Raw genomic sequence first — 54567 nt, 5'->3', positions numbered from 1 at the left:
GCTTTTATTATTTCGTCGAGGTCAATGTTCATGGCTGGGTGCTCGTGATGTGTGTAGCGCTATATCGCGATGAGGCGAACTTTATATCGGTACTTCGCGATACACCAATATGAATTTGATCTGACGACCGCATAAATCGGTATATCGGGTTATAACGATATGTGAGGTGTAAACAAACGCGGGCGCGGTGCTAAGCTGCGCCCATGAACTATCTCGCACATTTACACCTGGGTGGACAGCGCCCCGGTCAACTGCTCGGCAGTCTGTATGGCGATTTCGTCAAAGGGCGGCTGCAAGGGCAGTTCGATCCGGAGATCGAAGCGGCGATTGCCCTGCATCGGCAAATCGACGTGTTCACCGATCGCCATCCGCTGGTGGATGCCTCGCTGGCGCGGTTCTCCACGACCCGCCGCCGTTACGCGGGCATCGTCCTCGACGTGTTTTTCGACCATTGTCTGGCCCGTGACTGGACGCTGTACGCCGACCGACCGCTGGGCCAATTCACCACCGACGTTTATCGCGTGCTGTCCAGCGAGCGGCAATTGCCCGAGCGCCTGGCAACGATCGCCCCGCACATGGTGGCCAATGACTGGTTGGGCTCGTATCAGCAATTCGAAGTGCTGGAGCAGGTGTTGCGCGGGATCTCCCGGCGCCTGACTCGGCCGGAAGAATTGGCGGGGGCGATGGAGGAATTGCGCCGGTTGTATGAGCCGTTGAGCGAGGACTTTCGTTTGTTCTACCCACAGCTGCAGGACTTTGCCGGCCGGCAGCTGTAGGCAGACGCCGTCGATCAGGCCGCGATCAGATCGCGGGCGTGTTGCGCTTCGACCGGTTTGAGCACATCGCCGAACAAGGCTTTCTGCACCGCCTGCTGCGCCTCGAACGCTAATGCAGCGCGTTCCCGGCCCAGGCAGGCAATCGGCTTGAGCAGATGGATTTCGACATCGCCGCAGTCGTTGCTGAACAGGCGCATCAGGTGCGACAGCAGATCATCGTCACCAATGAATGGCGCCAGCGAATCGATCTTGCCCTCGCGCAGATAACGGATCGCCACCGGTTGCAGCTTCACCTCGGAATCGATTGCCGCCGACAGCAGGCGACCATGAAAGGTACGCAGCGAACGGCCATCGGTGGTGGTGCCTTCCGGGAACATCAGCAGCGGATGATCGGTTTGCAGGTGACGGGTCATCTGTTTGCGGATCAACTGGCTGTCGCCCGAACCGCGACGGATGAACAGACTGCCGGCCTTCGCCGCCAGCCAGCCGGCCACCGGCCAGGTGCGCACTTCAGCCTTGGACAGAAACGACAACGGCGCCAGCATGCCCAGCAGCGGAATGTCGGTCCACGACACATGGTTGCTGACCCACAGCATCGGCTGTTTCGGCAGCTCACCGTGAACGGTCACGCGAAAGGGCAGGGCATTGCTCAGGCGCGCCATGAAGAACCGCGACCAGCGCTGCCGGCGCACCATCGAATGGGCCAGTCCCAGGCGCTCGAAAACCCCGAAGACACCGGCCATGCTCAGGCCCAGCGTCACCACCAGCAGCACTCGCGCGATCCGCGCGTACACCCGCAGCCGGCTCATCACACGGCCGCCTTGAAGTGCTTGGCGTAGCGCGGGCAGAGTTCTTCGCGCTTGAGCAGGATGAACACGTCGGCGACCTGGAAGTCTTCGTCCCAGCACGGCTCGCCGCAGATCTTCGCGCCCAGGCGCATGTAGGCCTTGAGCAGCGGTGGCATTTCGGCGATCACGTTCGACGGAATGTCGAGGCTCGGCAGCGGATTCTTCGGCTCGGCGCGCAGGTGTTCGGTGCACAGATAGCGTTCGCGCAGGCGCTGCATGATCGCGTGGGCCTGTACGCCGCCATCCTGCATCGGGATGCTCGCGCAGCCCATCAGGTAGCTGTAGCCGCCCTGGTTCAGGACTTCGGCCAGTTCGCCCCAGAGCACGGCGATGGTGCCGCCATTGCGGTAGGCCGGGTCGACGCAGGTGCGGCCGATTTCCAGGATCGGGCCTTGCAGATGCGCGAGGCCATGCAGGCTGAATTCTTCTTCGCTGTAGAACTTGCCCAGGCTGCTGGCGGCGGTGTGATCGAGCAGACGAGTGGTCGCCACCAGACGACCGGTGTTCAGGTCACGCACGCCGATGTGGCTGCAGTGAACATCATAGTCATCCATGTCCAGGCCCAGCTCCGCGCCGTTCAGCTTGGCGTTGAACTCGCCGCTGAACACGTTGAAGCGCAAGGCCTGGGCTTGCTGCAGGGCCTCGGCGCCGATCAGGCGTTCGGCTTGCAGGCGGCGTTCATTGCCGGTGTCGCTGATGCGGGCGATCTGAGTCATGTGAATCTCCGTACGGGCCTTGAACCCGTCATGGGTTGCAGCCGATCGACTTTCTTTATGCAGCCGTGTTGTGCAAAGTCAGGCTATGTAGCCCCGGTGTCATCGCCATGAATGTTTGGTGATGCTTATATGACAGCCCACGAGGAGCCTCTGATGACCTGGCCGACCCTGCTTGAATGCCGCGAACGCCTGCCCGCCGCTGCCGACCTGGCGGAGGGGTTCGCCACGTTGCTGCATCCACTGGGCAGCGTCACGCCGTTCGAACTGGCGGTGGCCGGCGGGCGGCGGATGGCGACGCCGGGGCTGGCGTTTCTGGTGGGGTATCAGGCGGCGCTGCGCATGCTCTGGCCGAGCGCGCCGCCGAGCCTCGGCGCGCTGTGTGCGACCGAGCAGCGCAGCCTGCGCCCGGCGGACATGCAGACCCGGCTTACGGATCTGCGCCTCACCGGGCAAAAGGATTTCGTCACCGCCGGCGATGCGGCGGACTGGCTGCTGATCGCCGCGCGCAGTGAACAACCCGGCGAATCACCGCGCCTGAGCCTGGCGGTGGTGTATCCCGGCGAACCCGGCGTGCGGGTGGAAAAACTCCCGGCGCTGCCGCTGATGCCGGACATCAGTCATGGCCGGCTGCATCTTGATGATGCGTTGTGTGAGCTGCTCGCCGGGGATGGTTGGGATGCCTACGTCAAACCGTTCCGCACCCTTGAAGACGTTTACGTGTTGAGCGCAATGACTGCATGGCTGTACGGCATCGGTCAGGACAGCGGCTGGCCGCAGCCGCTGCAATTGAGCTTGCTGGCGCTGTTGGCCGGTTGTGCGGAAGTCAGTCGCCAGCCGCCGAACAATCCTGCCGGGCATGTGTTGCTCGGCGGATTGTTTGCGCAGTTCGACGGGCTCAAAGCGGAAGTCGATCAGGCCTTGCGTGATGGCAATCCTGAGTGGGCGACGATGTGGCAGCGCGATCAGTCGGTCATGCAACTGGCGGCGGGTGCGCGGGCCAAACGACTGGCCAAGGCCTTGGCGGCTAGCCAAAACACATCTGTCATGAACCCCGGCTAGTCTTGTCAGGTTCATCCCCAGAGCCCTCACCATGTGCAAAGGCCTGTCCCTGTTTCTGCTGCTGCTCAGCTTCACGGTTCAGGCCGGACAATGGCCGGGCGAGCAATGGCCGACCGGCGTGAAAATCACCGGTCCCGCCGTCGAGGCACTGGCGGCCTATGCCTTCCCGGCCCGCGATGACAGCACCCGCAAAGGCATCCGCACCGACGCCTTGCTGGTGATCCGTGACGGTCAGGTCATCTACGAACGCTACGCCGGCGCGACCACCGCCGACACGCCGCACCTGACCTGGTCGATCAGCAAAAGCCTCATGGCCACGGTGCTCGGCGTGGCGTACAGCGAAGGCCTGTTCAAGCTCGATGACCCGGCCGCGAAATATTACCCGACGCTGGAAAAACACCCGGCCATCACGATCAAGGATCTGCTGCACTGGGCCTCGGGCATCGACTGGCAGGAAGACTACGAATACGCCCCGCTGAAATCCTCAGTGGTGGCGATGCTCTACACCCGTGGTCACCGCGACATGGCTGCATTCACCGCCGATCACGACAGTTACGCGCCAGCGGGCCAGGCGTTCCGCTATTCCAGCGGCGACAGCAATCTGTTGGCGGCGGCGCTGAAAACCATCGTCGGCCCGCAACGTTATCCGGACTATCCGTGGGCAGCGCTTTTCGATCCCTTGGGCATCCGCCATGCCACCTGGGAAACCGACGCCACAGGCACTTTCGTCGCGTCTTCTTACGCTTATATGAGCGCCCGGGATCTGGCGCGAATCGGCCTGCTGATGGAGCGGGACGGACGCTGGAACGACCGGCAATTGCTGCCCAAGGATTGGGTCGTCTTCAACCGCCAACCCTTCGCTGGCTACAAGGCCCGCCAGGACGAAGCCGTGCCCGGCGGCCACTGGTGGCTCAATCGCCCGGCAGACGGCGCACCCTCGCCATGGCCTGACGCACCGCCCGACACCTTCGCCGCCCTCGGTCACTGGGGCCAGGCGCTGTACGTGATCCCGAGCGAAAAACTGGTGATCGTGCGCTACGCCGATGACCGCGACGGCCGCTATCGCCACAACGAATTGCTCAAGCGCGTACTCGGGGCGGTGCGGCCATGAAACTGTTCAAACGCATCCTGCTGGTGCTGCTGGTCGTGCTGCTGGGCTGGGGCTGGCACGAGCGCGAAAACCTATGGGCCTTCCCCGACATCATCAGCGCCTACACCGCCAAGGAATATTGTTCGTGCCGCTACGTGATGAACAACGACGCCGAATATTGCCGGGGCTACGTGAAGCAGTGGCTGCCCAGTGAACTGACCGATGACCGCACACAAAAAATCGTCACCGCCAGCGGCCTGGGACGCAGCAACAGCGCCCAGTGGCAGGGCGAACGGCAGGGCTGTCGCCTGCAACCCTGATCCGGTTCCACCCTGTGGAACCACATTCGATTGTCCTCTCGCGTGTCTCGCGTTTATCTGGCGGTGAGCACGACCTGCCGTTCACGTGTCGTGAAACAACACCGAACAACAAGACCGGGAACACCCGCGCGAGGAGATCCGTCATGCCCCGACATCAGCACATTCTGGCCTGGCTCAACGACGTGGCCGGCGACCTGCACGCCACCCGACAGGACATTCATGCTCACCCTGAACTCGGTTTCGAGGAAAACCGCACCTCGGCGCTGGTCGCCCGTTCGCTCGAAGAGTGGGGCTATGAAGTCCACACCGGCATCGGCAAGACCGGCGTGGTCGGCGTGCTGCGCAATGGCAGCAGCACGCGCAGACTCGGGCTGCGGGCCGACATGGATGCGCTGCCGATCATCGAGAACACCGGCGTCGCTTACAGCAGTCGTCATGAAGGCTGCATGCACGCTTGCGGGCATGACGGGCACACCGCGATGCTGCTCGGCGCGGCGCGTTATCTGGCGGCGACCCGCCAGTTCGACGGCATCCTGACGCTGATTTTCCAGCCCGCTGAAGAGGGCCAGGGCGGCGCCGAGGCGATGCTCGCCGATGGCCTGCTCGAACGCTTCCCGTGTGATGCGCTGTTTGGCATGCACAACATGCCGGGCCTGCCGGCGGGGCATCTGGGCTTTCGCGAAGGGCCGATGATGGCTTCGCAGGACTTGCTCACGGTGACCCTCGAAGGCGTCGGCGGTCACGGCTCGATGCCGCATCTGGCGGTGGATCCGCTGGTCGCCGCAGCCAGTGTGGTGATGGCTTTGCAAACCGTGGTCGCCCGCAACATTGATGCGCAGCAGGCGGCGGTGGTGACAGTCGGTGCGTTGCAGGCCGGCGAGGCGGCGAACGTGATTCCGCAACAGGCGATCCTGCGCCTGAGCCTGCGTGCACTGAACGCCGAGGTCCGCGTTCAGACATTGGACCGCGTGCGCTCGATCATCGAGTCCCAGGCCGAAAGCTTCGGCTGCACCTCGACCATCGAACACCGTCCGGCCTATCCGGTGCTGGTCAACCACGCCGCCGAAACCGAGTTCGCCCGTCAGGTTGGCGTCGAACTGGTCGGCGCCGATGCCGTCGATGGCAACACTGCGAAACTGATGGGCAGCGAAGACTTCGCCTGGATGCTCCAGCGCTGCCCCGGCGCGTACCTGTTCATTGGTAACGGCGTGGCACAGCCGATGGTGCATAACCCGGCCTACGATTTTAACGATGACATTCTGCTGACCGGCGCGGCGTATTGGGGCGCGCTCACCGAGAGCTGGCTCGAGCCGGCCTGATTTCTTCACTTTTTGCTGCCGCTGGAACGCAGGTGCGCACGCGCCTGCGTGGTCAACCCACAGCTTCTGGAGAATCCCCATGCAGACTTCGAACGCAGGCGTTTCGCGCACCCGGCAAGTGGTTGCCGCCGTCATCGGCAACGCCCTGGAATGGTACGACTTCATCGTTTACGGCTTTCTGGCGAGCATCATCGCCCGGCAGTTTTTCCCGTCCGACGACGACTATGCCTCGCTGCTGATGGCGCTGGCGACCTTTGGCGTCGGCTTTTTCATGCGCCCGGTGGGCGGCATCCTGCTCGGCATCTACTCCGACCGCAAAGGGCGCAAGGCGGCGATGCAGATGATCATTCGCCTGATGACCGTGTCCATCGCCCTGATCGCGTTCGCGCCGAACTACGCCGCCATCGGCATGGGCGCGCCGTTGCTGATCGTGGTAGCGCGGATGCTTCAGGGTTTTGCCACGGGCGGTGAATACGCCAGCGCCACGGCGTTTCTGGTGGAGAGCGCGCCGGCCCATCGCAAGGGCCTGTACGGTTCGTGGCAACTGGTCGGTCAATGCCTGGCGGTGTTCAGCGGCGCGGCGATGGTGGCGCTGGTCACGCACCTGTTTTCCCCCGAGGCGCTGGACAGTTGGGGCTGGCGGATTCCGTTCGTGCTCGGCCTGTTGATCGGCCCGGTGGGCTTGTGGATTCGCAAGCACATGGAAGAACCGGAAGAATTTCTCGAAGCGCGCAAGAAAGCCAAAGGCGCAGCACCGGGCCTGTGGCAGGTGCTGCGCGAACATCGCCGCAGCCTGTTGGTGTCGATGGGCCTGGCGTGCGGGGCGACGGTGTCGTTCTACGTGGTGCTGGTGAACATGCCGACCTTCGCCCACAAGAACCTCGGCCTGCCGCTGGATCAAGTGCTGCTGGTGCAGATGCTTGCGGTGGGGCTGATGACCGTGGTGATTCCATTGTCCGGCGCGCTGTCGGATCGCCTCGGTCGGCGGCCGGTGCTGATGGCCTTCACCCTGGCGTTTTTCGTCATGGTTTATCCGTTGTATGTGTGGGTCGCGGCAGCGCCTTCGATCGAGCGCTTGCTGGTGATGCAACTGCTGCTGTGCGCGGCGATTGGCGGGTTCTTCGGCCCGGCGCCGACGGCGCTGGCCGAGCAGTTCCCGATTGAGGTGCGCTCTACCGGTGTGTCGGTGGCCTACAACGTGGCGGTGATGGTGTTCGGTGGTTTCGCGCCGCTGATCGTCACCTGGCTGAGCAAAGTTCTGAACACCCCGGTGGCGCCGTCGTTCTATGTGTTGTTCGCTTGCCTGCTGACCCTGCTCGGTACTTACTGTTTGCAGGAGGCACCGTGTGCGAAGAAATCCGTTGCGCTCAACCTGGGAGTGAAACCGTGAGTCCGTTAGCCATTGATCCGATTGTCGCCCTCGACGCCGATGCGCTGTCCCGGGTGATCCATGCCCGCAAGGTATCGTGCCGTGAGGTGATGCAGGCCTACCTGACGCACATCGATCGCTTCAATCCGGCGGTCAATGCACTGGTTTCGCTGCGCCCGCAAGACGTGCTGCTGCGCGAGGCCGATGAATGCGACCGGCAACTGGATCGCGGTGAGTCCCGGGGCTGGATGCACGGCATGCCCCAGGCGATCAAAGACCTGGCGGCCACCGCCGGGTTGCGCACGACCTTGGGTTCGCCGCTGTTCGCCGAGCAAGTGCCGCAGCACGATGCGATCAGTGTGGCGCGGGTTCGCGACGGCGGCGCGATCATCATCGGCAAGAGCAACGTCCCGGAGTTCGGCCTCGGTTCGCAGACCTACAACAGCGTGTTCGGCACCACCACCAACGCCTACGATCCGAGCCTGATCGCCGGCGGCAGCAGCGGCGGGGCAGCGGTGGCACTGGCCCTGCGCCTGCTGCCGGTGGCCGACGGCAGTGACATGATGGGCTCGCTACGCAACCCGGCGGCGTTCAACAACGTGTTCGGCTTCCGCCCGTCCCAGGGGCGCGTGCCTCACGGCCCGATGCCGGAAGTGTTCGTCCAGCAACTGGCCACCGAAGGGCCGATGGGGCGCACGGTCACCGACGTCGCGCGGTTGCTCTCGACCCAGGCCGGTTACGATCCGCGGGTGCCGCTATCACTGGCCGATGAACCACGGGACTTCGGCCTGGATCTGCAACAGGACTGCAGTGGCCTGCGCCTCGGCTGGCTTGGCGATTACAACGGCTATCTGCCGATGGACGACGGTGTGTTGAGTCTGTGCGAAGCGGCGCTGGCAGATTTCAGTGCGCTGGGCTGTCACGTTGAGGCCTGTCAGCCGGACTTTTCCATGGAACGCCTGTGGCAGACCTGGCTCACGCACCGGCATTTCCTCGTTCAGGGCAGCCTCGGCGCCGCGTATGCCGACCCGCAAAAACGCGCGCTGCTCAAACCCGAAGCGCAATGGGAAGTCGAGGGCGGTTTGCGTCTGACCGCTGCCGAGGTCTATCAGGCGTCGGTCGCGCGCAGCGAGTGGTATCGCGCGTTGAGCGAGTTGTTCGAGCGTTACGATTTCCTGCTGCTGCCCACCGCCCAGGTGTTCCCTTTTGATGCACAGCAAGCGTGGCCGCGAGTCGTCGGCGGGCAAACCATGGACACCTATCACCGCTGGATGGAAGTGGTGATCGGCCCGACCCTGGCGGGGTTGCCGAGCATCAGCGTGCCGGTCGGTTTCAACCCGGCCGGGCTGCCGATGGGCCTGCAAATCATCGGGCCGGCGCAGGCGGATCGGGCGGTGCTGCAACTGGCCTACGCCCATGAACAGCTGACCCGCTGGGTCGAACGGCGACCGCCGGCATGCCTGCAATCAGCCTGAGCGGCCCGCATCTTGCTGCACGAAGTGATCTTTCATCCGTATCCATGGAGGTCGAACACATGGGCAGCAAGGCAGACACCGGTAGCGTGCGCTCGGTCGAACGGGCGCTGGCCATCGTCGAGTTGCTCGGCGAGCATCAGGCGTTGGGGCTGGAAGAGCTGCACTACCTGACGACTCTGCCCAAAGCCACGGTGTCGCGGATGCTCGCGACCTTGCAGGAGCAGGGCTGGATCTATCGCGGCCTCAGCGACCGCCGCTACCGGTTGTGCGCCAGGCGACTGTTCGGTGATCGTCAGCAACGCTTCAAACGCCACCTGGTGGAAAGCGCCGCGCCGATGCTGCTGGAGCTGAGCGAGCGTACCGGGCTGGTGGCGGATCTGTCGTGCTTCGACGGCGAACGGGTTGAAGTGATGGAAAGTGCGATTCCGCAGGTCTTGCGCAAACGCTATCCGAACAACTGTCAGATCGTTGGCCATCACGCCAGCCTGTTTCATTCGGCGATGGGCCGCGCGTGCCTTGGCGAACTCGACAGCCAGGACGTGAAACGTCTGGCCGAGCGCGAACAGCTGGCGGATGACGGTGTATGGCAGGCCACCGAGCAAGCCTTGCATCAGGGTTTCGGCCAGCGCACCGAAGGTTATTGGGAATACCCGGTGCGCCTGCCGTTCCTGATTCGCGCGGTGGCGTTGCCGATTCGTGCGCAAGGGCGACTGGTCGGCAGCATGGCGCTGCACTGGCCGATGGATCAGGCGCCGGTGGAACGGGTGCTGAGCCTGCACCTCAACAGACTCGCATCGACCATCGGCGAGGTGCAGCAGGCATTGGCCTGAGTGTTTGCACAGACTGACAGTTTGCAATAACGCCACGGCCAGTTAAGGTTCGTGCAGGTTTATCGGCCCCACGAGTCTTCAATGTTCAACCGTTCTCTGTGCAACGCCTTCGCCGGCCTGCTGCTGGGCGCCGCTGCGCTGCCGGCCCAGGCCAACTGGTATCTGGACGGCGAGTCGTCGCGGCTGTCGTTCGTCAGTACAAAAAACGCCAATGTTTCTGAAGTGCAGCGCTTTCTGGTGCTGCACGGCAAGGTCGATCCCGATGGCCGCGCCGTGGTCGAAGTCGAGCTGGACTCGATCAACAGCGGCATCCCGCTGCGCGACGAGCGCATGCGCAAGGAGTTGTTCCAGATCGAGCAATTCCCCGAAGCGACCATCACCACGCAAATCGACCTGCGCCCGATCAACGATCTGGCCCCCGGCGCGCAGCTTGAGTTGCGCCTGCCGCTGACCGTCAACCTGCACGGCAAGCAGCACGAATACCCCGCCGAACTGCTCGCCACGCGCCTCGATGACCGACGCTTTCAGGTGGTGACCCTGGAGCCGCTGGTGATCAGTGCCGAGGATTTCGATCTGTTGCCGGGGCTGGAAAGCCTGCGCAACCTGGCCGGCCTGTCGGCCATCAGTCTGTCGGTGCCGGTGGGTGCGGTGCTGATTTTCACGGCGCGCTGACATGCGTGGCGCGGTGTTTCCGTGGCGTGATGGCAATCGCTTTGAGCTGTTGATCGACGGCCCGCAATTCTTCCCGCGCATGCTCGACGAGATCGCCCGCGCCCGCGAGCAGATCGAACTGGAGCTGTATCTGGTGGAGGCCGGCGCCTGTGCCGAAACCATCGTGCAGGCGCTGGTGCTGGCGGCGGAGCGGGGCGTGCGGGTGCGTTGCCTGTTCGACGATTACGGCAGCCTCGCGTTCACCCTCACGCTGCGCCGGCGCCTGACCGGTGCCGGGGTCGAGCTGCGTTTTTACAATCGGTTGAACTGGCGACGCTGGGTCGCCAATTTCTATCGCGATCATCGCAAGCTGTTGCTGGTCGATCAGCGTCTGGCGGTGGTCGGCGGCACCGGGGTCACTGATGAATTCTGGACGCCGGGCCACGACACCAGCGAATGGCACGAGGTCATGGTGCAAATCACCGGCCCGCTGGTGCTCGACTGGCAATTGCTGTTCGACCGCCAATGGATCGCCAACCGCCATCGCCGGGCCTGGCGGCCCAACGCGCATTTCGGCCTGCCACGCTTGCCCCGCGTGCCGGACACGGGCGAGGGCATGGGCCGCGTGGCCTACGCCGACGCCCGCCAGCATCGCGACATTCTGCAATCGTTGTTCCGCGCCTTGAACAGTGGCCAGAAGCGTATCTGGCTGGCCACGCCGTACTTCCTGCCGACCTGGAAAATCCGCCGCTCCCTGCGCAAGGCCGCCGCCCGTGGCCTTGACGTGCGCCTGCTGCTGACCGGGCCGCGCACCGATCATCCGTCGGTGCGTTACGCCGGGCACCGTTACTACCCGCGCCTGCTCAAGGCCGGGGTAAAAATCTACGAATACCAGCCGTGTTTCCTGCACCTGAAAATGGTGCTGGTGGACGATTGGGTCAGCATCGGTTCGTGCAATTTCGATCACTGGAACCTGCGCTTCAACCTTGAGGCGAATCTGGAAGCGCTGGACCCGTCATTGACGGCCGCGGTGGCGGCGAGTTTCGAGAAGGACTTCGGCCTGAGTCAGCAGGTGAGCCTGGAGCAATGGCAGCGCCGACCGGTGTGGCGGCGGGTGAAGCAGCGGATCTGGGGCTGGGTGGATCGGGTGGTGGTCAACTTGCTCGACAGACGCGGCTAAGCGCAGTTGATCGTTCCCACGCAGACGGTTCGACGCCTCGACGTGGGAACGATCAGGGTGCAGGGATTACAGCAATTCAAAGCTCTGCTGCGTCACGTCCTGGGAATCCAGGCCGATCTGCACGTTGAACTTGCCAGGCTCGGCCGCGTACTTGAGCTGGGCGTTGTAGAACTTCAGGTCATCTTCGGTGATGGTGAAGTGCACGACCTTCTGCTCGCCGGCCTTGAGCATGATTTTCTGGAAGTTCTTCAGTTCCTTGACCGGGCGGATCATTGAGCCGGTGACGTCCTGGATATACAGCTGCACCACGGTTTCGCCGTCACGCTTGCCGGTGTTCTTGACCATGACACTGGCGTCGAGCTTGCCGGTGGCGTTCAGGGTGGTCGAGGACAGCGCCATGTCGCTCAGGCTGAAATCGGTGTAGCTCAGGCCGTAACCGAACGGGAACAGGGGACCGGTGGTGTCATCGAAATACTGCGAGGTGTAGTTGCCCGGTTTGCCCGGCGTAAACGGCCGGCCAATGCTCAGGTGGTTGTAGTAGGTCGGGATCTGGCCCACGGAGCGCGGGAAGGTCACCGGCAGTTTGCCCGACGGGTTGTAGTCGCCGAACAGCACGTCGGCGATGGCGGTGCCGCCCTCGGTGCCGCTGAACCAGGTTTCCAGAATCGCGTCGGCCTGTTCCTTCTCTTCAAGGATGGTCAGCGGACGACCGTTCATCAGCACCAGCACCAGCGGCTTGCCGGTGGCTTTCAGGGCTCGGATCAGCTCGCGCTGGTTTTCCGGGATGTTCAGGTCGGTGCGGCTCGACGATTCGTGGGACATGCCACGGGATTCGCCCACCGCTGCAACCACGACGTCTGCATCCTTGGCGGCTTTCACCGCTTCGTCGATCAACACGTTGGCCGGGCGTGGGTCATCGACCACTTCCGGCGCGTCGAAATTGAGGAAGTTCAGGTAGTCGAGAACCTTCTTGTCGCTGGTGATGTTGGCGCCACGGGCGTAGATCAGGTTCGCCTTGTCGCCGATTACATGGCTCATGCCGTCGAACAGGGTCACCGACTGCGCCGGACGACCGGCGGCGGCCCAGCTGCCCATCATGTCGATCGGGGCCTTGGCCAGCGGGCCGACCAGCGCGACTTTGGCGGTTTTCTTCAGTGGCAGGGTTTCGTTCTGGTTTTTCAGCAGCACCAGGCTGCGGCGGGCCACTTCACGGGCGTCGGCGCGGTGCAGGCGGCTTTCGGCGTAGGTGTCGGCCGGATCGTCTTCGGCCTTGCCGATGCGCAGGTACGGGTCCTTGAACAGGCCCATGTCGTACTTGGCGGCGAGGACTTCACGCACCGCGTTGTCGATGTCTTTCTGTTCGATCTCGCCGGATTTGAGCAGCCCCGGCAGTTCTTTGCCGTACAAGGTGTCGTTCATGCTCATGTCGATGCCGGCCTTGATCGCCAGCTTCGCCGCTTCACGACCGTCGCGGGCCACGCCGTGCTTGATCAGTTCGAAGATCGCGCCGTGGTCGCTGACCGCCAGGCCCTTGAAGCCCCAGTCCTTGCGCAGCAGGTCGTTCATCAGCCAGGTGTTGGCGGTGGCCGGTATGCCGTTGATCGAGTTCAACGCCACCATCACGCCGCCGGCGCCAGCGTCGATGGCTGCGCGGTACGGTGGCAGATAGTCCTGGTACATCTTCACCGGGCTCATGTCGACGGTGTTGTAGTCGCGACCGCCCTCGACCGCGCCGTACAGGGCGAAGTGCTTGACGCTGGCCATGATGCTGTCGGCCGCGCTCGGGGTCTCGCCCTGATAGGCCTTGACCATGACTTTGGCGATGCGCGAGGTCAGGTAGGTGTCTTCACCGAACCCTTCGGAGCTGCGGCCCCAGCGCGGGTCGCGGGAGATATCGACCATTGGCGCAAAGGTGATGTCGAGGCTGTCGGCAGCCGCTTCCTTGGCGGCAACGCGACCGGAGCGGCCAATGGCGTCCATGTCCCAGCTCGACGCCAGGGCCAGGGGAATCGGGAAAATCGTACGGTGACCGTGGATCACGTCGTACGCAAAAAACATCGGGATCTTCAGCCGGCTGCGCATGGCCGCGTCCTGCATCGGACGGTTTTCCGGGCGGGTGATCGAGTTGAACGTGCCGCCGATGTGGCCGGCGGCAATCTCCTTGCGGATCAGCTCGCGGGGCATTTCCGGGCCGATGCTGATCAGGCGCAACTGGCCGATCTTCTCGTCGAGGGTCATTTGCTTCATCAGGTGGCTGATGAACGCGTCCTTGTTTTCCAGGGGTACCGGGGTCGTGGCGGCCAGTACTTGATGACTGGCCAGGCTGACGAACAGGCCCAGCAAACACAGCTTCTTCATGAATAGTTTTCTCAAGGGCCTAAACGGCGTTACAACACCGGCCAGCCAAAATGTAGGGAGCGACTATTGTTGTTCGGGTGCTGATTCAGAAAACGACAGCCGAATGTACGTCGAACGTTTCGGCGACGTGATCGCGCAGGGCCTCTTTTTAGCCCATCGGCCCGCCGCAATCCAGTGGCGCGGGCGATTATGCCCCAACCGTCGGCCGAGAATGTTTCGCGATTCATTATTCATGAAATGTGCAAGGGAGCACCCGTCCGATGAATGTCAGTCCTGTCTACCGCTCGCGTTTGCAGGTGGCCACCCTGCTGGTGCTGGCCACGTTGTTGACCGCTTGCGGCATCAACAATATTCCGACCCTCGACGAGCAGGCCAAGGCTGCCTGGGGCCAGGTGCAGAACCAGTACCAGCGCCGCGCCGACCTGATCCCCAATCTGGTGGAAACCGTCAAGGGCTATGCCAAACACGAGGAAGCAACCCTGACGGCGGTTATCGAGGCGCGGGCCAAGGCGACGTCGATCCAGGTCGATGCCAGCACCCTCGACAACCCGGAAAAGCTCAAGCAGTTCCAGCAGGCCCAGGATCAACTGACCGGTGCCTTGAGCCGGTTGATGGTGGTGTCCGAGCGCTATCCGGACCTGAAGGCCAACCAGAACTTCCTCGCCCTGCAATCGCAACTCGAGGGCACGGAAAACCGCATCGCCGTGGCCCGTCGCGATTTCATTCTGGCGGTGCAGAAATACAACACCGAGATCCGCACCTTCCCCGGTCGCTTGTGGCACAGCGTGATGTACAGCAATTTGCCGATCCGCGAGACCTTCGAAGCCACCAGCCCCGGCGCGGACAAGGCCCCGGAAGTGAAGTTCTGAGCCGGGGATGCCCATGCGTGTGTTGAAGATGGGTCTGGTGCTGATGCTGTGGCTGTTCGCCGTCAGCGCCCGGGCCGAATTGACCTTCCCGGCGCTGACCGGGCGGGTGGTGGACGATGCGCAGATGATCGAGCCGTCGGTGCGCACGCAACTGAGCCAGCAATTGCAGGCCCACGAGCAGGCGACCGGCGAACAGTTGGTGGTGGTGACGTTGCCGAATCTGCAAGGCGCGACCATCGAGGACTATGGCGTCGAACTCGGCCGGCACTGGGGCATCGGCCAGAAGGACAAGAACAACGGCGCCCTGTTGATCGTCGCCCGGGACGAGCGCAAGTTGCGCATCGAGGTCGGCTACGGGCTGGAGGATCGCCTGACCGATGCCCAGAGTTCGGTGATCATCCATCAGGTGATCACGCCGTCGTTCAAGGCCGGCAATTTCAGCAAGGGCATCAGCGACGGTGTCGCGGCCATGCTGGTGGTGCTGGGCGGCAATCCGCTGGACGAGCCGTCCACGGTGTATGAATCGGCCGGCGATCCTGCGGATGATTTCGTCTCGCGGCATCCGGCGTTGTTCGTATTTCTGGTGATGTTGTTCATCCTGACTGTTTTTGTCTGCCAGATGCTCGGTATCCTTCCCGCCGGCCGGGGCGGCTCCGGAGGAGGGGGCGGCTTTGGCGGTGGTGGATTTGGCGGCGGCGGAGGCGGCGGAGGCTTCAGCGGCGGCGGTGGCAGTTTCGGCGGGGGCGGGTCTTCCGGCGGCTGGTGATAACAATAATGAGCAGGCACTTCACGACATGGCACTACTGACTGAACACGAACAACGCAAGGTCGCCGAGGCCATCGCCCGGGTCGAGCGTGACACCGACGCCGAACTGGTGACGGTGCTCGCGGCACGCGCCGACGACTACGCGTACATCCCGTTGCTGTGGGCCAGCCTGCTGGCGCTGGTGGTGCCGGGGATCGTGCATTACCTGACCGGCTGGCTGACCATGCACAGCCTGTTGCTGGTGCAGTGGGGCATTTTCATCGTGCTGTGTCTGTTGTTTCGCCTGCCGAAGATCACTACCCATCTGGTGCCGCGCCGTGTCCGGCACTGGCGCGCCTCGAACCTGGCGCGGCGGCAGTTTCTCGAGCAGAACCTGCATCACACGGTGGGCAGCACCGGTGTGCTGATTTTTGTCTGTGAGGCCGAGCGGTACGTGGAGATTCTGGTGGACGAAGGGATTTCCAGAAAACTGGATAACAAGAGCTGGGATTCGATTGTCGCGACGTTTACCGAGCAGGTGCGGCGGGGGCAGACGTTGCAGGGCTTTGTCACTTGCATCGAGGCGTGCGGGGAGTTGCTCAAGGTGCATGTGCCGGTGACCCAGGTGCGCAATGAGTTGCCCAATCGTCTGGTGGTTCTGGGATAAGCCGTTCGGGAAATTAGCCGTGCCCTCGAACGCCATCCCCCCTAAACTAGCGGCCATTCCCGATTTGCCCGTCCGAGGCCGCTTTTTCCCATGTCCGTTACCGCTCCCTCCGCACCTGCCAAACCGGCGCCCGATCACCACGCCCGGTTCATCGAGCTGCTGCAAACCAGCCTCGAACAGAACGGCTTCATCAAACTGGTGCTGGCCAAGTACGTCGGCGAAGAAGCGGACCTGCAGCGGATCATCATCAAACCGGTGACGGTCAAGGCGCAACCGTGCCTGTCCTTTGTATATCGCTACAAGACCCGCGACATCACCAAGAACCTGCCGCTGGACGAAGCGGTGGCGACGATTGCCGGGCTGCTGCCGGCGGCGTTCAAGAATGCGCACTTGCTGGCACTGACGGACGAAGCCCAGCTCGAATACAGCAAAAAGGGCAAGAGCTCACTGTTCATGAGCAAACCCCAGCAATTGCGCGAAGTGCCGTCCGCCGAGCATAACCGCGAGAAAAACCGCTTCCTCGATCTGAACCGGCCGTTCCTCAAGGACTTGGGCGTGACCAACGCCCAGCACGAGCTGATCCCGGCGATGTCGCGCAAATGGAAGCAGATCAACAAGTTCATCGAAGTCTTCAGCCACGCGCTGACCTCGTCGCCGCTGGCCCTGGACAAACCGGTGCGGGTGGCGGATTTCGGATCGGGCAAGGGTTACCTGACGTTCGCCATCCATGACTATTTGCGCAACACCTTGAAGGCCGAGGGCGAAGTCACTGGCGTCGAATTGCGCGAAGAAATGGTCAACCTGTGCAACGCCGCCGCTGCGAAGCTGGAGCACCCGGGGCTGGTGTTCAAATGCGGTGATGTGCGCAGCGTGGCGCCGAGCGAACTGGACGTGATGATCGCCCTGCATGCCTGCGACATCGCCACCGACTACGCGATCCACACCGGCATCCGCTCCGGCGCGTCGATCATCATGTGCTCGCCGTGCTGCCACAAACAGATCCGCTTGCAGATCCAGAGCCCGGCGCTGCTCAAGCCGATGCTGCAATACGGTTTGCACCTGGGCCAGCAGGCGGAAATGGTCACCGACAGCCTGCGTGCGCTGTTCCTTGAAGCTTGCGGTTACGAGACCAAGGTGTTCGAGTTCATTTCCCTGGACCACACCAACAAGAACAAGATGATCCTCGCCGTGAAACGCGCCGAGCCCGGGGACCCGACCCAGTTGCTGATGAAAATTCAGGAATTGAAAGCGTTCTACCAGATCAGCGAGCACTGCCTCGAAACCCTGCTGCTCGCTGACGGCCTTCTGAAGCTCAAGGCTTGAGCTGAATGCCCGCCGGTAACGTGCCCGGTTGAGCCGGGCGCACCGCGGTCTTGCGCCCGAGCATCACCGTCGCGATCACCCCGCAGGCGAACAGCCAGGTGATTGGCTCCACGTGTTCGCCGAAGAACAGCGCGGAAAACGCGATGGTGAAGAAAATCTGCAACAACTGAATCTGACTGACCCGGGCAATGCCACCCATGGCCAGCCCGGCGTACCAGGCGAAGAAACCCAGGAACTGCGAAAACAGCGCGACGTAACCGAACGCCCACCAGGTTTTCGCCGATACCGCGCCCTGATGCTGCAACGCCAGGTACAGCACCGGGCCGATCAGCAGCGGCGTCGACAGCACCAGTGCCCAGCAGATCACCTGCCAGCCACCCATCTCCCGGGCCAGCCGCCCGCCCTCGGCGTAACCCAGACCGCCTACCGCAATCGCACCCAGCATCAGCAGATCCCCGGCCTGAATGCTGCCGGCGCCGGTGTACAACGCGTATCCCAGCACCAGCGCACTGCCCAATGCGGCGCACGCCCAGAAAGCTTTCGACGGCCGTTCATGGGACAGCCACGCGGCGTAAAGCGCCACGCACAGCGGCTGCAAACCGTTGACCAGCGCGCCGTGGGACGCCGGCAAAGTCTGCATGGCCCACGCCGACAGTACCGGGAAACCGAGGATCACTCCGGCAATCACCAGGCTCAGGCCTTTGACCTGCTTCCAGGTCGGCCACGTTTCCCGACGCCACAACAACAGCGCTGCTGCCGGAATCGCCGCGAACAGCGCACGGCCCAGGCCGTTGAGCAGCGGGTGCAGTTCCTGCACCACGATGCGGGTGAAGGGCAGGGTGAGGCTGAAAATCACCACGCCAAGCAGGCCGAGGGCCATGCCGGTGTTTTCGCGCGAAGACATGAGGGCAACTCGATTCGAAGGTGACAGGAAGGTGCCTTCATCTAGCCACAAACCACGGCAATCGGGCTGTTACAGCTGGGCGCAGAGTTATCCATACAGTTTGCGAACGCGATCGCGGTCCTTGGGCTACTGTGAATATTCCTGCGCATTCACCAGAGGAGCCCTGCCCATGGCCGCGAAAAAGATTCTGATGCTGGTCGGCGATTACGTCGAAGACTACGAAGTGATGGTGCCGTTCCAGGCCCTGCAGATGGTGGGCCACACCGTCCACGCCGTTTGCCCGGACAAGGCCGCCGGCCAGACTGTGCGTACCGCGATCCATGACTTTGAAGGCGATCAGACCTACAGCGAGAAACCCGGTCATCAGTTTGCCCTGAACTTCGATTTCGCCAAGGTCGATGCCAAGGATTACGACGCCTTGCTGGTGCCCGGTGGGCGTGCGCCGGAATACCTGCGGCTGAACGAAAAAGTCCTGGAACTGGTGCGCGCCTTCGACAAGGCCGGCAAGCCGATTGCCGCTGTCTGCCATGGCGCGCAACTGCTGGCAGCGGCGGGGATTCTCGAAGGCCGTGAATGCAGCGCCTATCCGGCCTGTGCCCCGGAAGTGCGGCTGGCCGGCGGCACCTACATCGACATCCCGGTCACGGACGGCCATGTCCAGGGCAACCTGGCCACCGCGCCCGCCTGGTCGGCGCACCCGAACTGGCTGGCCGGTTTCCTGGGGTTGCTTGGAACCAAAATCACCCTGTGACACATCGATAAGGAGACACACCATGTCCGGATGGTATGAGTTGAGCAAAAGCAGCAACGGCCAGTACAAGTTCGTGCTGAAAGCGGCGAATGCCGAAACCATTCTGACCAGCGAGCTGTACACCACCCGCACGGCCGCCGAAAACGGCATCGCCTCGGTGCAGGCGAACAGCCCGCTGGACGAGCGCTACGAGAAGAAGTCGACGAAGGACGGTCACCCCTATTTCAACCTCAAGGCGGCCAATCACCAGATCATCGGCAGCAGCGAATCCTATTCATCCGACGCGGCATGTGCCAAAGGCATCGCCAGCGTCAAGGCCAACGGGCCCTCCAAGGTGATCAAGGACAAAACCCTGCCGGTGCTTTGAATTCACCTTCAGCCCAAAACCCCGTGGGTCCGACAGTGCGTCGATCCCACAGGGTTTTTGCCGTGGCTGAAATCAGCTCAGTGTGTTGAGAATGGCCTGCAACTGGTTACGCCCGGCCTCGCTCAGCGGGGACACCGGCAAACGCGGATCGCCGACTTCCAGATCGGTCAGGCGCAGACCGGCCTTGATCGTCGCCGGCAAGCCGCCCTTGAGAATGAAGTCCAGCAGCGGCAACTGGCGATAGAACAGTGCTCGCGCCTTGTCGAGATCTCCGGCCAGCGTGGCTTCGTACAAATCCAGGTTGAGTTGCGGGATCAGGTTCGGCGCCGCCGTGCACCAGCCCTTGGCTCCGGCGGCGAACGCTTCGAGCGCCAGCGGGTTGCAGCCGTTGTAGAACGGCACCCGGCCTTCGCCGAGCAGTTGCAGCTTGTGCATGCGCTGGATGTCACCGGTGCTCTCCTTGACCATGGTCACGTTTTCCACGCCGTTGACGATGCGCAGGATCAATTCCACCGACAGGTCGGTGCCGCTGGTGGCCGGGTTGTTGTAGAGCATGATCGGCACGCCGATGCTGTCACCGATGGCGCGGTAGTGGGCGAGGATTTCCGCCTCGGTGAGTTTCCAGTAGGAGGTCGGCAGCACCATCACCACGTCGGCGCCATGGGCTTCGGCAAAGCGTGCGCGGCGTACCGCTTTGGCGGTGGTCAGGTCGGACACGCTGACCACGGTCGGTACACGTTTGGCGACGTGCTTGATGCTGAACTCGGCGACCTGATCCCACTCCGCATCGCTCAGGTAGGCGCCTTCGCCGGTGCTGCCCAGTGGCGCGATGGCGTGGACGCCGCCGGCGATCAGGCGGTCGATGGAGCGGCCGAGGGCCGGCAGGTCAACGCCTTCGCCGTTGGCGCCGAACGGGGTGATGGTGTAGCCGATGATGCCGTGAATATTGGACATGAGGGTGCTCCGCAGGGATGAGAGGTTCAGTTCAGGCAATCGGCGTGCTGACGCAGGTTCTGCCGGGCGTAGTAGTTAAAGGCCGCGGCGTGGCGTTTGGGTTTCGAGACCCAGTCATGGGCCTCGCGGCCGAGTTCGGGGATGATCGGTTTGATCGTCCCGGCGGCCATTGCCAGCAGTTGCAGCTTGGCCGCGCGTTCGATCAGTTGCGCGATGACACAGGCTTCCTCGATGGTCGCCCCTGTGGACAGCTGTCCGTGGTGGGAAAGCAGGATCGCCCGTTTGTCGCCCAGCGCGCCGGCAATCAGTTCGCCTTCTTCGTTACCGACCGGCACACCCGGCCAGCCTTCAAGGAACGCGCAATCGTCGTACAGTGGGCACAGGTCCATGTGGGAAATCTGCAGCGGCACTTCCAGCATCGACAGCGCGGCAATGTGCGTCGGGTGGGTGTGGATGATGCAGTTCACGTCCGGCCGGGCGCGGTATACCCAACTGTGGAAACGGTTGGCCGGGTTGGCCATGCCGTGGCCTTCGAGCACTTCCAGGTCTTCGTTGACCAGCAGCAGATTGCTCGCGGTGATTTCATCGAAACCCAGGCCCAATTGCTGAGTGTAGTAAGTGCCCGGCTGCGGGCCGCGGGCGGTGATCTGCCCGGCGAGGCCCGAATCGTGGCCGTTCTCGAACAGAATCCGGCAGGTCAGGGCCAGCTTTTGCCGGTTTGTCCACGTATTATCCGCCAGGCTTTTTTGCATCTGGGTCAGCGCTTGCTTGACCAGTTCGTCTTTGGGTAGTGCTAATGTCTTGGCCATATCCGTGTCCTGTGGTGGTTGCCATGGATGACACTTTAGAGGCTATATGACACTTTGTGTCATTGGCAAGGACAACTCGTCTTTCCTTTGCTGGATTAATCGCTTCGCATGTCTATCCGTTTGAAATTATTGAGAAAAAAACTTGGCGTAACCCTTGAGGCACTGGCCGAGAAATCCGGCATGACCAAGAGTTACCTGTCGAAGGTCGAGCGCGGGTTGAACACACCGTCGATTGCTGCCGCGCTGAAACTGGCCAAGGCGCTGAACGTGAAAGTCGAGGAGCTGTTCTCTGAAGACAACGTCAGCCTCGACAGCTACAGCCTGGTGCGCAGCCACGAGCGCCAGTCGCTGGCAGCCAACGATCACAGCCCCGGCTACGCGGTGCTGGCCCATCAGGTCAGCGAGCGCAGCCTGTTGCCGTTCATCATTTACCCGCCGAGCGAATTCACTGACAAGACCTTCAAGGAGCACTTGGGCGAGGAGTTTCTGTTCGTCCACGAAGGCCGGGTCGAAGTGGACTTCGGGAACGAACGGGTGCTGCTGGAGCGGGGCGATGCGCTGCACTTCAATGCGCAGAAACCCCATCGCATCCGCTCAGTGGGCGAGGTGCAGGCGCAGTTGCTGGTGGTGGTGCACAGCAGCGAGGAGTGATCAGACCTCGACCGGTACCGACAGCTTCGGATGGCCCAGCGCATGGCTCTTGGAATCAAAAAAACGCAACTCGACGCCCGTGCCCTCGAACACCTTGGCGTAGTGGCGCTTCTGGTGCTGGATGAACGCCGCGCTGCGCGGGTAGATCGAGATCGCCACGGTCTTCGGTTTCGCCAGGCGCAGGGCACGCACGAGGTGGCTGTCCTGCTCGCCGAGGGCGTGGCCGAAGATGCACAGGTTGTCGCCGTGACCGAGTAACTGGTCGTAGCAGAACGACAGATAATCCGAACTGCGGATGGTCTTGAGTTTGTCGGCGCTCGGCCCTTCGTTGACGAACAGCGGCACGTCGTCGAGCGTCTTGATCGTGTTGTTGATCGCGAAACTGCCGAGCAGGGTACCCTCGGTGGCGGTCAGCTTGCGCGCGGTGCCGTCCTGGTTGCGCACCAGATGCAGGCCGCCGTGCAGGTACAGCAGACGCGGTTTTTCAGTGTGGCTTTCGCACAGATCGAAACTGGCGTCGGGGCCGTTGAACAGGTCATCGATCGCCTCGCCCTGATGTTGCAGCGCCCAGTAATTGAGCAAATCGTAATTGGTGGTGAACACCGTGCGATAACGCGCCAGTTCGCTGTTCAGGGTCGCCAAAGTCGAGGCTTCGATCAGCCGCCACGGGATGTGCACCGCGTGCACGGTGTTGATCAGCGCTTCCTTGATCGCGTAGTAGCGGTTGCGCGGCGCGGCCGAGCTGACGGCCAGCGCCTTGTTGACCCGACTGGTGGTTTTCAGTGCGCCGAGCACCTGCTCGAAACTGCGCGTTTGCAGGGCGTCGAACACGCTCAGCTCCGACGGGCTCAACGGTTTTTCTTCCACCGTACGGGCGTTTTCGAACAGCGAGTCGTAGCCGAAATCGTCCCACACCGCACGACTGGCGCCGTTGCCCAGCAGCAGGCCGCTGAAGTCGGTGGTGGCGCGCAACGCGGTCCAGTCTTCGAGGGTGGCGTCGACATCCAGAAAATCGGTCATTGCAGGGCACGTCTCAAAACTAAGGGGCAGATGGACGGCGACTTTATCACGAGCGGGCATTGAGCCAGATCAACATCCGCGGTGACCGATCGGTCGATCCTGTGTGCACCCCGCCGAATCGCAGAACTCGACTCGGTCCCTGTCAGGAGATGCGCCATGAGCAGCACCTTTTTCATTCCAGCAGTCAACATCATGGGCAGCGGCTGCCTGGACGACGCCATGAATGCAATTCGCAACTACGGTTTTCGCAAGGCGTTGATCGTCACCGATGCCGGGCTGGCGAAGGCCGGTGTGGCGACGATGATTGCCGAGAAACTGGCGATGCAGGACATTGATTCGGTGATCTTCGATGGCGCCAGGCCCAACCCGAGCATTGCCAACGTCGAGTCAGGCCTGGCGCTGCTCAAGGAGAGTCGCTGCGACTTCGTCGTGTCCCTCGGCGGCGGCTCGCCCCACGACTGCGCCAAGGGCATCGCGTTGTGCGCCACCAACGGCGGGCAGATCCGCGATTACGAAGGCGTCGATCAATCGACCAAACCCCAATTGCCGCTGATCGCCATCAACACCACCGCCGGCACCGCCAGCGAGATGACCCGGTTCTGCATCATCACCGACGAAACCCGTCACGTGAAAATGGCCATCGTCGATCGCAACGTCACGCCGCTGCTGTCGGTCAACGACCCGGCGCTGATGGTCGCAATGCCGAAAGGCCTGACCGCCGCCACTGGCATGGACGCGCTGACCCACGCCATCGAAGCCTACGTTTCCACAGCCGCCAACCCGATCACCGATGCCTGTGCGCTGAAGGCGATGACCCTGATCAGCAACAACCTGCGCCTGGCCGTGCGCGACGGCAGCGACCTGGCCGCACGGGAAAACATGGCGTATGCGCAGTTCCTCGCGGGCATGGCGTTCAACAATGCCTCCCTTGGGTACGTGCATGCGATGGCGCACCAGTTGGGCGGTTTCTATGATCTGCCTCACGGGGTGTGCAACGCAGTGCTGCTGCCCCATGTACAGACGTTCAACGCGCAGGTCTGCGCCGATCGTCTGACCGACGTGGCCCATGCCATGGGCGCCGACGTTCGTGGCTTCAGTCCGGAGGAGGGCGCAAAAGCCGCGATTGATGCGATTCGCTGCCTGGCCAGGGACGTCGAGATTCCCGGTGGGCTGCGTGATCTGGGCGCCAAGTGCACCGACATCCCGGTGCTCGCCGCCAACGCCCTGAAAGACGCCTGCGGCTTCACCAATCCGCGCGCAGCGGATCAGCGGCAGATCGAGGAGATTTTCCGCAGCGCGTTTTAAGCGGACAGGCGAACGGGCGTGCCTCTCGTGCAGAGCAGCGCGCCCAACGCCAGAACGCAGCACAGCGACGACAGTGGCCACGCTTGCGGGCTGGCGAGCAGGCTGGCCACGGCGCCGATCAGCGCCGCCATCAACTGGTGGATGAACCCGCTCAGGGCCATCGCGTAGGCGCCGGCAATCGGCGCGCCATCGTTGGCCCGTGACAGGCTGATCGGATAGTTCAGCGACTGGCCGAACACGGCAACGCAATAAGGCAGCCAAAGCAGCCAGGCAACCGAGCTGGCCAACAGGCTGCCCGCCAGCATCAGCCCACTGCCGGCCATCACCAGCCCAACCCCCATTGCCATCAACCGCTGTTGACCGGTGCGCAGGACAAAGCGATTGACCGCCAGCGCCCCCAGAAAATACGCCGCACTGATCGGCCAGCCCAGCAGCCCGTAGTCGGTCGTCGACCAATTGAACGGGCCTTGCAGAATCAACGGTGCAGCGCTGTTGAACGCGATGATCACGCCATACCCCAGACCGCCCGCGAGCGCCGGCAGAAGAAACGCCCGATGGAGCAGAATCGTTCGGTAGACCGCCCAGGGCGAAGCGGTTGCGGGCGCTTCGACGAGTTGCGGAAAATTCAGGCGCGAGACCATCGCGGCCATCGACAGGCTGACCGCACCCAGCAGATAAAAGATCGCCTGCCAGCCCAGCGTCACCTGAATGAGTGAGCCGGCGTATTGCCCGATCCCGAGCGCGACAACGAACGAAATCGAAATCCACGACAGCGCCTTCGCCAGCAGATCGCCCCGGAAGCTGTCACGGATCAACACCCGCGCCATCACCGAAATGCCGCTGGCGCCGATCCCCTGAACCAGTCGCAGCAGCAGAAACGACTCCAGTGTCGAGCCCAGCGGCAGTGCCAGATTCGCCAGGCCATAAATCCCCAGCGCCGCCAGCAGCACCGGTTTGCGCCCGATGCGCTGGGCCAGACTGCCCCACAGCAGCATCGGCAGCGCCATGCCGACCAGGTACAGCGACAAACCCCAGGCCACCTGCGGTGCATCGACCTGCAAATGCCCGGCGATCTGTGGCAGTGCCGGCAAGTAAATGCTCATGCCCAGTTGGGCGAGGAACACGGTGGAGCAGGTGATGAGCAGGATGAGGCTGGGGTTCATGAGGCGTCCGTGAAGGTTCAGCGGTCGCGATGGCCGCTGTGAGTCAGTAACAATCCGGTGATCAAATCACAGAAGTGGTGGATCAGGGTCGATTCCATGTCGGCGCGCAGGGTAACGCGGATCGCGGCTTTGCCTTGGGCGACCACCGGGAAAAACACCGCGCTCGTGAAAAAACCGTGCTCGGCCAGTTCAATCGCGATTCGGGTGGCCAGAGTGGCCTCGCCGCAGTGGATCAAGCGGATGGCCATGGGGCTGCTGTGCTGTTCGGTGCTCAACAGGCTGTCGAACAGGCGAATATTGGCCTGGAGCCGAACCTGCAAGGCCTTCAATTCTGCACTGCGATGCAGCTGGATCGACGCGAGGCCGGCACCAATGGCCGCGCAATTGAGGCTTTGCGACCAGTTGCTCGGCCTGCCGTAACGCTGGATCAACTTCCTCTGCCGCTCATTCCCGAGCATCACCAGCCCGCCGCTGGCCCCGAACGATTTGGCCAGTGAGGCGACGATCAGGCAGTCCTCTTCCAGCGCCGGCATTCTTGGCCGTACCAGACCGGCGCCGTTGCTGCCGACCGCCGACAACGCATGGGAGTCATCGAGATAAAGAAACAGGCCGTAACGCTCCTTCAGATACAGAAGACCGTCCAGATTGGCCACGCCACCCATGCTGTAGGCACCGTCGGCGACATAGGCGACGGTGGAGTGACGCTGGCACACCGATTCGAGAAAATCCATGTCGTTGTGAGGGCAGGTCAGTACCTGGGTTTCGTCGGCGCAACTGGCTTTCAGGTGATGCATCGAATAGTGGGCCAGGCGATCGAACACCATCACTGGGGGACGGTTGTGTGTAAACACGCCACTGGCCAGCAACGGCAGGATGCCAGCGCTCGCGGCGCTGCAGGACAGACTGCTCAGGCACACCGCGCCAAACAATTGCGACAGCTCGTTTTCGTATTGAGCGAGCAGCGCCAGCTTGCAGCGGTTTTTCGAGTTGGCAACGCGCAGTGTCCCGGTTTCACGCAGCGCCGCGATGGCGCCTTCCAGCAGGGCAGGGTGGTGGTCGAGGCCCAGATAGGACGTGGTGCAAAAATGATGGAGCTGGCGCCCGTGCTGATCGAGCAAGCGATTGCAGCCTTTGACCTCGACGTTGAGGGCGGCAATTTTTCCAGCTTCGGCGGCTTCCCAATCGTGGTCCGCCAGTGCGATGACTTTGCGGTAATTGGAGAAGAAGTGGGCGGATTCCGGCAGATGATTCAAAGGCAGCTCTCCTTGAGCGTGGCAATCCATGGGGTGTTTCAATTTGTGTGTGTTGCCAGACTTTACAGAGAGCTACACAGGCTCAGAATCGGCTGTGTCCGATAGCATTGAGGGCTGTTGGAGATTTGCTTGTAGGGCGAAACCCTGCCGGCCTGTGAGGCGATGAAAAAACCGACAAACCCGGCGCTGGAGTGCCTACGCTTGAACCCTTATCCGACGGCTCTGGCGCTCTTCTCCAGCGCCGGGGAGAACTGGATCAGCACCACCCCCGCCATCAATAGCACCGCGCCGAATACGCGCGGCAATGTCAGATGCTTCTCCACCAGCCCGAACAGGCCGAAGTGATCCAGCACGATTGACGTGAACATTTGCCCGGCCAGGGCCAGCGCCAGAAATCCCGAAGCCCCCAGTTTCGGCAGCAACACCACCGCCAAGGCCACGAAGCACACCCCGAACGCCCCGCCGGTCCACATCCACAGCGGCAATTTGCCGAGAAGGGACGGCGACGGCAGTGGCAAGCGCAAGACGACAATCACCGGCAACAACACCAGCACGCTCACCACCAGCGAGGTGAACGTCGCCCACAGCGGATGCCCCAACCCCCGCGCCAGATTGATATTGATCGCACTCTGAAACGGCACCACCGCCCCGGCAAATACCGCCAACAGCAGCAAACCGACCCACTGCATCGTTCCCATGATCGTTCTCCGGCAAGGTTTTGCTGGACTCTAGGGTATTCGTCGCGCAGATTTAAATTCTGTTTTGGTATTCGGAACATGCATCGAATGAATGATCTGCGCCGCATCGACCTCAACCTGCTGGTGATCCTCGACGCCTTGCTCGGCGAACAACACGTGACCCGCGCCGCTGAGCGCCTGCACCTGAGTCAACCGGCGGTCAGCCACGCGTTGGCGCGTCTGCGTGACTTGCTCGGCGATCCGCTGCTGGTGCGGGCCGGTTCGGGATTGGTCCCCACCGCTCGGGCGCTGGAACTGGCGGCGCCGCTGGCCGAAACCCTGGCCCAGGTGCAATCGCTGCTGGCGCCGAACACCTTTGATCCGGCCAGCGCCCGACGGACCTTTCGGCTTGCGATGTCGGACTACGGCGCGGCGATCATTCTGCCTGGCCTGATTCGCACGCTACGCAAGGAAGCGCCGGGCATCGATCTGCAAATCAGCCACGCCAGCCGCGAAGGCATGGTCGAAGGTTTGCTCAACGGCGACATCGACCTCGCCGCCGGCGTACTCCCGGAATTGCCCGGCGAATTGCGCAGCTCGCCGCTGTTCGAGGAGCGCTACGTCTGCCTCCTGGATCGCCAGAGCCTGCCGGAAGACGGCCAGCTCGACCTGCCAACCTATCTCTCCCGTCCCCATGTCTTGCTGGAAATGCGCGGCAGCGGCACCCCGGAAATCGAACGCACCCTGACCGCTCTTCGCGAACGCCGCCGCGTCGCCATCAGCCTGCCGCACTGGAGCGTCGCGCCGCGGTTCATCAGCGGCACGGATCTGATCCTGACCGTCGCTTCGCGGGCGTTGAACGAGGTGGATGACGAATCGCTGATCGTCGTGCCGCCGCCGTTTGAAATTGCGCCGTTCACGTTTGTGTCGGCATGGCACAAGCGGCGGGGCGGGGATCAGGCGTTGAACTGGTTGAATCGGCGGATTGAGCAGGGGATAGTGCGCGGCTGAAAAACATCAAGGAGCGGGGCGTGACATTGAAGTCTGGGGTCGTTGGTTGGGTGGCGCTGTGTGGGGCGATGATGGCGGGGCAGGTGTTGGCTGATTGTGTGCCTGCGCCGGTGACGGGAGAGCTGGACTATTCCGTATGCAAGGAATGGCCGGCGTATCCGGGGTTGACTATTGGCGCCAAGGCTCTGTTCAAGCGTAAACCTACGCCGGGTGATGTCGACTCGAACGGCATCTATGACTTCGACTTGTCAGTTTTTCAGGACGGCAAAACAGATCCACTTGCTACCTATCACCAAGCCGCTGCGTTTGAGCAAAATGGTGTGGCGGTGTATGAGCTGACTCTTGATACTGCCCGTTACAAGCTCACTTCTGACCTTCGAGCGTTTGGTGTCCGAGTGCGGCTTTCAAACGGATCTCGTCTTACTCCGGTGGATGAAACTCAACTCTCGCTCTACGTGAGAGAGGGCGAAAAGTTACGCCCGGTCCTGCGTCAGTTGGTTGTTTATGAGTATGGCGGCGAATGGGATGGCAATTGCGATAGCCAGCGTTTCGAGATTTCGAGGACAGTCGAAATCGCTAAAACCAGCTCTCACGGCTATGCGGATCTGATTGTCAAAACCCAGCAAACAGATACGACTAGTGTGGGAGAGGGGGATGCCTGCGAAGATAAAACCAGTGTCGGCAGCCCGGTGTTGACGACCCTTCGCTACGACGGAAAATCCTACGTCTTGCCTAAAGGTTTCCAGGCGATCGAGTGATACAGAACCAACGCGACTTTTATCAAGGAAGAACAATGCTCACCCCAACCCGACTTTTCATCGCCCTCAGCTTTTTCGCGATCACCGCCCAGGCGCAACCGGCCTGCGTAACAAAGAAGCATGACGACCAATCGCTCTCGCGCTGCAAACCATGGCCGGCGTTCAAGGAGCAGGTGATTGCCCTCAAGTCCACTTATGTACCGGATGCCGGTAATGACGATGCGGGCGTGTTTGATCTGGATCTGGCGGTGCTGAACAGCACCAACGCCAAACCGATTGCCACTTACTCCAAACCCGGGGCCTACAACTCTGATGCCATCCGGTTCGACGATCTGGTGATCGACACTGCCCGCTACAGGCTGGCTCCGGATGTCCGTGCCTTTGGTTTGCGTTCGAAGTTCGAGCACAGCTCCCGCGCCAATCCATACGAAAAAACCGATCTGGCGCTGTATGTGCGTGAAGGTGGCAAACTGCGCCCGGTACTGGAAGGTCTGGTGGTCTACAAGAACCATGGTGAGTGGATGGATGAATGCGAAGGTGAAGGTCAGCAAATCCGCCGAACCTTGGAAATCGGCCCGACCAGCCACAATGGCTATTCCGACCTGATCATCACCTCAAGCGGCACGGCGATGAAAACCGTCAAGGCCGGTAAGGAATGCGTTTCCCAGGATTCCCCACTGAAGAAAACCCAAATCACCCTGACCTACGACGGCAAGCAATACACCGTCCCCGAAGACCTCAGAGGTTACTGACCGATGCTCACCGGCCTCAACCACCTGACCCTCGCCGTCACCGACCTGGACCGCAGCCTCGCGTTCTACCGCGACATCCTGAAGCTGCGAGTCGAGGCCACCTGGGACGCCGGAGCCTACCTGTCGCTTCCGGGCCTGTGGTTATGCCTGTCCCTTGATCCGAAGCGCCATCCCGACCCCGCCGCCGACTACACCCACTACGCCTTCAGCATTGGCGCTGAGGATTTTCCACTGTTCGTACAGCAGCTTCGTGCCGCCAACGTGCAGGAATGGCGCGACAACCGCAGCGAAGGTGCGTCGTTCTACTTCCTCGACCCGGACGGTCATAAACTCGAGGCCCATGTCGGCGATCTGGCCTCGCGACTGGCCGCGTGTCGGCAAAAAACCTACGCGGGCATGGGTTTTTTCAACGAGCCGTGAACATTCGCCGGACGCTGGGATAGACTGGCGGCCACGTTTTCCGGGACTTGCAGGTTTTCCATGACTCCATCGTTGCTAATGGCCGTGCTGGCTTCGGGGTTCATCTACGGCATCACGCCGGGGCCGGGCGTGCTGGCGGTGTTCGGCATCGGCGCCGCGCGAGGGCGGCGGGCCGGGGCGGGGTTTCTGTGCGGGCACCTGCTGGGGGATGTGATCTGGTGCAGCACCGCGCTGATCGCGATTGTCGGCGCCCGGGAAATCGGCAGCACCGCATTCGATGTGCTCGGCGTACTCAGCGGCCTGTACCTGTTCTGGCTCGGCTGGCGTGCGGTGCGGGCCAAGCGCAGCAACGGCGAGCAGCCGCAGGGCGCAGCGCGTCAGCCGTTCTGGCACGGCATCCTGTTTGGCCTGACCAACCCCAAGGCCTACCCGGTGGCGGTGGCCACATTCACCGCATTGCTGTCGAGCCGCGCCGAACTGCTCAACTGGTCGATGCTGCCGATGCTGATCGCCTTGAGTTTCCTCGGCGGATTGCTCGCCTACGCTATCCTCATTGGCATCGTCGGGGCGCGGCAGGTGCGTACGCTGTACCAGCGCCATGAACTGGCGATCACCCGGTTGTGCGGGATCATGTTCATCGGTTTTGCCATCAACGCGCTGGCGCATGCGCTGCCGGGGTTGATGCCGAACAAGGCTTGAAAACATTCGCTGGGATGCGAGTTCGAGGTCACGGATGGTTGAACAGTGCTGCATTGTCCGGACACCTTTTCTGAACCATGGAAAGCCGAAATTCCACGCCGTTGGCGAGTTACATCGATCTGTTGCTGGACGCCGTCTGTGCCGTGGACAAGCAGGGCCGTTTCGTTTTTGTCAGCGCGGCCTGCGAGCGGATTCTCGGCTACACGCCTGACGAACTGATCGGCCAGTCGATGATCGACTACGTCTACCCGGCCGACCGGGAGCGCACCCTGGCCGCCGCCAGCGACATCATGGGCGGCGAGCCCAAGCACAATTTCGAAAACCGCTACGTGCGCAAGGATGGCAGCGTCGTGCATATCCTGTGGTCGGCGCGCTGGTCGGAAGTCGACCAACTGCGCATCGCCGTCGCCCGGGACATCACCGAGCGCAAATTGGCCGAGTCGCGTCAGGCGGCGCTGTACGCCATCTCCGAAGCGGCGCACGCGGCGGAGGATCTGCTGGCGCTGTTCAAGCGCATTCACCTGATCATCGGCGAGTGGCTGCCGGCGCTGAATTTCTCCGTGGCGCTGTACGACGAGCATTGCGCGCAGCTGAATTTCCCCTATCACGTCGACGATGACGAGTTGCAACCAGAGCAACCCGGCACTGTCACCGGACGCCTGTGCGCGCAAGTGATTCGCAGCGGCCAGCCAATCCTCCTGACCCCGGATTGCCCCCACGCGCCGCCGGAGTTCGCTGCGCTGGTGGCGGGGCAACAATCGCCGTGCTGGCTCGGCGTACCGCTGAGCTCGAAAGACCGCACCATTGGCGCGCTGATCGTCAAAAGCCTGCCCGGCGGCGAGCGCTACACCGAACGCGACAAGGAATTGCTGCAATACGTCTGCGCCCAGGTCGCCACCGCCATCGAGCGCCAACAACTGCACGCCCGCCTGCGACGCATGGCGCAATACGATCAACTGACCCAGTTGCCCAACCGCGAATTGCTGCGTGAACGCCTCAAGGCTGCGCTGACCTGCGCCCGGGAGCGGTCCGGGCACATGGCGCTGCTTTACGTCGATCTGGACCGTTTCAAGCAGGTCAACGACACCTTCGGACACACGGTCGGCGACATGCTGTTGCAGGCGGTGGCCAACCGGCTCAAGGGCTGCGTGCGCGAGACCGACACCGTGGCGCGGATCGGCGGCGACGAGTTCGTGGTGCTGTTGCACAGCGTCCATGCCGCCGAAGATGCCGACAGCGTGGCGGAAAAAATCCGACAGGTACTGGTGCAACCCCTGCGCCTGGACGGGCACAACCTGCACATCGAACCGAGCATCGGCGTGGCCCGCTATCCCGAGCATGGCGATGAGGAACAGCAACTGTTTCGTCACGCCGACCAGGTGATGTACGCCGCCAAACGGCAGAATCATAAGAGGCTGGACCGCTGATCGGCGGGTCACCGTTCGTCGCGGCGGCGGCAACTTTTCTAAACCTTTGGCAGTCAGGAAATTCTCAATCTAGGCGGGCACCTGCTCGCTTACGGTCAATGCCAAGAGGTAGAGAATCATGCCTAACTCAAGAAACTCGAACTCGGGAAACTTCGCCAACGATCGAACGAAGGCGTCTGAAGCCGGTCGCAAAGGTGGGAAAACCACCACCACGACGGTCGACAAAGAGCCTAAAACCGACATGGGCCGCAAGCCTGCTCAGAAATCGAAGTAGTCGGCGAAGGTTGTTTTGATTGAGAGGCGGGGGCGCAAGCTCCCGCTTGAATTTTGAGAGAAGGAGGGCGCGATCATGAACCGCATGGCCACCCGAGTACGCCACATCAGTTTTGTCAGCCTGCTGGGGTTGTTCGCCAGCAGCGCGTTTGCCCAGTCGCCCGCCGATTTCATCAATGAGGCCTCGGCCAAAGGCATGGCCGACATCGAAGCCAGTCGTCTGGCGCACAGCAAGGCCGAGTCCAAAGAGGTCAAGGATTACACCATCGTCGTCATCAACGACCGCACCACCGCCAACCAGCATCTGGCGAAAATTGCCAAGAAACTGGACCTGCCGGTGGCGCCCCGCGAAGAAGTCGCCGACAAGGCCAAAGCGCTGATGCCCGAAGTCAAAGAGGGCGCCAGCTTCGATCAGGCCTACGCCGCCAGCCAGGTCAAAGCCACGGAAGAGGCCATTCAGCAGATCCAGCAGGAGGCCCAGACCACTGACGTGCCCGAGATCAAGGCGTTTGCCGACGAGACCCTGCCGAAATTGCAGAGTCATCTGGAAATGGCCCGGGCCCTTCAGGCCAGTCGCTGAATCCGCAGCAATGAAAACGGCGCTTTTTTAGCGCCGTTTTTTTTGCCTGTCAGCATTCATTCAGATCCTGCTTCGGCTTGCTCTTGTCCCCCAGACCTTGCAGGTCAAACACCTCATTCTCCCCCATCGCCCGGTAATGCCGACGCAACGCTTCCAGCTGCTTGAGATCCAGCGACTCCAGCCCGAGCATCGCGTTCTGCGCCTCCTTGTTCACCCGCAGCAGTTCATCGAGTTTCAAATGCAGGATGTCGGTGTCGCGGTTCTGGGTGTTCTGAATCAGGAACACCATCAGGAACGTGATGATCGTGGTCGAGGTGTTGATGATCAGTTGCCAGGTATCGTTGTAATCGAAAATCGGCCCGCTCAACCCCCAGAGCCCGATCAGAATCAGCGCCGCCATGAACGTCTTGGGGCTGCCGGCCCAGAGGGCGAGCGTCTGGGAGATCTTTGCGAATTTCATGGCTGTGTTCCTTGTGGGGCGCTTGAAATTCAGACATCGGGGGTGGTGTGAAAATTCTACTGACAGTTTTCTGTTCCGGTGGGCACGGACGACGCCTGTAATCCTGGCGATATCGGACGTACGTAGGGGAAGGCAGGTCAACATGATCGCTGTATCGTGATGGCAGCCGCTTTTCCCCGCTTCGCCAATACGTCCAAGACAGGAGAACGCAATGACCTGGTCCGCCAAGCAATACGTCACTTTCGAAGATGAACGCACCCGCCCGGCCCGCGACCTGCTGGCGGCGATCCCTACGGCCGAGGCGCGTTCCGTGGTGGATATCGGGTGTGGTCCGGGCAACTCGACCGAGTTGTTGGTGGAGCGGTTTCCGGGGGCGAAAGTGCAGGGGCTCGACAGTTCGCCGGACATGATCGATGCCGCGCGCAAGCGTCTGCCGCAGTTGCAGTTCGAGGTGGCGGACATCGATAAATGGGCGGATGCGGGGCCGTTCGATGTGATCTTCGCCAACGCGGTTTTGCAGTGGGTGCCGGATCACGCCACGTTGCTGCCGACACTGGCGGGCAAGTTGACGCAGGGTGGCAGTCTGGCGATCCAGATGCCGGACAATCTCAACGAGCCGTCCCATCGGTTGATGCGTGAAGTGGCTGCCAACGGGCCGTGGGCCAGCAAACTGTCGGGCGCGGCGGGGCAGCGGACCGAGATGGCGGATGCCAGTGCCTATTTCTCGATGTTGCGGCCGCATTGCGCACGGGTCGATGTGTGGCGCACCACCTATCACCATCAATTGACGGGCGGGGCTTCAGGCGTTGTCGAGTGGTTCAAGGGCAGCGGTTTGATTCCGTTCCTCAGTCCGCTGACTGAGGCCGAGCGGGCGGACTATCTGGCGCAGTATCTGGCGGAGGTCGCGAAGGCTTATCCGGCGCTGGCGGATGGTTCGGTGTTGTTGCCGTTTCCGCGGTTGTTCATTGTCGCCACACGTTGAAATGAAAAAGGGCCGATTTGATCGGCCCTTTCTTTTGCGGTCAGCGCTGTACGGCGACCAGCATCATCATCGGGCGCTCACGCTCTTCAGCGAGGGCCGGTTGCGCGGCCACTTCCGCGTCACTCGGGCCCCATTCATTGACGTGTTGAATCGTGAACCCGGCGTCGATCAATGCATTAAGCAGCGTCCCGACCGTGCGGTGCTGCTTGATCACACCATCGGCGAGCCAGTTGGTCACCCGTTCGCCTTCCCTCTGATAACTGTCCAGCGGCCAGCGCTTGTTGCCCTCGCTGTCGATCAGCCAGCCCGGATTGCGCGGCGCCATGAAGATCGGGTGCTCGATGGAAAACACAAAGTGCGCGCCGGGTTTAAGCGCCGCATGCAGCTTGTTAAACAGCCCCGAAAGATCCTTGATGTAGTGCAGGGCCAGTGAGCTGTAGGCCAGATCGTAAGTGCACGCAGGCAAGTCGAGGTGTTCCAGGTCGGCGCGTTCGTAGCGGATGTTTGCAGCTGAGGTGGTTTCTTTCGCTCGCTCGAGCATTTTCTCCGAGACATCCAGACCCAGCACTTGGGCAGCGCCGTGTTCGCTGGCCCAGCGGCAGAACCAGCCATAGCCGCAGCCCAGATCCACCACCTGCAAACCGTGCAGGGAGGGCAACAAGGCTTTCAGCGCCGGCCATTCCGGCGCGGCATCGAGGCCGCCGATGGAGCGGTTCATCTGGCTGTAGCCGTGGAAAAACTCGGGGTCGTCGTAGATGTTCTGGGTCATGGGTTTGCTGCTCTTTTGAATTTGATTTGGGTGGCTCGCAGGCCACGGTTTTGAATCCCTCGAAACGTGATGGCGCGTATTCGTCGATGGCCGCGCAGGGGGAGGGTGGTGGGCGATGGGGAAATGCTAGCGGGTCGTGGCGAATGTGAGAACTGGCGGAGTGTTGGGGATCTGTAAACGTGGTTTTTCGATACGAGATGTTTAAAGCGTTGGCTCTGTTTACTGAACCTTCCCACATGGTTTTCAGGTTGTCCGTCGGAAGGGCGGGCTCTAGCCTGTGAGGGTCGCTGATGAATCGGCGATCGGGATTGGAACCCCGAGTAGAGTTGACGACGCACAAGCGTTGTTCATGACGTATGCTGCGCACCTTGAATGTGTGCACTCAGTTATGGCGGCTGTGCGCGGGAGACCTTTGTGTCTGTCGGGTTGTCTCTCCCCGGGTTCCAACCCGCGTACAGCTGCCTCCTCTCGCGTGGAACCGAGTGGATCAGCTCAAACCTTTGCTTTGAGAGATGAAATCATGTTCAAGCCAACACCTAATCCCCCTGAAGTCGAAACCGACCCAACGTCCCCGTACGTCTCGATCGACTGCAGAAAACTCAACGACGCCGCCAACCGCGCCCTCGATCATTACCTCCGCCCCGGCGCCCATGTCATGGGCACGAACAACCAGCCCGACCCGATGTACTTCGCCAACCCGGCGTACGACACCGAATCCCTGCTGGCCAACGCCAGCGAATCACTGGGCTCGGCCTCCGAGATGCTCAACAATTTCGCCGCCACCCTCGACCCCGCCCACCGCAGAACCGCGATAGGCATTGCGCAGTTGGTGATGCTGGGGGAATTGGCGGTGAATCAGGCGCTGGATCATGTTGAGGTGAAGGACTGAATTGCAGCTGTTCTGGCAGGCATAAAAAAACCGGTCATCGCGACCGGTTTTTTCATTCCCGTATCCCTGGATGTTTTCTGTCAAGAAACGCCCGAAAGCAAACTTTCATAAGGAATTCGCAATCCATCGTGCAGACGTTTAATCATCGACAGGCTTAATTTTCGTTTGCGGTTCAGTACTTCTGACACGCGTCCGCTGGTGCCAATGAAAGGCTCCAGGTCACGAGGAGTCAGGCCTTGCTGTTCCATGCGAAATTTAATCGCCTCAATCGGATCAGACGGCGGTATTGGGTAATGTTCTTCTTCGTACTTCTCGATGAGTAGCACGAGGATTTCCAGTTCATCACCTTCAGTCGAGCCGACTTCGGCTCCCCAGAGCTGTTCCACTCGTGTCAACGCCGCAGTCAGGTCTTCCGGGCTGCGAATTGGCTTGATGTTCATTACACGGTCTCCGCGTTGATCTGGTCATATTGGGCATGGGTGCCGACGAACCGGATGAAGCCAAGCTGCCGCTGGTAATCAATTGCCAGAATCACTCGATATTTGTTGCCACCGATATTGAAGACAACCCTTGCACCCTTGAGGATGCTGGCTGTTCTGAGCTCGGCCTTGATCTCTTGTGGCGTGCGGTAGAGTGCCTTTTCCATATGGCGATACCATTCAACCAGCGGGGTCTGGGAATCAAGATGAGCCGGGTTGCTCTCCCAAAATTCCCGTAAGGTTGCTCTTGCAATTATCCGCATCCATGCCTCCTCCCGTTTTGGGAGATATTAGTCTTCGCCTAACAGAGATGCAATCTCTGATATCCATTGAGCAAAGCGGGTGAGTCGCTTTGTCGTAAGCGTAGGGGCACACGTTGAAGCATGTGATCTGAATTATTTATCAAGGAGTGACGGCCTGAGGTTCCATCAAAGATAGACATTAAAAAACCGGTCATCAGGACCGGTTTCTCAATTCACTTTCAACGTTGTTGCAAAACCTTGAGCGCCGCCGAGGCCAGGAATCCGGAGCGGCTTTTCTCTTCCGGATGGTGCAATACGTATTCATCAATGCGGTTGAGTAAATAGCCGGGCAATGTGATGTTGAGTTTCTGAGCTTTGCCCAGGTATTTGGTCACATCGATATCCACCACCGCCCAAGTGCAGCCGGCGTATTTAGGGTTGGCAGCATGCAGCGTGACCTTGTTGGCTGGCGGGATAGGCGAGCCGTCTTCGGCCAGTATCTCGAAATGGCCTTCGATGGCTTCGCGGGCCATTGCCATGGCTTCATCCAGATCATCTCCAGCAGAGAAGCAGCCCGGAATATCCGGCACCTCCACTCCCCAGGCATGTCCTTCATCACCCACTGAAATCGCGATCGGGTAAAGCATGTGTGTCGTCCTCCACGGCGCAATTGACCTGATAAGTCAAAGCAGCGCCTGCTGCAAAATACTGATGGCCGTTTTCTTGAGCAGATCCTTCTTCGGGTGAGGCACTGTGACCAGACCAGGTTTGGTCGGATGCTTGAAATGATGATGACTGCCCCTGACCCGCACCAGATACCAACCGTCTGCGACGAGCTGGCCAATTAGAAAACGGCTATTCACAACACCTCCCTGTGGTGTGCTTGGTGGGTACTATACCCACGATTTTTTATCGATCAACACTATAACCACCGAGCGGTCATCGTCCTTTGATGGGGGCGGTGGTCACGAAGAAGTCTAGGCGGGGATACTTCAGCGGGATGGGGAGTGTATTGCGGGCCGTTGCTGCGAAATGAAACGGGCACAAAAAACCGGTCATCAAGACCGGTTGGATTCGGGTGGGTACTACTGCGGCACAGCGAACACCGCGCTGGCACGGGCAACCATTCGATCACCGACATGCAACCCGACGGTGGCAAACGCCAGTTGCCGTCCTTTTTTGGAGTGCTCAACGCGTACCTCGAGCCACTCATTGATCTGCACCGCGCTGAGATAGTCCAGGGTCATACTCGCCGTGATCAATGGCAGGGGAGGGTCGCTGGAGAATGCCATGGCGTACCCCATGCCGACATCCGCCAACGTCGCCAATACACCGCCATGCAACGTGCCCCGTCCATTGGCATGTCGTGAGTCTGTCCGCAGACCGATTTCAAGTTGCAAGCCACTGCCTCTGGTATAGATCGGGCCAAGCAAGTCGAGCAGCGGACTGCTGCGGGTCAGCGGAGTGAAGCCCTCGGGAATAGCCGTGTCGTTCATGGTCGATCCCTCTGCCGGTTGGTTACCAGCTTCTTTAGCCTGGATACGGAGCGTTGCTTATGAGGGTTTAATCCTGATTTCGCCGTCGGAGAAGGATCATACGTATGGGGAATTTGCAGCGATAAGCTGATCACGAATGAGCAGTAGGGGCAGCAGCCCCCATGGTTCGTGCTGAACCACAAAGCCTCACTGCAAGATTGCCTTTGGCACCACCTTTGACATGAGGCGTAATCGCTCGAAGGCCGGTTGGAACAGTGTCAGATGTACACCAGAGCACGTAAAGAACATCAACGGCAGAATGAAAAAGCCCGGCACTTGGCCGGGCAATTTTGGAATCCACTAACGTAATCAGGCTTGCTTTTCACGTACAGCCAGCATCACTTCATTCTGTTTTTTGGTGGCTTCGGTCAGCACTTCACTGTAAACGCGCTTTTTTTCTTCCGATTTCGCATTACGAATGAAGTCTGCGAATGGACTCGTGGACTCCTTTGTGGATCCGAGTTTCATGGAAAACATGGGGTTGCTCCGTCATTTATCCCAAGCATGGCCATCAGGTCGTGTCTCGTATGCTTCTCTGGGATATGGTAGTCGATCTTGTCAACGCCAGCCTTGTAGAGACGGCCAGAATTATCAATGTGCTTCACAAGCAGATCGACATGAAGATCCTTGCCAAACTCTAGCTTAAGCGTATTTACCACGTCACGTGCTGCAAAATATTGGTCGACGAAATGCTCCGGTCGAATCCTACGTCCTTCGGCTTCCTCACGAGCCTTGACAAAGGACCAGGCAAGCCTGGGGTCTTGATAGACATAGAGAATTTGTACAAATCTTCCCTTGTCCAGGCAACGCCGCACATTGTTCCTTGCGATTTCTATATTCGAAAGCGTCCCGTCGAGCAGGAAAGATTGTTTTCGATCCAGGGCAAGATCAATCAGCTTCCCTACCAGAATTGAAACGGCGCCTTGGAAAAGCCAGGCATTGCCACCTTGATAGGCTTCAAATTCGTTTCTGAGGTCGTCTGGATCGATTCGCAGGATCGGCGTATCAGAGAAAAGGTTCAGCAGGGCTAATGATGCCTCTGTCTTGCCAGCGCCCGGCGATCCAGCCATGAAAACTGAAACAGGCTCTTTTTCGGGCGGATACCGGGTCTGATCCGTGAGTCGCTTGCCAATAGCCTTCTTGTTTGATCGTGCGAACCTGATCGCATCGTCCCAGATGGCCTGTTCTTCATCCGTCATTCCAAGCCTTTTGTCTTCTTGCACTGGATGTGAACCCTCTTCGATTGAAAGGCCATTTACGGTTTGCGCTCTGGATTTACCGCAGTGTAGTGGTTTCCAATCGGTCAAAATCTTGATGGGAAATCGTACTTATGGACCATTCCTTTGAGCAAACTGTGTTTCTTGTTGCTGGAGAGAATGAAGAGTAGAGAGGGATACCGTATCTGCAATCAACGGTGTGTTTCTGAATTGTTCTTTGCCGAACAAGCAGTTGACCTCAAAACGCAGACACAAAAAAACCGGCCATCAAGGCCGGTTTTTTTCATCCCCCGTCAAACCACGACGCAGGATATAAATTCGATTGGAGCGGGTGAAGGGAATCGAACCCTCGTTATCAGCTTGGGAAGCTGGAGTAATGCCATTATACGACACCCGCTCAGAGCGGCTGACTTTGTACCAGACTCGGCCACGGATTTGAAGTTTTCTTTGCACACGAACTACGCAAAGTCCTGAAACAGAGCCGAAATCGGTCATTCGCGGGCAAGCGCTGCGGGTTGGGGAACGGCTTAATCTCAGCCTCGCAGGCTTGCTCGCGACGACACTGTTTCAAATGGCCAATGCATGGTGATCCTGGACAAACTGGTAACGCGTTCGGCTGGCCTGTTGCGCCGGTTTCAGGAAACCGAGCAGGGCGTTCTGGCTGTCACGGCAGGCTGATTTGTGTTCCATGTCGAGGAAGTGCCCGGTGGCCTGCAGGGTGGTGAAGGTGCTCTGCGCGACATGGTTGCCGAACAGTCGGGCGTCTTCGGCGGCGGTGTATTCGTCCCATTCGCCGTTCAGGAACAGCACCGGTACGTTGATTTTCTTCGCCGCGTTCAGATAGCACTGGCGGTCGCTGTGCAGCACGTCGTTGATGTGAAAATGCATCTGCCCGTATTCGTGCTCGGCCAGGCTGCTGACGTGGCGATAGTTGAAGCGCTTGAACAGCGACGGCAAGTGTTTGCCGATGGTGTCGTTGACGAGGTGCCCGACCCGATCGCCGTCGCGTTTGCCGAGGCATTCGACGCCGCGTTCGAGGTAATCAAGCATGTGCGCGTTGATTACTGGCGAGAACGAGCTGATCACGGCTTTTTCGATCCGCCGAGGCTGACGGGCGAGGGCAACCAGGGTCGCGGCGCCACCCCAGGAGAACGACAGAACGTGCTCGGCGGCGAAGTGGTCGATCAGCTCCAGCAGGATCAGACCTTCAACTTCTTTCGTCAGATGTTTCTCGTGGCGGTTGTGGACTTTCGACTTGCCCGCGTAGGGCTGGTCGTAGCAGACCACGTTGAATTGCGGGTGCAGATTTTTCACGGTTTGTGCAAACGACGCAGTCGTGGCCATCGAGCCGTTGACCAGGATGATGGTCTTTTCTGCGGCGTCTGCGCGATAGAACTCCGTGTAAACCCGATACTGACCCTGTATATCCAGCACAGCGATTTCTGGCCTCATGTCATAAGACTCCTGGCAAGCAAGCGGGTATGCGCGCAAATGAGATTGCACGAGCTTTGTGACAGGTAGGCATATGCCTGGAATTTTGTGGCCCATGTCGATCCGGTACGGCAGGTCGACGGGTGTTGTTATTGGCGGGCAGTCTGTCGGCTGAGGCGCAGCCCTGATGGGCTGTCTACCGACAAAAAGTTTCTTGGATGTTATGTGTGACTCATCGGTCACAATTTGGCCGACGACCTGATTCAAGCAGGGGGATCCGGATCGCGCAAGTGCCGTTGGTAAATTGTTCGACAACTTCTGCTGAGCGGTCGGCTGCTCAGAACAAATGAATCTCTTCGGTGCGCAAAGCACGGTACTCGCCCGGTTTTAGCGCGTGATCCAGTGGCAGTGGGCCCATGGATTCGCGGTGCAGGCGCAGTACTTTATTGTTGAAGTGGCCGAACATGCGCTTCACCTGATGGTAACGACCTTCGACGATGCTCAGCCGCGCGATTCGCGGGCCAAGCACTTGCAGTTGCGCCGGTTGGGTGGTCAGGTCTTCGAAGGCGAAGTAGATCCCTTCAGCGAACTTGACCGCATATTCCGGGCCGATGTCCTGTTCGGTCTCGACGTAATAGACCTTCGGCAGTTTGGTCTGCGGCTGGGTCAGGCGCCGCGACCAGCTGCCGTCGTTGGTGATCAGCATCAGCCCGGTGGTGTTGAAATCCAGACGCCCGGCGATGTGCAGGTCATCCTTGTCCGGCTCATGGATCAGGTCGAGCACGGTCGAGTGCTCGGGATCGCGGGTGGCGCTGACGCAGCCCTGCGGTTTGTACAGCATGAAGTAGCGCGCCTCTTTGCCGGGTTGCAGCACTTCGTCGTCAACTTCGACGCGGCTGAATGCCAGGACGTCGCTGTGGGGGTCGCTGACGACTTTTCCGTCAATGCGCACGCGCTTTTCCACCAGCAACAGGCGAACCTGCTGACGGTTGTAGCGGGGCAGGTTACTGAGGAAACGGTCGACACGCATGATCAGCAATCGGCAGGAAGCGGGGCGCGCATCTTACGGGATCGACGGCCTGGCCGCTTGCAGTTGCGCTTCGACCTGGGCGCAGCGCGGGCACAGGCAGGACTTGTCGCGCAGTTCCGTCGGCAGGGCTTCGAGCACTGCCGGGTCAATCGATACGCCGTAGCACCAGCAGGCGCGGTCGGCGGTGCGCGGGTCGGCCAGGGTGCAGTCGTTGCGGGCGCCGCAGGCCGGGCAGAGGTCAGGTGTGTTCTTGGCGTCAGGCATAGGTCGAGTGAGGCATTTCCATGCAGGTGCGGTTACGGCCGGTCTGTTTGGCCCGGTACATCGCATGATCGGCCCGGGACAGCAGACTGTGCAAGGTGTCATCCGGTTGCAGGGTGGTGGCGCCGATGCTGACGGTCAGATTCAGGGTGTGACCGTTGTAGGCATATTCATGCTGTTCGACGTGCTGGCGGATCTTCTCGGCAATCTTCTGACCGGTCTCGCCGTCGGTGTCCTTCAGCAGCACGATAAATTCCTCACCGCCCCAACGGCAGACGATGTCGGAATGCCGCAGGCAACTCTGCAGGTCCCGGGCGAAACCGATCAGCACCTGATCGCCGGCCATGTGCCCGTACGTGTCGTTCAAGGCCTTGAAGTGGTCCAGATCCAGCAACAGCGCCGTCAGCGGTTTCGGCTCGCGATGGGCCTCAGTTAAAGCTTGCGCGGCCAGCAGGTCGAAGCCACGGCGGTTGGGCAGTTCGGTGAGGCTGTCGAGGGTGGCCTGGGCGTGGATCTTTTCCTGATAGCGGCGGATCAAGCGGTTGACCAGCGCCAGCACGATCAGCGTCACCAGCAGACAGATGAACAGGTTGAGGTACAGCGACTGGCGGATTTCACTCAGCGCGCCGTCTTCGCGTTTGTCGACGAACAGGTACCAATTCAATTCCGGAATAAACCGCACGTTGAGGAAATGTCCCTGGCCGTGGGTGGAATATTCGTAGCTGCCGCTATGGGGTTTGGGCAATTGGCTGACCAGGCTTTTCATGCTGTCGAGGTCGTTCAGGCTTTTCCCGACCTGGGCACCTTCCGGTCCACCCTCGGCGCCGGTCAGTACCAGTCGGCCGAAGGTGTCGACGAAGTACACACTGCGTTGATAGCGCTGTTGATACTTGTCGATCAGCTTGATCACCGCGTCTACCGTGAGCCCCACGCCAGCGGCGCCGATGAAGCGATTGTCGTAGTCGTAGACCTTGTAGTTGATGAAGAAGGTCATGTTGTCTTTGTTGGCCAGGTCCGGGTCGACGTTGATTTCGTACGGATCCTTCATGTCGCGCACGCGGAAGTACCAGGCGTCGCGCGGTTCGTCGATTTTCACCTGCTTGAGCACGCCCTTGGCGTGGTAATAGGTGTGGGTGCTGTTGGAGACGAAAAACGCGGTGTAGGCGCCGTAGTGGGTCATGACCTCGTCGAGGTAGCGGGTCATCTGGTCGCTGTCTTTTTCGCCGTTCACCACCCAGTCGCGCATGAAGGTATCGCGCGACATCATCGAGGAAATCAGGATCGGTCTGACAAGGTCTTTCTGGATTTCCGAGTACACCGTGTCGGAGGTCAGCGGCAATTCGGTGTTGACGATGTTGTCGCGGATCGACGCGCGCGAGGCGTAGTAGCTGAGCAGCGAGGTGGCGAGAAAACCTGCGCCGAGCAGGGCGACCAGGGTCAGGACCAGCGAACGTTGGGAGTGAAACGCAGATCTGAGCGGCATTGGCAATTCCGTTGACAGTGACCCGATGGGCAGCATTCTAGTGGCACGGCGGGGAAAAGACTGCGGGATTTGTGCCTGAAATGCGGGGGGATCAGCCGGGCAGGGGTGTCTGGAGAATGGCTTGCTCATCCAGCCCCCTCCCGGAAGGAGAGGGGGCCGGTGTTTGGATCAGCCTCTGGTTTGCAGATACGCTCGCCACCCACCCAAATGGCTGATATCGATTGCACCTTCCAGGCCGTAAGGTTCGCAGATGAATCCGCTTTCCCATCGGCCATCCGCCAACTGCACCTTGCCCAGGCCCAGCGGCGCCGGGATGCCGGTCAGGAACGAGCCCAGTTCGCTGCTCGGCAACTCCCAGACTTCCACCGCAATCGCCACGCCACCCTCCGCCACGCGCAGCATCCCCGGGCGCAACGGCGGGCCGCCGGCCAGCGCATAGAGTTTGTAGTCCTTCGAGCTGTGGGTGGCTTCGATCAGGCGTGCGCCGCGCTGGCGCAGTTGCCAGTTCAGTGCCAGACCGTCCAGGTGCGCACCGCAGACCACCAGCCGTGCACGGTCATGGCGCGCCGGGTTGTCCGGCGTCGGCAGCGCGGGATCCTGCTGGCGCTGCAAGGCATCGGCCACACCCAGCAAGTACTGGTCGGTGAACGCCCGACCGAACAGCGTCACACCCCACGGCAGCCCGTTGGCCATGAAGCCGGCGGGCACGGCGACGGCGGCGTAATCGAGCAGGTTCATGAAGTTGGTGTAGTAGCCCAGTTCGGAATTGCGCAGCACCGGTTCCGCGTCGAGTTCCGCCAGCGTCACCGGACGACCGATGGTGGGTGTGAGTACGCAGTCGAGTCCTTCCAGTGCTTTATCGCAAACGGCTTTCAGCGCTTGCAGGCGGTATTGCGCGCGGAACGTCTGCACGCCGCTGACGGCCGGTGCTTTGGCCAGCACCGCGCGGATCACCGGCAGCACCGCTGCGGGATTTTTTTCCATCAACTCGCCGGCCACGCTGTAGCGCTCGGCCACCCACGGCCCTTCATAGAGCAGCCGCGCCGCTTCGAGGAACGGCGACAGGTCCAGTTCGACCGCTTCACCGCCCAGAGCTTTCAGACGGTCGATGGCATCGCCGAACAGCCGCGGGCCTTCCTCACAGCCGAAAAACGCCAGGTCTTGCGCACGCGGTACACCGAAGCGGAACGGCCGTGGCACGCCGAACGCGGAACCGTCATTCCAAGACGGATTGCAGCGGCTGTACTCGTCCCGTGGATCGAGGCGCGCGGTGAGCGCCAGCAGTTGGCTGGCTTCCCGGGCCGTTGCGGTGAACGTGGTGACGCAGTCCAGCGTGCGACAGGCCGGCAGCACGCCGGCGGTGGAGATCAGCCCTTTGCTGGCCTTCAGCCCCACCAGATTGTTCAACGCCGCCGGCACCCGGCCGGAGCCGGCGGTGTCGGTGCCCAACGCGAAACTGGCTACACCGAGCGCCACGGCCAGCGACGAACCGGCACTCGAACCGCCCGATGGATATTCCGGCAATACGCTGTTCGGGCAGGCGCCGTAAGGCGAACGACTGCCGTTGAGGCCGGTGGCGAACTGGTCGAGGTTGGTCTTGCCCAGTGGAACCGCCCCCAGCGCCAGCAGTTGCTCGACGATGGTCGCCGAATGCTCAGGCACATAGGCGAACGCCGGGCACGCGGCGGTGGTGGGAATGCCGGCGAGGTCAATGTTGTCCTTGATCGCGAATGGCACGCCATACAACGGCAGGCTGTCGAGATCGCGACCGTCGAGGGCGGCCAGATACGGTTCCAGTTCTTCGACGCTGAGCAGGTGAATGAACAGGTGATAGTCCGGGTTCAGCGCCGCCGCTTTGTCCCGCAGCGCCAGCAGCAGTTGCCGGGGTGTGGTGTCACCATTGCGGTAGGCCTGGCGCAGGGCATCGAGTTGCAGATTCATGGGTTGATCCTTTGGCAAATGGTTTCAGTCGAGTTGCAGCACCACGACCCGTTGTCCGGCACGCACCGCCGATCCCGGCTGTACGCGAATGTCCTGCACCACCCCGGCCATGGGTGCGAGCACCGGGATTTCCATCTTCATCGACTCCAGAATCACCAGCACATCACCGGCCGCCACGCGGCTGCCGACCTCGACCTGCACCTGCCAGAGGTTGCCGGCGATGTGGCTGTCGATGCTTTGTTGGCCGCTGGTCAGCGGTGTGTCTTCGCTGCTGTCCGGCACGGCTTCTTCGCTGTCGAAGTGCGCCTGGCCGCTGGCAATCCAGCGTTCGCGCTCGGCCTGGAAAGCGCCCTGTTGCTGCGTCCGGAAGGCGTCGATGCTCTCGGCTTCGCGTTGCAGAAAGGCCTGGTAGTCACCGAGGTTGAGCTGGCTGTGTTCGATGTTCAGATCGAACCGCCCGAGGGGAAAGTCGCGGCGGATGCGCAGCAGTTCGTCGGCGCTGACCGGGTAGAAACGGATCTGATCGAAAAACCGCAGCAGCCAGGGTTTGCCGTCAAACGCGGCGACCTCGCGATAGCGGTTCCACATCTGCAAGGTGCGCCCGACAAACTGGTAACCGCCGGGGCCTTCCATGCCGTAGACGCACAGGTAAGCGCCACCGATGCCCACCGAGTTCTCGGCGGTCCAGGTGCGCGCCGGGTTGTACTTGGTGGTCACCAGCCGATGGCGCGGATCGAGCGGGGTGGCGACCGGTGCGCCGAGATACACATCCCCGAGGCCCATCACCAGATAACTCGCGTCGAACACCGTGCGCTGCACCTCGTCGAGGTTCGGCAGGTCGTTGATGCGGCGGATGAACTCCAGGTTGCTCGGGCACCACGGTGCGTCCTTGCGCACGGTGGTCATGTATTTCTCGATGGCCAACTGGCAGGCCGGATCGTCCCAGGACAGCGGCAGATGAACAATGCGCGACGGCACTTGCAAGTCCTGGGCGGCGCACACCGCATCCCATTCACCAGCGACGATCCCGAGCAGATCGGCCAGCGGCAGTTGTTCGGGCTGGTAGTGGATCTGCAGCGAACGAATGCCCGGTGTCAGGTCGATCACGCCGTGCAGGTTTTTGCTTTCCAGCGCCTGCATCAGGGCATGGGCGCGAAAGCGCAGGACGAGGTCCAGTTCCGGCGCGCCGATTTCCAGCAGCAGATGGGTATCGCCGGACAGCCGCCCGACCAGCCGCTTGTCGCCCTGACCCAACTCCAGAACCACAGGTGAAACCAGACCCGGTGGGAGCTGGCTTGCCAGCGATGAAGTCGATGCGCTGTCTGCTCGGGTCCCATCGCCGGTCTCCCATTTCCGGGCGAGATCGCGGGCAGTCTTGAGATCGACCGGCTCAAACTGCACCTTGTCCCCGGCCTTCAGTTGCCCGAGCTGCCAGAGATCCGCCTCGATCACCGTCACCGGGCACACGAAACCGCCAAGGCTCGGGCCGTCCGGGCCGAGGATCACCGGCATGTCGCCGGTGAAGTCCACCGCACCGATGGCGTAGGGGTTGTCGTGAATGTTCGACGGATGCAGCCCGGCCTCGCCGCCGTCGGCGCGCACCCATTCGGGCTTTGGTCCGATCAGGCGCACGCCGGTACGGCTGGAGTTGAAATGCACTTCCCAGTGCGTGGCGAAAAAAGTGTCGATGTAGTGTTCAGTGAAATATTCCGGCGCACCGTGGGGACCGTAGATCACCCGGATCCGGCGCACGGCGGGCAGTTCGCTGACGTGATGCGACGCCAGAGTCTGACCGGCGCTGCGGTCGCTCAGTGGGGCCAGGTGCAACACGTCCCCGGCGCGTAGAGCCCGCCCGCCATGACCGCCGAACTGACCGAGGGTGAAGGTGCTTTTGCTGCCCAGATAGTCCGGCACCTGCAAGCCGCCCCGCAGGCACAGGTAGCTGCGGGCGCCAGCGTCGAGCAAACCGCCGAGATGTAACTGGCTGCCTTCTTCAATCAACAGCGCGGTGTTCATCGGCACGGCTTCGCCGTCGAGTGTCAGCGTCAACGGTGCCCCGGTCACCGCCACCACCGCGTCGCAATTGAAGCGCAGCAGCGGCCCGTTCATGGTGATTTCCAGTGCCGCCGCGCCTTCGTCATTGCTCAGTAAGCGATTGCCCAGACGCAACGCGCGGCTGTCCATCGGCCCCGAGGGTGGCACGCCGACCGCCCAGTAGCCGAGACGACCGGGGTAGTCCTGAACGCTGGTCTGGGTGCCGGCGCTCAGCACTTCAAACGTGTTGGCGCGATACACCAGGCCTTCCAGGCAACGGGTCCACGGTTGGCCACTGGCGAACGGCGTATCGAGCAGAATCTGCCGCAGGTAATCGCGGTTGGTTTCCACGCCGTACAGCAGGCTGTTGCCGAGGGCCTGGTGCAGATCGGCGCGGGCCTGTTCGCGGCTTGACGCCCAAGTGATGACTTTGGCGATCATCGGATCGAAGTAGGGCGGGATCTCGCAGCCAGCCTCGACCCAGGTGTCGATGCGCAGATGCCGGCCATCGGCGACGGGGAAATCGACCGCCGTCAGCAAGCCTGGGCTGGGCTGGAAATCGCGGCCCGGATCCTCGGCATACAGCCGCGCCTGAATCGCATGGCCCTGCGGTTGCAGGCCTGCGAACAACTCGGCCAGCGGCGGCAAGTCACCGGCCGCCAACTCGACCATCCAGCGCACCAGATCGACGCCCCACACCTGTTCGGTGACGCCGTGCTCAACCTGCAACCGGGTGTTCACTTCCAGAAAATAGAAGCGCTGCGCATCGCTGTCGAAAACGAATTCGACGGTGCCGGCGCTGCGGTAATTCACCGCTTTGGCCAGTTTGATCGCCGCCGCGCACAGCGCATCGGCCATGCCGTCGGGCAGGTTCGGCGCCGGGGTTTCCTCGAGGACTTTCTGATTGCGCCGCTGCACCGAGCAGTCGCGCACGCCGAGGGCGATCACTTCGCCGTGGCCGTCGCCGAATACTTGCACTTCCAGATGCCGTGCACGTTCGATGTATTTCTCGATGAACACCCCGGCGTCGCTGAAATTGTTCTGGCCCAGGCGTTTTACCGCTTCGAACGATTCGCTCAATTCGCTGGCGTTGCGGCACACGCGCATGCCGATGCCGCCACCACCGGCGGTGCTTTTGAGCATCACCGGATAACCGACCTGTGCCCCGGCAATCAGTGCGGCGTCGAGGCTGTCGAGCAGTTCGGTGCCTTCGAGCATCGGCACGCCATGCTGTTTGGCCAGGGCCCGTGCGGTGTGCTTGAGGCCGAATACCCGCAGTTGCTCCGGGGTCGGGCCGATGAAGGTCATGCCTTGGTTTGCGCAGGCTTCGGCGAACGCCGCGTTTTCCGAGAGAAAGCCGTAGCCCGGATGGATCGCGGTGGCGCCAGTGGCTTTGGCGATGGCGAGAATCTTGTCCACGGCCAGATAGGTGCCGGCTGCTGCGCCGTCGCCGAGGCTGTGGGCTTCGTCCGCTTGCAGGATGTGCAGGCTGGCGGCGTCGGCTTCGGAGTACACCGCGACGCCTTCGACGTGCAGTTCACGCAAGGTGCGCAGAATGCGGCAGGCAATCGCGCCACGGTTGGCAATCAGGACTTTTTCGAACATGGAGAAACCCCCGGAGTCCGCGCAGGGTGCGGGCTCGACTGGGAGGCGGGCCGTCCCGCCGTTTTTGTTCAGGCGCCAGGGTCGTCCCCGACGGCAAAATCACTTCACTTTTTCAGGCACTGGCCTGAGCGCGCCTGGCACAGGGCAAACAACCAACGACGCAGACGGACGAATGTCAGTTCCATACCAATAGCTCCGCCGGTGTCGGGTTGTAGGCGTTGCACGGGTTGTTCAGTTGCGGGCAGTTGGAGATCAACACGATCACGTCCATCTCGGCGCGCAGGTCGACGTACTTGCCCGGTGCGGAAATGCCGTCCTCGAAGGTCAGGCCGCCGTCGGCGGTCACGGGCACGTTCATGAAGAAATTGATGTTCGGCCCGATGTCACCTTTGCCCAGCCGACCGTCATGGGCGCAGGCACGCAGGTAGTTGTCGCGGCAGCTGTGCATGTAGCGTTTTTCCAGGGCGTAGCGCACGGTGTTGCTCTCTTGCGCGCAGGCGCCGCCGAGGGTGTCGTGGCGGCCACAGGTGTCGGCGATGATGGTCAACATCGGTTTGCCGAGATTGGAATACAGCACGCTGCCGGTGCTCAGGTAGACGTTGTTTTGTCGGCGCAATGTGCGTTGCACGTCGTAGCGCTCACGGGGGTTGGCGAGGCTGTAGAACAGCGTATCGACCGCCTGGTTGCCCTCAAGGTCGAGAATGCGCAGGGTCTGGCCGGCCTTGACCTCCATCAGCCAGGGTTCGCCGGCGGGAATGGTGGCGCGGTACACCGCCGCGTCGGGTTGTTTTTGCGAAGTGGCGACAGCAACTGACATGGCGATGATCCTCAGGCGAACAAACGGTCGGTGTTGATAAAGCCGCGCTCATTCTCCGGGCGCGAGGTACGGCAGTGTTCGGCGACGCTGGCGTCGGCGTTCATCCAGCTCAGCTTCAGCGGTTTGGGCGCGTATTGCGGCGACGGATCCAGCGGATGTTGCAGGGCGGTGAGCACGACCAGGGTGTCCATCGGTGCATACAGTTCGATGTAGTCACCGGCCTGCGAATGGCCCTCGACGAAGTGCAAGCGTCCGTCGTCGTCGACGTTGACCCGGCTGAACAGGTTGAGGGTCATCAGCAGGTCGGACAGGCCCAGCCCCCACTTGCCCAGTTCCACCAGCAGGTTGTCGGTGCCATTGCGAAAGAAGCCGTTGCGCAGTTCCTGATAGCGACCCCGGCCGTATTTTTCTGCGACCTCCTCGGCGCACAGCACGCCGCCCAGGCTGTCGCTCCAGCCACAGGTGTCGGCAGTGATCGCCGCCAGCACGCGGCCCATGTCCGAGTACAGGCAGTGACCAACAGTCAGCTTGGCGGTGTGTTGGCATTTGAGGCTGTCGGGCAGGTTCAGGCGCTCGGTTTTCTCGTTGGCGTTGAGCAGGGTCAGGCTGACGTTGGCGCCGCCACGCAGGTCGGTCAGGCGCAGCAACTGGCCGCGTTTCAGGACGAAGGAGCGGTGGCCGCCGCCGGGCAGGGTTTCTTCGGCGAAGGGGGGAAACAGTTGGGTCGAATCAGTCATGGGAGCAGTCCTCTCAGGCAATGCGAAGCGTGCCGGCCAGCGCGGCGGGCAGGGCGTCGACGGCGGCGCGTTGGGCGCGGCGGTCGCTGTTCAAAGGGATGTCATAGGTGATGCGGGCGCCATAGGCGCCGGGGGCGTGCGGATCGAGGCGCACCTTGTCGAACACCAGCAAACGGGTGCCGAGGCTGAAACCTTCGGACAGGTCGTGGGTGACCATGAACACGGTCAGTTGCGTCTCGCGCCACAGCTCCAGCAGCAGGGCGTGCATGTCCTTGCGGATGCCCGGATCGAGCGCGCCGAACGGTTCGTCCAGCAGCAACACCCGCGGTTTCATGATCAGCGCCTGGGCGATCGCCAGCCGCTGTTGCATGCCGCCGGACAGTTGCGCGGGGTACTTGTCCAGCGCATGGCCGAGGCCGACTTTGTGCAGCAGCGCCGAGGCCTGTTCGCGGGCGTCCCGTTTGGCGCTGCCGAACAGACGCCCGAGCAGTGGCGCACGCGGCAGCTCCAGGCCGATCGCAACGTTGTCCAGCACGCTCAGGTGCGGGAATACCGAGTAACGCTGGAACACCACGCCACGGCTGGCATCCGGTTCGCGGGCCAGTGGCTGGCCGTCGAGCAGAATTTCGCCGCGACTGGCGGTTTCCTGACCCAGCAGCAGGCGCAGGAAGGTCGACTTGCCGCAACCCGAGGCGCCGACCAGCGTGCAGAACTCGCCCTCATTGACGTTTAGGTTCAAGCCTTCGAGTACCACTTGGTCGGCGTATTGCTGCCAGACGTTTTTCACCGTGATGAAGCTCATTTGGCGGCCCCCTCATACCAGGGGAATGCCCGACGGGTCAGGTATTTGAGGCCCCAATCCATCAGCCAGGCGAGCAGGGTGATCCAGACCACGTACGGCAGGATCACGTCCATCGCCAGGTAGCGGCGCACGAGGAAAATCCGGTAGCCCAGACCGTCGGTGGACGCGATGGCTTCGGCGGCAATCAGGAACAGCCACGCCGAGCCGAGCATCAGCCGCAGTGAAATCAGCAGGCGCGGCAACAGTTGCGGCAGCACCACACGCAGCATCAGGGTCCAGGTCGAGGCGCCGAGGGTCTGCGCCTTGATCAGCAGTTCGACCGGAATGTCCCGCGCGCGCTGTTCCAGATCTCGGGCGAGGGCCGGGGTGATGCCGATCACGATCAGCATCACCTTCGACAACTCGCCGAGGCCGAAAACAATGAACAGGATCGGCAGGATCGCCAGCGGCGGCACCATCGACAGCACCGTCAGTATCGGCGACAACGGTGCGCCGAACAGCGGCAGGGTGCCGGCGGCCATGCCCAGGCACAACCCGGCCAGTGCGGCGATACCGAGACCGACAGCCAGGCGTTGCAGGCTCGACGCGGTGTCCTGCCATAACAGGTATTCACCGGTGCGGCGGTCGGCGTTGAAGGCCAGGCGTTTCACCGCGTCGGTCATCTGCACCGCGCTGGGCAGCAGTTTGTCGTTGGGATTGTCCGCCAGACGCTCGGCCGAGCCCATGAAATAGGCGAACAGCACCAGAGCGAACGGCAGGATCACCAGCAACAGGCGACTCGGACGATCCGGGTGGCGATTGATCAGGCGCATGGCCAAATCCTCCGTGGCTTACAGCTTGGCGTCGGCAGCCATCTGCACGTAGGTCGGATCGAAACGCAGCTTGAGATTGCCGGTGTCGCCGCTGGTCACGCCGTTGGCGAACGCCATGCCGACCGCGCTGGTGTCTTTCGCGCCTTCGCCGAGCAAACCGTGCTGGAACGAGAACTCGGCGACCCGGCGCATGGTTTCCGGCAGTTGTTTACTGGTGGCGAACGCCAGGGCTTCTTTCGGTGTGGCGAACAGTCTGGTGGTGTCCAGTTGCGCCTGGAATCCGGCCAGATCGGTGCCCGAGGCTTTGGCCATGTGCTCCAGCGCGGCTTTGCTCGCCGCGTTTTTCGCGTTCATCAACTCGACCACTTCGAACCAGGCACCGGTCAGCGCCTTGCCCAGGGCCGGGTTGTCTTTGAGGGTGGCGCTGTTGACCACCATCATGTCCATGATTTCGCCGGGGATCTGGCTGGAATTGAAGACTTCGGTCACACCGGGTTTGGCCTTGATGTCCGAAAGCATCGGGTTCCAGGTGGTGACGGCGTTGACCTGCTCGGTGTTGAAGGCGGCGGAGATGTCGGCATCAGAGGTGTTGACCACTTTCAGGTCTTTCTCGGTGAGATCCACCGAGTCCAGTGCGCGGGCCAACAGGTAATGGGAAACCGACAGCTCGACCAGATTGACGTCCATGCCCTTGAGGTCGGCGACTTTCTTGCCTTCGCCCTTGAGGACGATGCCGTCGTTGCCGTTGGAGAAATCGCTGACGATCAGCGCAGTGCTGTCGACGCCGCCGGCGGCCGGAATGGTGAGGGCATCCATGTTGGTCATGGTGCAGCCGTCGAACTGGCCGGCGGTGTATTGGTTGATCGACTCGACGTAATCGTTGAGTTGCACGACATCAATCTTGATCCCGTACTTCTTCGCCCATTTGTCGACGATGCCCTGGCTGCCGGCGTATTCCCATGGCATCCAGCCGGCGTAGATCGTCCAGCAGACACTGAAATGGTCTTTCTGCGCGGCGGGGGATTGAGTGCTGATGAGCGCGGCGAACGCGGCGGCGAGCAGGGCGGGCAAACGTGGTCGGGACATGGTGGCTTCTCCAGTTGATCGAGGGCGGACAGGAAGGCAACGCGGCACCGCGAACGGTGGCTTGTCTCCCGGGCTTTTGTCCCGCCGTGTAACCTCAACTGGAGGTCGCCAACTCTCGGACCAGCCACTCGCAGATGCGAGCCGGAACCCTAGTCAGCCATTGCAAATTGTGGTGCCGCGAACCTGTGATGACTCCTGCACGGGTTTGTTAAAGCGAGAGGCGTGCCAAGTCGGGTCGGACGCTCTGCTACGGGCTTTCGTGACGTTGCGGCGGACGGCGAACGCCTGTGGGCGCTTTGTGTTGGTGCGCGGTTGCACCGTCATGCAGCGTCCGCTGCCGCTGATCCGATGCCCGTAAGGGTTGGGCACTCGTTGCCGGTCCGCCAGTCAAATCTGGTGTCAGCCGGTCTGTGCCGACTGCTGTCACAGGTCTTTCAGGAGGCCGCCATGCTGCTCAAGAAAATGCTGCGTCGAGCACTGTTCGCTGCGGTGTTCGGTCTAGGGCTGTCCGGTTGTTACTACTACGCCGGCGGCTACTACGATGTTTACCCCACGCCCTATTACTATCCCGGCTATTACTCGCCCT

General features: G+C 61.5%; 60 protein-coding genes, 1 tRNA gene and 1 riboswitch (2 of these 62 only partly in view). Of the genes, 29 read left to right on the top strand and 32 right to left on the bottom strand.

The window, feature by feature from the left end:
* On the bottom strand, positions 1-32 hold the 5' end (the start) of the coding sequence (locus L6D81_RS16285; RefSeq protein WP_007957866.1) for an ArsR/SmtB family transcription factor. Its footprint begins 271 nt before the window's first position; the window shows 32 of its 303 coding nt (coding positions 1-32); it begins with the start codon at positions 30-32; the stop codon falls past the left edge of the window.
* Positions 33-203: 171 nt separating this feature from the next.
* On the opposite strand from L6D81_RS16285, the gene L6D81_RS16280 reads away from it, so the two are divergent.
* Positions 204-776: an acyl carrier protein phosphodiesterase gene (locus L6D81_RS16280; protein WP_236181006.1), complete on the top strand. Its 573-nt coding sequence runs from the start codon at positions 204-206 to the stop codon at positions 774-776.
* Positions 777-790: 14 nt separating this feature from the next.
* On the opposite strand, the gene L6D81_RS16275 is transcribed toward L6D81_RS16280, so the two are convergent.
* Together L6D81_RS16275 and olsB are read right to left on the bottom strand one after the other, a co-directional pair.
* Positions 791-1585: a lysophospholipid acyltransferase family protein gene (locus L6D81_RS16275; protein ID WP_236181004.1), complete on the bottom strand. Its 795-nt coding sequence runs from the start codon at positions 1583-1585 to the stop codon at positions 791-793.
* Entirely contained in the window at positions 1585-2340 is a 756-nt protein-coding gene (gene olsB, locus L6D81_RS16270; protein ID WP_236181002.1) for an L-ornithine N(alpha)-acyltransferase, read from the bottom strand. The genes L6D81_RS16275 and olsB overlap by 1 nt, the downstream gene beginning before the upstream one ends.
* A 153-nt stretch (positions 2341-2493) precedes the next feature.
* Between olsB and L6D81_RS16265 the strand changes: the two genes are divergently transcribed.
* The 9 genes from L6D81_RS16265 (at position 2494) to L6D81_RS16225 (ending at position 11633) form a co-directional block, all read left to right on the top strand.
* A complete protein-coding gene (locus L6D81_RS16265; protein WP_236181000.1) occupies positions 2494-3399 on the top strand; it encodes an acyl-CoA dehydrogenase family protein in 906 nt (301 codons plus the stop codon).
* A gap of 31 nt (positions 3400-3430) precedes the next feature.
* The gene (locus L6D81_RS16260; protein WP_236180998.1) at positions 3431-4510 is read left to right on the top strand and encodes a serine hydrolase domain-containing protein; all 1080 of its coding nucleotides are present in this window, start codon (positions 3431-3433) and stop codon (positions 4508-4510) included.
* A complete protein-coding gene (locus L6D81_RS16255) occupies positions 4507-4809 on the top strand; it encodes an amidase (protein ID WP_236180996.1) in 303 nt (100 codons plus the stop codon). The genes L6D81_RS16260 and L6D81_RS16255 overlap by 4 nt, the downstream gene beginning before the upstream one ends.
* A 143-nt stretch (positions 4810-4952) precedes the next feature.
* Complete coding sequence (locus L6D81_RS16250) at positions 4953-6128, top strand: M20 aminoacylase family protein (protein ID WP_236180995.1); 1176 nt, start codon at positions 4953-4955, stop codon at positions 6126-6128.
* A gap of 79 nt (positions 6129-6207) precedes the next feature.
* The gene (locus L6D81_RS16245) at positions 6208-7518 is read left to right on the top strand and encodes a citrate-proton symporter (RefSeq protein ID WP_236180993.1); all 1311 of its coding nucleotides are present in this window, start codon (positions 6208-6210) and stop codon (positions 7516-7518) included.
* Positions 7515-8972, top strand: a complete 1458-nt coding sequence (locus L6D81_RS16240; RefSeq protein WP_236180991.1) for an amidase — start codon at positions 7515-7517, stop codon at positions 8970-8972. Before L6D81_RS16245 ends, L6D81_RS16240 begins: the two co-directional genes overlap by 4 nt.
* Before the next feature lie 59 nt (positions 8973-9031).
* Positions 9032-9802, top strand: a complete 771-nt coding sequence (locus L6D81_RS16235; RefSeq protein ID WP_236180989.1) for an IclR family transcriptional regulator — start codon at positions 9032-9034, stop codon at positions 9800-9802.
* Positions 9803-9883: 81 nt separating this feature from the next.
* Complete coding sequence (locus tag L6D81_RS16230) at positions 9884-10474, top strand: YceI family protein (protein ID WP_236180988.1); 591 nt, start codon at positions 9884-9886, stop codon at positions 10472-10474.
* A 1-nt stretch (position 10475) separates the two neighbouring features.
* A complete protein-coding gene (locus tag L6D81_RS16225; protein WP_236180986.1) occupies positions 10476-11633 on the top strand; it encodes a phospholipase D-like domain-containing protein in 1158 nt (385 codons plus the stop codon).
* Positions 11634-11699: 66 nt separating this feature from the next.
* Here L6D81_RS16225 and bglX read toward each other — a convergent pair whose 3' ends face one another.
* Positions 11700-13991: a beta-glucosidase BglX gene (gene bglX, locus L6D81_RS16220; RefSeq protein ID WP_236180984.1), complete on the bottom strand. Its 2292-nt coding sequence runs from the start codon at positions 13989-13991 to the stop codon at positions 11700-11702.
* A 260-nt stretch (positions 13992-14251) separates the two neighbouring features.
* Between bglX and L6D81_RS16215 the strand changes: the two genes are divergently transcribed.
* The 4 genes from L6D81_RS16215 to L6D81_RS16200 all read left to right on the top strand — a co-directional run bounded on the left by L6D81_RS16215 (position 14252) and on the right by L6D81_RS16200 (position 17595).
* On the top strand, positions 14252-14860 hold the full coding sequence (locus L6D81_RS16215) for a LemA family protein (protein WP_039771481.1): 609 nt from the start codon (positions 14252-14254) through the stop codon (positions 14858-14860).
* Between the two features lie 13 nt (positions 14861-14873).
* Positions 14874-15626 (top strand): TPM domain-containing protein, encoded by a 753-nt coding sequence (locus L6D81_RS16210; protein WP_236180982.1) that lies wholly within the window; start codon positions 14874-14876, stop codon positions 15624-15626.
* Between the two features lie 28 nt (positions 15627-15654).
* Positions 15655-16272: a TPM domain-containing protein gene (locus L6D81_RS16205; protein WP_236180980.1), complete on the top strand. Its 618-nt coding sequence runs from the start codon at positions 15655-15657 to the stop codon at positions 16270-16272.
* A gap of 90 nt (positions 16273-16362) precedes the next feature.
* A complete protein-coding gene (locus L6D81_RS16200) occupies positions 16363-17595 on the top strand; it encodes a class I SAM-dependent methyltransferase (protein WP_236180979.1) in 1233 nt (410 codons plus the stop codon).
* Here L6D81_RS16200 and L6D81_RS16195 read toward each other — a convergent pair.
* Positions 17585-18499: a DMT family transporter gene (locus L6D81_RS16195; protein ID WP_236180977.1), complete on the bottom strand. Its 915-nt coding sequence runs from the start codon at positions 18497-18499 to the stop codon at positions 17585-17587. The two genes, L6D81_RS16200 and L6D81_RS16195, sit on opposite strands and share 11 nt — an antisense overlap.
* 169 nt (positions 18500-18668) lie before the next feature.
* Between L6D81_RS16195 and L6D81_RS16190 the strand changes: the two genes are divergently transcribed.
* A complete protein-coding gene (locus L6D81_RS16190) occupies positions 18669-19250 on the top strand; it encodes a DJ-1/PfpI family protein (protein ID WP_236180975.1) in 582 nt (193 codons plus the stop codon).
* 22 nt (positions 19251-19272) lie between these two features.
* A complete protein-coding gene (locus L6D81_RS16185; protein WP_236180973.1) occupies positions 19273-19617 on the top strand; it encodes a YegP family protein in 345 nt (114 codons plus the stop codon).
* A 72-nt stretch (positions 19618-19689) separates the two neighbouring features.
* Here L6D81_RS16185 and L6D81_RS16180 read toward each other — a convergent pair whose 3' ends face one another.
* Entirely contained in the window at positions 19690-20571 is an 882-nt protein-coding gene (locus tag L6D81_RS16180; protein WP_236180971.1) for a dihydrodipicolinate synthase family protein, read from the bottom strand.
* 26 nt (positions 20572-20597) lie between these two features.
* Complete coding sequence (locus L6D81_RS16175) at positions 20598-21380, bottom strand: aldolase (protein ID WP_236180968.1); 783 nt, start codon at positions 21378-21380, stop codon at positions 20598-20600.
* 108 nt (positions 21381-21488) lie between these two features.
* Here L6D81_RS16175 and L6D81_RS16170 point away from each other — a divergent pair, with 108 nt between their 5' ends.
* The gene (locus tag L6D81_RS16170) at positions 21489-22031 is read left to right on the top strand and encodes a helix-turn-helix domain-containing protein (protein ID WP_236180966.1); all 543 of its coding nucleotides are present in this window, start codon (positions 21489-21491) and stop codon (positions 22029-22031) included.
* Here L6D81_RS16170 and L6D81_RS16165 read toward each other — a convergent pair whose 3' ends face one another.
* Positions 22032-23051, bottom strand: coding sequence for a DUF4917 family protein (locus L6D81_RS16165; protein ID WP_236180964.1), 1020 nt, complete (start codon positions 23049-23051; stop codon positions 22032-22034).
* Between the two features lie 156 nt (positions 23052-23207).
* On the opposite strand from L6D81_RS16165, the gene yiaY reads away from it, so the two are divergent.
* The gene (gene yiaY, locus L6D81_RS16160) at positions 23208-24356 is read left to right on the top strand and encodes an L-threonine dehydrogenase (RefSeq protein ID WP_236180962.1); all 1149 of its coding nucleotides are present in this window, start codon (positions 23208-23210) and stop codon (positions 24354-24356) included.
* Here the strand turns inward: yiaY and L6D81_RS16155 are convergent.
* From L6D81_RS16155 to L6D81_RS16145, 3 genes are all read right to left on the bottom strand, one after another.
* A complete protein-coding gene (locus L6D81_RS16155; protein ID WP_236180960.1) occupies positions 24353-25519 on the bottom strand; it encodes an MFS transporter in 1167 nt (388 codons plus the stop codon). The genes yiaY and L6D81_RS16155 overlap by 4 nt on opposite strands.
* A 17-nt stretch (positions 25520-25536) precedes the next feature.
* Positions 25537-26772 (bottom strand): aminotransferase class I/II-fold pyridoxal phosphate-dependent enzyme, encoded by a 1236-nt coding sequence (locus tag L6D81_RS16150; RefSeq protein WP_236180957.1) that lies wholly within the window; start codon positions 26770-26772, stop codon positions 25537-25539.
* Positions 26773-26981: 209 nt separating this feature from the next.
* Positions 26982-27470 carry a DMT family transporter gene (locus tag L6D81_RS16145; RefSeq protein WP_236180956.1) on the bottom strand — a complete coding sequence of 163 codons (489 nt, stop codon included), beginning with the start codon at positions 27468-27470 and terminating at the stop codon, positions 26982-26984.
* Positions 27471-27548: 78 nt separating this feature from the next.
* Here L6D81_RS16145 and L6D81_RS16140 point away from each other — a divergent pair, with 78 nt between their 5' ends.
* From L6D81_RS16140 to L6D81_RS16105, 8 genes are all read left to right on the top strand, one after another.
* Complete coding sequence (locus L6D81_RS16140; RefSeq protein ID WP_236180954.1) at positions 27549-28460, top strand: LysR family transcriptional regulator; 912 nt, start codon at positions 27549-27551, stop codon at positions 28458-28460.
* A gap of 20 nt (positions 28461-28480) precedes the next feature.
* The gene (locus tag L6D81_RS16135) at positions 28481-29218 is read left to right on the top strand and encodes a PA3715 family protein (RefSeq protein ID WP_236180952.1); all 738 of its coding nucleotides are present in this window, start codon (positions 28481-28483) and stop codon (positions 29216-29218) included.
* 35 nt (positions 29219-29253) lie between these two features.
* Complete coding sequence (locus L6D81_RS16130) at positions 29254-29970, top strand: PA3715 family protein (protein WP_236180950.1); 717 nt, start codon at positions 29254-29256, stop codon at positions 29968-29970.
* Between the two features lie 3 nt (positions 29971-29973).
* The gene (fos, locus tag L6D81_RS16125; RefSeq protein ID WP_236180948.1) at positions 29974-30390 is read left to right on the top strand and encodes a fosfomycin resistance glutathione transferase; all 417 of its coding nucleotides are present in this window, start codon (positions 29974-29976) and stop codon (positions 30388-30390) included.
* Between the two features lie 60 nt (positions 30391-30450).
* Entirely contained in the window at positions 30451-31089 is a 639-nt protein-coding gene (locus tag L6D81_RS16120; RefSeq protein WP_236180946.1) for a LysE family translocator, read from the top strand.
* Positions 31090-31166: 77 nt separating this feature from the next.
* Positions 31167-32516: a sensor domain-containing protein gene (locus L6D81_RS16115; RefSeq protein ID WP_236180944.1), complete on the top strand. Its 1350-nt coding sequence runs from the start codon at positions 31167-31169 to the stop codon at positions 32514-32516.
* A 118-nt stretch (positions 32517-32634) separates the two neighbouring features.
* Entirely contained in the window at positions 32635-32790 is a 156-nt protein-coding gene (locus L6D81_RS16110) for a KGG domain-containing protein (protein WP_077045875.1), read from the top strand.
* Positions 32791-32865: 75 nt separating this feature from the next.
* Positions 32866-33369: a DUF4142 domain-containing protein gene (locus tag L6D81_RS16105; protein ID WP_236180934.1), complete on the top strand. Its 504-nt coding sequence runs from the start codon at positions 32866-32868 to the stop codon at positions 33367-33369.
* Positions 33370-33418: 49 nt separating this feature from the next.
* On the opposite strand, the gene L6D81_RS16100 is transcribed toward L6D81_RS16105, so the two are convergent.
* Positions 33419-33829, bottom strand: a complete 411-nt coding sequence (locus L6D81_RS16100; RefSeq protein WP_236180931.1) for a low affinity iron permease family protein — start codon at positions 33827-33829, stop codon at positions 33419-33421.
* Positions 33830-34040: 211 nt separating this feature from the next.
* Here L6D81_RS16100 and tam point away from each other — a divergent pair, with 211 nt between their 5' ends.
* The gene (tam, locus tag L6D81_RS16095) at positions 34041-34811 is read left to right on the top strand and encodes a trans-aconitate 2-methyltransferase (protein WP_236180929.1); all 771 of its coding nucleotides are present in this window, start codon (positions 34041-34043) and stop codon (positions 34809-34811) included.
* Positions 34812-34851: 40 nt separating this feature from the next.
* Here tam and L6D81_RS16090 read toward each other — a convergent pair whose 3' ends face one another.
* Positions 34852-35580 (bottom strand): class I SAM-dependent methyltransferase, encoded by a 729-nt coding sequence (locus L6D81_RS16090; RefSeq protein ID WP_236180927.1) that lies wholly within the window; start codon positions 35578-35580, stop codon positions 34852-34854.
* A gap of 520 nt (positions 35581-36100) precedes the next feature.
* On the opposite strand from L6D81_RS16090, the gene L6D81_RS16085 reads away from it, so the two are divergent.
* Positions 36101-36469 (top strand): DUF6124 family protein, encoded by a 369-nt coding sequence (locus L6D81_RS16085; protein ID WP_236180925.1) that lies wholly within the window; start codon positions 36101-36103, stop codon positions 36467-36469.
* An 80-nt stretch (positions 36470-36549) separates the two neighbouring features.
* Here L6D81_RS16085 and L6D81_RS16080 read toward each other — a convergent pair whose 3' ends face one another.
* The 19 genes from L6D81_RS16080 to L6D81_RS15990 all read right to left on the bottom strand — a co-directional run bounded on the left by L6D81_RS16080 (position 36550) and on the right by L6D81_RS15990 (position 53981).
* Positions 36550-36909 (bottom strand): helix-turn-helix domain-containing protein, encoded by a 360-nt coding sequence (locus tag L6D81_RS16080; protein WP_085683210.1) that lies wholly within the window; start codon positions 36907-36909, stop codon positions 36550-36552.
* Positions 36909-37211 carry a type II toxin-antitoxin system HigB family toxin gene (locus L6D81_RS16075; RefSeq protein ID WP_085683209.1) on the bottom strand — a complete coding sequence of 101 codons (303 nt, stop codon included), beginning with the start codon at positions 37209-37211 and terminating at the stop codon, positions 36909-36911. The genes L6D81_RS16080 and L6D81_RS16075 overlap by 1 nt, the downstream gene beginning before the upstream one ends.
* 218 nt (positions 37212-37429) lie before the next feature.
* Entirely contained in the window at positions 37430-37837 is a 408-nt protein-coding gene (locus L6D81_RS16070; RefSeq protein WP_236180923.1) for a type II toxin-antitoxin system HicB family antitoxin, read from the bottom strand.
* A 36-nt stretch (positions 37838-37873) separates the two neighbouring features.
* Positions 37874-38053, bottom strand: coding sequence for a type II toxin-antitoxin system HicA family toxin (locus tag L6D81_RS16065; RefSeq protein ID WP_007957952.1), 180 nt, complete (start codon positions 38051-38053; stop codon positions 37874-37876).
* 222 nt (positions 38054-38275) lie between these two features.
* Positions 38276-38686: a PaaI family thioesterase gene (locus L6D81_RS16060; protein WP_039772722.1), complete on the bottom strand. Its 411-nt coding sequence runs from the start codon at positions 38684-38686 to the stop codon at positions 38276-38278.
* A 348-nt stretch (positions 38687-39034) separates the two neighbouring features.
* Positions 39035-39202 carry a hypothetical protein gene (locus tag L6D81_RS16055; protein ID WP_236180920.1) on the bottom strand — a complete coding sequence of 56 codons (168 nt, stop codon included), beginning with the start codon at positions 39200-39202 and terminating at the stop codon, positions 39035-39037.
* The gene (locus tag L6D81_RS16050) at positions 39190-39924 is read right to left on the bottom strand and encodes a zeta toxin family protein (RefSeq protein ID WP_236181087.1); all 735 of its coding nucleotides are present in this window, start codon (positions 39922-39924) and stop codon (positions 39190-39192) included. Before L6D81_RS16050 ends, L6D81_RS16055 begins: the two co-directional genes overlap by 13 nt.
* 341 nt (positions 39925-40265) lie before the next feature.
* A tRNA-Gly gene (locus tag L6D81_RS16045) sits at positions 40266-40339 on the bottom strand.
* 170 nt (positions 40340-40509) lie between these two features.
* Complete coding sequence (locus L6D81_RS16040; RefSeq protein WP_236180918.1) at positions 40510-41394, bottom strand: alpha/beta fold hydrolase; 885 nt, start codon at positions 41392-41394, stop codon at positions 40510-40512.
* 316 nt (positions 41395-41710) lie between these two features.
* Complete coding sequence (locus L6D81_RS16035; RefSeq protein WP_236180916.1) at positions 41711-42403, bottom strand: pseudouridine synthase; 693 nt, start codon at positions 42401-42403, stop codon at positions 41711-41713.
* A gap of 33 nt (positions 42404-42436) precedes the next feature.
* Complete coding sequence (locus L6D81_RS16030; RefSeq protein WP_236180914.1) at positions 42437-42667, bottom strand: cysteine-rich CWC family protein; 231 nt, start codon at positions 42665-42667, stop codon at positions 42437-42439.
* Positions 42660-44147: a sensor domain-containing diguanylate cyclase gene (locus L6D81_RS16025; protein WP_236180913.1), complete on the bottom strand. Its 1488-nt coding sequence runs from the start codon at positions 44145-44147 to the stop codon at positions 42660-42662. Before L6D81_RS16025 ends, L6D81_RS16030 begins: the two co-directional genes overlap by 8 nt.
* Before the next feature lie 168 nt (positions 44148-44315).
* Positions 44316-46088, bottom strand: coding sequence for an allophanate hydrolase (gene atzF / locus L6D81_RS16020; RefSeq protein ID WP_236180906.1), 1773 nt, complete (start codon positions 46086-46088; stop codon positions 44316-44318).
* A gap of 24 nt (positions 46089-46112) precedes the next feature.
* Entirely contained in the window at positions 46113-49727 is a 3615-nt protein-coding gene (gene uca, locus L6D81_RS16015; protein WP_236180904.1) for an urea carboxylase, read from the bottom strand.
* Between the two features lie 175 nt (positions 49728-49902).
* The gene (locus L6D81_RS16010; protein WP_236180902.1) at positions 49903-50544 is read right to left on the bottom strand and encodes an urea amidolyase associated protein UAAP2; all 642 of its coding nucleotides are present in this window, start codon (positions 50542-50544) and stop codon (positions 49903-49905) included.
* 11 nt (positions 50545-50555) lie between these two features.
* Positions 50556-51281 (bottom strand): urea amidolyase associated protein UAAP1, encoded by a 726-nt coding sequence (locus L6D81_RS16005; RefSeq protein WP_236180899.1) that lies wholly within the window; start codon positions 51279-51281, stop codon positions 50556-50558.
* A gap of 13 nt (positions 51282-51294) precedes the next feature.
* On the bottom strand, positions 51295-52083 hold the full coding sequence (locus L6D81_RS16000) for an ABC transporter ATP-binding protein (RefSeq protein WP_236180898.1): 789 nt from the start codon (positions 52081-52083) through the stop codon (positions 51295-51297).
* A complete protein-coding gene (locus tag L6D81_RS15995; RefSeq protein WP_236180896.1) occupies positions 52080-52895 on the bottom strand; it encodes an ABC transporter permease in 816 nt (271 codons plus the stop codon). Before L6D81_RS15995 ends, L6D81_RS16000 begins: the two co-directional genes overlap by 4 nt.
* Positions 52896-52913: 18 nt before the next feature.
* Positions 52914-53981, bottom strand: coding sequence for a putative urea ABC transporter substrate-binding protein (locus L6D81_RS15990; RefSeq protein WP_236180894.1), 1068 nt, complete (start codon positions 53979-53981; stop codon positions 52914-52916).
* A 63-nt stretch (positions 53982-54044) separates the two neighbouring features.
* A riboswitch (guanidine-I (ykkC/yxkD leader) is annotated at positions 54045-54145 on the bottom strand.
* 232 nt (positions 54146-54377) lie between these two features.
* Here L6D81_RS15990 and L6D81_RS15985 point away from each other — a divergent pair.
* Positions 54378-54567: the 5' portion of a hypothetical protein gene (locus tag L6D81_RS15985; RefSeq protein WP_236180892.1), read on the top strand. Its footprint extends 128 nt past the window's final position; only the first 190 of its 318 coding nucleotides appear in the window; the start codon lies at positions 54378-54380; its stop codon lies off the right edge, out of view.

Origin of the sequence: Pseudomonas sputi (assembly GCF_021603585.1) — a bacterium.
In the GTDB taxonomy this organism is placed as follows: domain Bacteria; phylum Pseudomonadota; class Gammaproteobacteria; order Pseudomonadales; family Pseudomonadaceae; genus Aquipseudomonas; species Aquipseudomonas sputi.
This window is presented reverse-complemented; position numbering and strand designations above follow the sequence as displayed.

What these genes read in the sequence shown, in the direction of transcription:
- L6D81_RS16280 (WP_236181006.1), top strand. Translation starts at nt 204, where the DNA reads ATGAACTATCTCGCACATTTACACCTGGGTGGACAGCGCCCCGGTCAA.
- L6D81_RS16275 (WP_236181004.1), bottom strand. Translation starts at nt 1,585, where the DNA reads ATGAGCCGGCTGCGGGTGTACGCGCGGATCGCGCGAGTGCTGCTGGTG.
- olsB (WP_236181002.1), bottom strand. Translation starts at nt 2,340, where the DNA reads ATGACTCAGATCGCCCGCATCAGCGACACCGGCAATGAACGCCGCCTG.
- L6D81_RS16265 (WP_236181000.1), top strand. Translation starts at nt 2,494, where the DNA reads ATGACCTGGCCGACCCTGCTTGAATGCCGCGAACGCCTGCCCGCCGCT.
- L6D81_RS16260 (WP_236180998.1), top strand. Translation starts at nt 3,431, where the DNA reads ATGTGCAAAGGCCTGTCCCTGTTTCTGCTGCTGCTCAGCTTCACGGTT.
- L6D81_RS16255 (WP_236180996.1), top strand. Translation starts at nt 4,507, where the DNA reads ATGAAACTGTTCAAACGCATCCTGCTGGTGCTGCTGGTCGTGCTGCTG.
- L6D81_RS16250 (WP_236180995.1), top strand. Translation starts at nt 4,953, where the DNA reads ATGCCCCGACATCAGCACATTCTGGCCTGGCTCAACGACGTGGCCGGC.
- L6D81_RS16245 (WP_236180993.1), top strand. Translation starts at nt 6,208, where the DNA reads ATGCAGACTTCGAACGCAGGCGTTTCGCGCACCCGGCAAGTGGTTGCC.
- L6D81_RS16235 (WP_236180989.1), top strand. Translation starts at nt 9,032, where the DNA reads ATGGGCAGCAAGGCAGACACCGGTAGCGTGCGCTCGGTCGAACGGGCG.
- L6D81_RS16230 (WP_236180988.1), top strand. Translation starts at nt 9,884, where the DNA reads ATGTTCAACCGTTCTCTGTGCAACGCCTTCGCCGGCCTGCTGCTGGGC.
- L6D81_RS16225 (WP_236180986.1), top strand. Translation starts at nt 10,476, where the DNA reads ATGCGTGGCGCGGTGTTTCCGTGGCGTGATGGCAATCGCTTTGAGCTG.
- bglX (WP_236180984.1), bottom strand. Translation starts at nt 13,991, where the DNA reads ATGAAGAAGCTGTGTTTGCTGGGCCTGTTCGTCAGCCTGGCCAGTCAT.
- L6D81_RS16215 (WP_039771481.1), top strand. Translation starts at nt 14,252, where the DNA reads ATGAATGTCAGTCCTGTCTACCGCTCGCGTTTGCAGGTGGCCACCCTG.
- L6D81_RS16210 (WP_236180982.1), top strand. Translation starts at nt 14,874, where the DNA reads ATGCGTGTGTTGAAGATGGGTCTGGTGCTGATGCTGTGGCTGTTCGCC.
- L6D81_RS16205 (WP_236180980.1), top strand. Translation starts at nt 15,655, where the DNA reads ATGGCACTACTGACTGAACACGAACAACGCAAGGTCGCCGAGGCCATC.
- L6D81_RS16200 (WP_236180979.1), top strand. Translation starts at nt 16,363, where the DNA reads ATGTCCGTTACCGCTCCCTCCGCACCTGCCAAACCGGCGCCCGATCAC.
- L6D81_RS16195 (WP_236180977.1), bottom strand. Translation starts at nt 18,499, where the DNA reads ATGTCTTCGCGCGAAAACACCGGCATGGCCCTCGGCCTGCTTGGCGTG.
- L6D81_RS16190 (WP_236180975.1), top strand. Translation starts at nt 18,669, where the DNA reads ATGGCCGCGAAAAAGATTCTGATGCTGGTCGGCGATTACGTCGAAGAC.
- L6D81_RS16185 (WP_236180973.1), top strand. Translation starts at nt 19,273, where the DNA reads ATGTCCGGATGGTATGAGTTGAGCAAAAGCAGCAACGGCCAGTACAAG.
- L6D81_RS16180 (WP_236180971.1), bottom strand. Translation starts at nt 20,571, where the DNA reads ATGTCCAATATTCACGGCATCATCGGCTACACCATCACCCCGTTCGGC.
- L6D81_RS16175 (WP_236180968.1), bottom strand. Translation starts at nt 21,380, where the DNA reads ATGGCCAAGACATTAGCACTACCCAAAGACGAACTGGTCAAGCAAGCG.
- L6D81_RS16170 (WP_236180966.1), top strand. Translation starts at nt 21,489, where the DNA reads ATGTCTATCCGTTTGAAATTATTGAGAAAAAAACTTGGCGTAACCCTT.
- L6D81_RS16165 (WP_236180964.1), bottom strand. Translation starts at nt 23,051, where the DNA reads ATGACCGATTTTCTGGATGTCGACGCCACCCTCGAAGACTGGACCGCG.
- yiaY (WP_236180962.1), top strand. Translation starts at nt 23,208, where the DNA reads ATGAGCAGCACCTTTTTCATTCCAGCAGTCAACATCATGGGCAGCGGC.
- L6D81_RS16155 (WP_236180960.1), bottom strand. Translation starts at nt 25,519, where the DNA reads ATGAACCCCAGCCTCATCCTGCTCATCACCTGCTCCACCGTGTTCCTC.
- L6D81_RS16145 (WP_236180956.1), bottom strand. Translation starts at nt 27,470, where the DNA reads ATGGGAACGATGCAGTGGGTCGGTTTGCTGCTGTTGGCGGTATTTGCC.
- L6D81_RS16140 (WP_236180954.1), top strand. Translation starts at nt 27,549, where the DNA reads ATGCATCGAATGAATGATCTGCGCCGCATCGACCTCAACCTGCTGGTG.
- L6D81_RS16130 (WP_236180950.1), top strand. Translation starts at nt 29,254, where the DNA reads ATGCTCACCCCAACCCGACTTTTCATCGCCCTCAGCTTTTTCGCGATC.
- fos (WP_236180948.1), top strand. Translation starts at nt 29,974, where the DNA reads ATGCTCACCGGCCTCAACCACCTGACCCTCGCCGTCACCGACCTGGAC.
- L6D81_RS16120 (WP_236180946.1), top strand. Translation starts at nt 30,451, where the DNA reads ATGACTCCATCGTTGCTAATGGCCGTGCTGGCTTCGGGGTTCATCTAC.
- L6D81_RS16115 (WP_236180944.1), top strand. Translation starts at nt 31,167, where the DNA reads ATGGAAAGCCGAAATTCCACGCCGTTGGCGAGTTACATCGATCTGTTG.
- L6D81_RS16110 (WP_077045875.1), top strand. Translation starts at nt 32,635, where the DNA reads ATGCCTAACTCAAGAAACTCGAACTCGGGAAACTTCGCCAACGATCGA.
- L6D81_RS16105 (WP_236180934.1), top strand. Translation starts at nt 32,866, where the DNA reads ATGAACCGCATGGCCACCCGAGTACGCCACATCAGTTTTGTCAGCCTG.
- L6D81_RS16100 (WP_236180931.1), bottom strand. Translation starts at nt 33,829, where the DNA reads ATGAAATTCGCAAAGATCTCCCAGACGCTCGCCCTCTGGGCCGGCAGC.
- tam (WP_236180929.1), top strand. Translation starts at nt 34,041, where the DNA reads ATGACCTGGTCCGCCAAGCAATACGTCACTTTCGAAGATGAACGCACC.
- L6D81_RS16090 (WP_236180927.1), bottom strand. Translation starts at nt 35,580, where the DNA reads ATGACCCAGAACATCTACGACGACCCCGAGTTTTTCCACGGCTACAGC.
- L6D81_RS16085 (WP_236180925.1), top strand. Translation starts at nt 36,101, where the DNA reads ATGTTCAAGCCAACACCTAATCCCCCTGAAGTCGAAACCGACCCAACG.
- L6D81_RS16080 (WP_085683210.1), bottom strand. Translation starts at nt 36,909, where the DNA reads ATGAACATCAAGCCAATTCGCAGCCCGGAAGACCTGACTGCGGCGTTG.
- L6D81_RS16075 (WP_085683209.1), bottom strand. Translation starts at nt 37,211, where the DNA reads ATGCGGATAATTGCAAGAGCAACCTTACGGGAATTTTGGGAGAGCAAC.
- L6D81_RS16070 (WP_236180923.1), bottom strand. Translation starts at nt 37,837, where the DNA reads ATGCTTTACCCGATCGCGATTTCAGTGGGTGATGAAGGACATGCCTGG.
- L6D81_RS16060 (WP_039772722.1), bottom strand. Translation starts at nt 38,686, where the DNA reads ATGAACGACACGGCTATTCCCGAGGGCTTCACTCCGCTGACCCGCAGC.
- L6D81_RS16055 (WP_236180920.1), bottom strand. Translation starts at nt 39,202, where the DNA reads ATGTTTTCCATGAAACTCGGATCCACAAAGGAGTCCACGAGTCCATTC.
- L6D81_RS16050 (WP_236181087.1), bottom strand. Translation starts at nt 39,924, where the DNA reads ATGACGGATGAAGAACAGGCCATCTGGGACGATGCGATCAGGTTCGCA.
- L6D81_RS16040 (WP_236180918.1), bottom strand. Translation starts at nt 41,394, where the DNA reads ATGAGGCCAGAAATCGCTGTGCTGGATATACAGGGTCAGTATCGGGTT.
- L6D81_RS16035 (WP_236180916.1), bottom strand. Translation starts at nt 42,403, where the DNA reads ATGCGTGTCGACCGTTTCCTCAGTAACCTGCCCCGCTACAACCGTCAG.
- L6D81_RS16030 (WP_236180914.1), bottom strand. Translation starts at nt 42,667, where the DNA reads ATGCCTGACGCCAAGAACACACCTGACCTCTGCCCGGCCTGCGGCGCC.
- L6D81_RS16025 (WP_236180913.1), bottom strand. Translation starts at nt 44,147, where the DNA reads ATGCCGCTCAGATCTGCGTTTCACTCCCAACGTTCGCTGGTCCTGACC.
- atzF (WP_236180906.1), bottom strand. Translation starts at nt 46,088, where the DNA reads ATGAATCTGCAACTCGATGCCCTGCGCCAGGCCTACCGCAATGGTGAC.
- uca (WP_236180904.1), bottom strand. Translation starts at nt 49,727, where the DNA reads ATGTTCGAAAAAGTCCTGATTGCCAACCGTGGCGCGATTGCCTGCCGC.
- L6D81_RS16010 (WP_236180902.1), bottom strand. Translation starts at nt 50,544, where the DNA reads ATGTCAGTTGCTGTCGCCACTTCGCAAAAACAACCCGACGCGGCGGTG.
- L6D81_RS16005 (WP_236180899.1), bottom strand. Translation starts at nt 51,281, where the DNA reads ATGACTGATTCGACCCAACTGTTTCCCCCCTTCGCCGAAGAAACCCTG.
- L6D81_RS16000 (WP_236180898.1), bottom strand. Translation starts at nt 52,083, where the DNA reads ATGAGCTTCATCACGGTGAAAAACGTCTGGCAGCAATACGCCGACCAA.
- L6D81_RS15995 (WP_236180896.1), bottom strand. Translation starts at nt 52,895, where the DNA reads ATGCGCCTGATCAATCGCCACCCGGATCGTCCGAGTCGCCTGTTGCTG.
- L6D81_RS15990 (WP_236180894.1), bottom strand. Translation starts at nt 53,981, where the DNA reads ATGTCCCGACCACGTTTGCCCGCCCTGCTCGCCGCCGCGTTCGCCGCG.